The sequence below is a fragment of the Pseudoalteromonas sp. T1lg76 genome (assembly GCF_002964725.1).
In the GTDB taxonomy this organism is placed as follows: Bacteria; Pseudomonadota; Gammaproteobacteria; order Enterobacterales; family Alteromonadaceae; genus Pseudoalteromonas.
On the sequence record NZ_PQCE01000031.1, the window covers coordinates 1 to 57,671 of the forward strand.

Genomic DNA, 57,671 nt, shown 5'->3' on the forward strand with positions numbered 1-57,671 from the left:
GTGTGAAGGGTTAGCTAGAGTTGAGCTAGCGCCGTCACCGAAGTCCCAAGAGTGAGTTGTTACCGCACCGTCAGTGTCACCAGATAGGTCAGTGAACTGAACGTTAAGGTCAGTAGCGGCGAAGCTGAAGTCAGCTACAGGCGCTTCGTTTGCAGGTGCATCTACAACAGTCAGAGTTACTTGCTTCGAGTCGAATGCTTCATCATTATCCCACGCTACCGCAGTTACTGTGTGGTCGCCTGCAACTAGTGAGTTAGTGCTGAATAGACCGCCAGTACCAATCTTACCGTTGAAGTTTGAGTACCAATCGATACGTGAACTGATGTCACCTTCTTCTGCGTCGATAGCTGTTGCTTCGAAGGTTACGCTGTCGCCTAGGTTGAAGCTAGTGCCACCAGTAGGTGCAGTGATAGTCACTACAGGTGCAGTGTTTTCAGCCGGTGGTGGTAGTATCGCGTCACCGTTAGATGCTGAGATGCTCCAGCTGTTAAGTACGCCGTTCATGGTGTAGCTTGACGTATCTTCAGCGTATAGGCGCCATTTACCCTTGCTTGACTCACCTGCGAATTCTACTGGAGTAAAGGTATGGATAAGGTCTTTATTCCAGAAGTCACGCCAAGTTACTAGTTTCACTAGAGTACCAGCAGGAGACTGTAACCAAACGTTCAAGTATTGAACTGAATCGTAAGAGATGTTTACAGACACTTCTAGGGCATCGATAGCAACACCGGTAGGTAGGTCGATTTCAGTGAATACACGGCCGCCCCACTCAGGAAGTGCAATGGCTGTGTTGTTAGAACCACTTACCGTAGTGTTAGCAGCTGCTACAGAGAACTCGATGCTCTGGTTAGTCGTTTGACCCGCTGAGTCGGTAACAGAAGCCGTTACTACGTGGTCGCCAGCAGATAGGTCAGACTTAGTGAAGCTTGCACCGTTGCCGATAACACCATCAACACTTGACGTCCATACAACAGTTGAAGTTAGGTCGCCATCTTCAGTGTCGCTTGCATTTGCAGAGAAACTTACAGTTTCGCCAACAAGGAAGGCACTGTTGTTTTCAGGAGTTGCGATAGACACGTTAGGAGCGAAGTCAGTAGCACCTAGAGGTGCGCCGCTTAGCTTCAACGTCCAGTTGTTTAGAATACCGGCGTTGTTGTTGTTGTGGTCTTCTACTTGTAGCGTCCAGTTACCTAGAGCGTTATCAAGCTCGTGGTCGTAGTTTACAAAGTCCATCTCAAGACGGTTACCCGCTTGGCCTTCGAAGCTGCGAAGTACAGACTCTTTACCGTTAGGTGCTACTAGCTTGATCACTAGGTCAGCGATGTTGTCGTGAGTGATGTCAACGTGACCTGCAACCTCAGTGATGATCATTTCGTGAGGTACATTGATTACGCTCTCAGCTGGTGCTTCTGGTGCATCATCGGCAATCAATACCGCTTCGTTATTGCTGAAGCTGGTAGAGGTGCTGCCTTCAGGCCATACACGAAGAGTTAGAGGTAATGTCTTAGTGATATCACCGTCTACCGCTGTAACCGTCATTTGGTATGTACCAGGAGCAGTTGCAGTTGTAGTGTTGATAGTCATAGTTGTGGCTGTGTCAGCAGCAACTGGGTTTTGACTAAATAGCACTTGTGCATCTAAAGCTGGAACAGTAGACAGGCTTAGAGTCGCATCGCCTGTGAAACCACCGGCAGCGGTAAGGTCGATAACGAAGTCTTGGCTTTCGCTTTGGTTAACCGTTGCAGACGAAGGTGTGGCATTCATAAAGAATGAAGGACCCGTACCGCCTGAATCAGCCAAGGCATTAAACACGTTCATGCGCTTGCCGTTGATGGTTTTGCCTTGTAATGCGGCTAAGTCATCACCCGTGCTCATTAGAACCTGTTTAAGCTGCGCAGTAGTTAGGTCTGGGTTACCAGATAATAGAAGCGCTGCAGCACCGGCTACGTGAGGCGTGGCCATTGAAGTACCGCTTAGTGTGTCATAGCCACCACCAGGAACAGTTGAAACAATGAAGTGACCAGGAGCGGCAATGTGTACTAGCTCGTCACCGAAGTTTGAGAAACCTGAAAGGTTGTCTTGGCTGTCGGTAGAAGCAACGGCCATTACGTTTGGTACGTCATAACCTGCAGGGTAGAAACCGCCTGGATCGATATCAGATGAATCGTTACCTGCTGCCGCTACGAATAGCATATCGGCGTTGTTAGCTGCTGTGATTGCATCTTTAAGAGTTTGCGTGAAACCACCGCCACCCCAGCTGTTGTTAAGAACGCGAACGTTGTTACCAGCATTTTTAAGACCGATCATATAGTCGATACACTGAACGCCATCGGCTAGGGTACCACCACCTGAACCCAGGAAGCTACAACCTACCATGCTGGTACGCCAGTTTACACCAACAACACCTAGGTTGTTGTCACCTTGAGCACCGATAGTACCGGCTACGTGAGTACCGTGAAGACCAGTGTCTTGAGGGTTACCATTGTCTAGGATGGCTGAGATACCGTGGATGTCGTCGATATAACCGTTACCGTCGTCATCGATACCGTTTCCAGGGATCTCGTTCGGGTTGCGCCAGATGTTGTTTACAAGGTCAGGGTGTTGGAAATCGAAACCTGTGTCGATAACACCCACGATTACTGATGCATCACCGATGGTGTAATCCCATGCCGCTTCGGCAGAGATTTTTTGCATGCCGTAAAGGTTTGCATAGCTAGGGTCGTTAGGAGTCGCTTGATGCTTAACGATGAAGTTAGGCTCTGCATACTCTACAAGTGGGTGGTTTTTAAGGCCAGCCAATACCGCATCAACTTTACGGCCTTGGCCAAGATCTAGTACCGCAAGGCGACCGTTAGCAATGTTGCGTAGGCGGTCATCAACACCGTCATTGTTTTTATCTTTGAAAGATACGCCAAGGTTGCGAGCAAGCTCTTTACGCTCTTTCTTTGCTACTTTTTGTTTGAACTTAACGATAACAGTTTGTTGATCGTATTCTGGTGCTGCTTTGTGTGGCGCTTGCGCTACTGCTAAAGCAACAGGACTGATACCAGCTAATAGTGTAGTACCTACTAGTGTTTTGATTAGTTTGGAAGATGACTTCTTGGGCGTTTTCATCATCTGATCTCCTGTTGTATGTAAATTTAACTTATGGTTGGTTCACTTGTACGTACCCACTTCATTCTCCCTGTAAGTCGCACGCTCGCACTTCTTGTATGCGAATGTATATAGTTATATACCTTCATTTGTATATGATCAATAAAAATGACGCAAAAAATTCACATTTATTTATAAAAAACGTATAGAAAGTATGCAGAAGGTTGATTTAAAAGGGGTTTTTATTACAGGAAAATGACAAAATATTTTTTCTTCATCGGAAGAATTTCGTGTTTTTGTCTATTGATGTGTAAATTGCAATAGAATTGTTAGCAGGACAAATGTCCTATAAAGCCAGTATTTATGCACTATTGCGCGTTATTTATGCAGAGATGTGCAGGGGCATTCCCAGGCCGGAGAAAAACCCAGAGAGCATGTAAATGTATATGAGTTTGTATCACAACCTGCTGATTTTAAACCGTGGCGAGAACATGTATACACTGTATACAAACGAACTCCGAGTGCTGGCCGATAGGCGCTCAGCCTTGCTGGAAAGCGGAGCAGGGGACTGGTGTCAAAAGAGCAGAGTCTTGCACTAAAGCTGCTTGTGGGGCTTTAACTAGGGGTTTTATAAGCCTTGAGAGGTTGACCTTAGATGCCTGTGTTAATACCAGGGGCAAGGGGGCTCAAGGTTGCAGGTGTTCCTCGTTGGCAAGCTGTTGGCAGCGCCTGATGCATTGGCCAGGTTAAAGCCTATCGCTTATATGGGGGGCTTGGTACGCGCAGTGGCGTTAAAGAATTTGGGTCGGGTATATGAAGAAAAAAAGCAGAGGCCCAATGGGGATGGGCGCACTGCTTTGGTTAAGGTCCAACTAGAAATTAGTTTCTGCTTAGAAAGAGATCACTTGCTCAGCAGTACAGTCTGTGGTGTTTTGATCACAGGCTTTATAGGTGTAGGTACCGCTAGCCTTACGTGAGAAGGCATCGTTGTACTGAGTACCATTGGCAACAGTGGCGATTTTGGCACCATCACGGTAGATATCTGCACTACCAGACGACGCACCTAGGGCTACAAGCTCTACCTGGTTTTTGCCTTTGGCAAAGGTATGTGTGGCGCTCAGTGATAGCTCACCCGGAGTTGGGGTGTTGCCACAACCGTTTTGCGTTAGGTAATCGTGCGCGGCCTTGGCCTTAACGATACCGTAACCGAAGTATACGTCGTGACCCGCTGCACCTTGGTCTTCGGCAGTCATCTTCAATGCGTCACGGATTTGCTCACCCGTACATTCGGTGTGGTTTGACCATACCAGGGCTGCAACACCGGCTACCGCAGGTGAAGCCATAGAGGTACCGCTCATGTAACCATAATCTGATGCGGTCACGCTGACGTTGATTGATGCAGCGTTAACTAGGGCATCGCGGTCAGCCAAGTCTGCGCCTACAGCAGGAATTGAGGTGCTGTTGAAATCACCTAGGGTGCCATAAAGTACGCCATCAACGTTGTTGACGATAACCGCACCGACGCCGCCTGAGGCTTCACAGTTAGCAACTTTATCGTGGAAGCTGATATTACCGCGGTCGATAACACAAACACGACCGTTAGCGCCGCTGTCAACAGACTCTGCTGTGCCCATGAAATAAGCTGCAGCCGTAACATCACCGCCGTTTTCCATGCCCGCCGTGCTATAGAAAGTACCATCGGCATTTAGCGCTGCAATGCCCGCCATGCCCGCAGGGTAGGTAGAAAGCGTTTGAACGCCACCGGCTGTTGCTTCAACGCAGATGGTTTCATCGAAGTTGGCGCGCTTGCCGCGGCCGGTTGTACAGCTTGGAAACTGAGAAAAAGATGCAATCTTGTTGTCAGCGTCGTTGGCACCAACCATCATTACTGCAGGGTAGGCTGCAGGATAAGAAGCAGCTGAGTTACCATCGTTACCGGCCGCCGCTACGATCAGACCACCATTGGCACTGAATTCAGCAAAGGCATTACCTTCAATGCTGTTGCTGCCGCCGCCACCTAGGCTCATGTTGATGATGTTGGCACCGGCCTGGCTACATAGGTTAGTTGCATGGGCAAGATCTGAAGAGTAAGCCCAGCCGCGCTCGGTGAATACCTTAACAATGTGCATTTCAACGCCTGGGGCCATGCCCACTACGCCGTATTCATTATCGCTGGCGCCAATGGTACCGGCTACGTGCGTGCCGTGTGGACCACCGTTTACATTCCAATCGCCTGTGCCTGGGTCATAATCACCCGTGATGCCAGCCCAGTTGAAATCAGGGTTTGATTTATCAAGACCAGAGTCGATAACACATACTTTCATGCCTGCGCCGGCGATGAAAGGTACTTGGTTAGCCTGTGACTGATACACAGCATACGGTGTAAGCTGACCGGTCATAGGGTTGCCGGCATCGTCGTTGTATAGAGCGAATGGCTTACGGATTTGGTCTTTTTCAATTAGTTTTACATGTGGGTTATTAAGAACACCCTTAACCTGAGAAAGGTCCATGCCAGGGAAGCTAGCGGCAAAGAAACCTTCGCCATCTACTTTAATTTCTGCGCCAGACTGAATGGCTAGTGCTTTGATAACGCCTTTACTGTTGTTATCAACCTGGATTACAAAACGAGAATCGTCTGCTTGAGCGCTTGCTGCTGCGCTAAGTGTTAATGCCGCTAAGGCGCTCGCTATTTTTGTTACCTTCATAACTTTGCTCCAATGTGTGTAGGGGTTGGCGTTACCTTGGTGTTGTCCGTACACCGCGAAAACGCGTATGACCTACTAGTTGGTGTTCAATGCTATTTATCTTTGCGGCTTCTGGTGCTCAGGCATAAATATTTGAACTTGCTAAAAAATATAACGTGATCCCTTAACTCTGAGAGGAGTGAGGAATCAATTTCAATGACTCAACATATACATTTATATACATATGGACACTAAAGATCAAATAAATTTAACCTTTTGTACACAGTAATGACAAAAAACTTTCAAAAAAATCCTAAATAAGTATGGTAAGTATCGGAAAAATAGAAGAATTATTCGATAAGTTGCAGTTATCAAATTAACTGATAATTTCTAGGCAATTTGCGTATAGGTCGGTCACTTTATTCCAAAAGTGGGTCTTTATGTTGTTTTTTTGTTGGGATAGAAGCGACCTAATGTGGGTCGGTGTTGTGGGCGATGCTTTTTTTGTCGCCGACAAAGGAAGAATGTTGCTTAATCGTCGCTCTGAAAGCCCGACCTACAACCTTGGCGGCAAAGGCCGGGCTACAGCGTGAATTATGTGCATATTTGTCGGCCTGAAGGCCGACCTACCACGAGATGGTGCCTATATGTAGCTCGGTGCTTTGCGCCGACAAAGGAAGAATGATGCTTAATCGTCGGGCCTAAAGGCCGACCTACCACGAGATGGTGCCATTTGTAGGTCGGTGCTTTGCGCCGACAAAGGAAGAATGTTGCTTAAGCGTCGCTCTGAAAGCCCGACCTACAACCTTGGCGGCAAATGCCGAGCTACAGCGTGAATCATGTGTATATTTGTCGGCCTGAAGGCCGACCTACATTAGGCGTTATTGATGGTGGGTGGTTTTTTCGGACAGCGAATGGTGAGTTTGGCGCCGCCTAGGCTCGATGAACCTACGATCAACTTACCACCATGGGCTTCGCTTATCTTTTTCGCCAGCGCCAGACCCAGGCCCACACCGCCTGAATCGCGACAACGACTTAAGTCGAGGCGCACAAAGGGTTCGATCACCCGTTGGCGCTCGGCTACGGGAATACCGGGACCGTCGTCTTCAATACAGATCTCATAATGGTGCGCTAGGTTATTTAAAGTGACATGCACCTGTGTTTCGGCAAAACGGGCGGCGTTGCGAATTATATTGGAAACAGCGCGGTTCAATTGATGACTGTCGGCTTGCACCACACAAGGCTGGGGTCCCTTCTCGGTGAGCTCGAAATGAATATCGGCGTAGAGGTCGACATGGGACTCGAGTTGTCGCGACAGTAGATTGCCGAGCTTAATTTCACTGGTGTGTAGCGCCCGAGATTTATTCTCTAATTGGATAAAATCCAACGCTTCTTTGACCAGCTTTTCGAGCTCGGTAAGGCCATTATTTATCTTGGTGGTTAACAGCTTGCCGTTGTCGCCATTAAGTGAGTCCTCAAGCATATCGAAGGCCAGTTGCACCCGTGCCAAGGGCGCCCTAAATTCATGGGCAACCGCTTGAATCAGCTCGCGCTGCGATTTGATGTTTTCATTTAATGAGCGGTTTATCTTATTTTGATGCATCCGCTTTACGAAAAGCAGGATAAAGGCAAAGCTGGCGCACAGGGAGGCGATCCACACATTACGTGTGTATCTTTGCTGTTCAATCTCGCTGCGTTTTAGGCTTTGATCCGCCTGCAAGAGTTTGATCTGCTGTTCTCTTTTTTCTGCTTCAAAGTGGCTTAATAAGAAGGCAACGCGCTGATCGCTCTCTGAGTTAAACATTTCATCGTTGACCTGCTTGAACAGCTCCAGGTAGTGAAGCGCTTCGGCCAGTTCATTCTTGTCCTTATAGATCTGATAGAGATACTGATAGGCATCGCGCACCATGCGCTTATCTTCAACATCAGTTGCCACCTCTATGGAGCGATTAGTTAAATGTATGGCTTGGGTTATCTCGCCTTTGAGTCTGGCCGTTTTGGCGCTGACCAACAAGGCATTGGCCTGCAGGGGGATAATTTTTAAATCAATGATTTTTTGCAATGCTGGCTCGGCGTATTCCTGAGCCAAGCCCGCATCACCCAACTCTATATAGGCGCTGGCAATATCAATTTTTATACGTGCCATCATGGCAACATCATCCAATTCCTGGGCAAGTTCCAAGGCGGATTGATATTGATGCAGTGCCGCATCAAATTGGTGTTTACGTTGGTGCACGGCTCCCAGGTTGGTCAGCATTTCGGCAATGCCAAGCTTGTCCTGCAGGGTTTCGTAATAACCCAGTGCCCGCTGCAGGTAAGACAAGGCCATATCATAGTCTTCAAGATAGAAGTAGGTTAGGCCTATGTTGCCAAGCACCTGCGCCAGGCCGGGAACATCGTTAATACGCTCGCGTATGGTCAGGGACTTTAGTTGGTAATCCAGGGCTAAACTGTAGTTGCCGCTGGTGCCGTGTATATTGGCCAGGTTATTGAGAGATACGGCGATGCTTTTCTCTTCGCCAATTTGCTGTTGCAGTTCAAAGGCGCTTTGAAAATACTCCAGCGCTTTTTTTGGCTCGCCCAAGGTCTGGTGAATAATGGCAATATAATTGGTGGTGTTGGCGATGCCGCGGGTGTCTTTTTGCTCCTCGGCTATCTCAAGTGCCTGCTCAAAGTTTTTCAGTGCGGACTGGTAATTGGCGGTACGCCAATAGATGATCCCCTGCATGGTAACAGATACATACAGGCCGCGTTTATAGTCGGCTTCTTTAGACAAAGCCTGGCTTTGATCGGTACGGGCCTGTGCCTGCTCGTATTGGCCCAGGGTGATATGGGCCCAGGCCATGTTATTAAGGACCGTGATCTGACGCTTAGCATTAGGATACTTGGCAAAGATGGCCAAGGCCTGCTCGGCATAGTCTAAACTGCGCGGCGGATTGTTATCACGATAGGCTTCAACCAGCTCGGTTAAAATCAGACTTTTGTCTGCGCCCTTGGCCTGCGGCAGTTGTGCCTCAAGCTGTGCCACCGAGTTTTGTTCTGTACCGTCATTACCCTGCACCGAGGTACTGAGCCAAAGCCCGGTACCTAGGAGTAAAAATAAGAGTAATACCAGTTTAAAGCGCATCGTGTTATCTATCCCCTACAAACAGATAGCCTTTACCGTGGATAGTTCTAATTCTAGTCGAAGGATGGTTATCATCGCCAAGCTTTTTACGAATACGTGATACGCGCAAGTCTATGGTTCTATTGGAGCTTTCATAGCCAAGCTTGGCAAAATGCTCGGATATAAACTCCCTGTCGCAGATCACCCCAGGATTGCTGGCAAGCAGCGCCAGTAATTCAAATTCCGCTGTGGTCAAATCTACGGCCTTGCCGTTTTGCTCGGCGCTTTGATACTTCTTATCTATTACCAGATCATCGAACTTTATTAAGGCCTCATCTTCAACCGGCTCTTGTTCCTGTACTTCTGTACTAGGTAAAGGCGCCACTTCATGAGGGTTGCGGCGCAACAGAGCACGTACCCGGGCTAGCAGAACCCGCGAGCGCACCGGCTTGGCTAAGTAGTCGTCGGCACCGGTTTCGAGGCCGGCTACTTCATCAATGTCATTGTCCAAGGCGGTAAGCATAAGGATAGGGCCGTCGTAGGTGCCCTCTAACCCCGGGTACCCATAGCGAGCCTGGCGACATACAGACAGTCCGTCCATATCCGGCAGCATGACATCAAGCACCACCAGAGTAGGCTGCTCGGTGATTATGGTTTGCAGCGCTTTCAAGCCGTTGTGCTCAATTTTGGTTTTATAGCCGTTGGTTTCAAGAAACCCTGACACTAGTTGCGCTAACTCGATGTCGTCATCGACGACTAAAATCCAGTTATTATCTTTCCCATTCATCATATTGCCCAGATAGTAACATTTTATTCATAACTCGGTCATCATACATGAGATTGTATTGAGTTGTATATCAATGTTTTGCACTCGGGTAAGGGAGTAAAAGTGGCTCCCGGCGGCATTTCTTACAGGTGATGGCCCGGTTGCTAATTGAAATTACGACATACCTGCCGCGCGACTTCTTCATTGTGCTGGCTAGGCTCTTGCTTATAGATAAGGTAATACTTTTCGCAGTGACTGCCCTTGGTGGCGATAAAGTCGGGACTGAGTAGATCCGGGGTCTCATTTAACCTCGCCTGCGAGGGCGTGAGTGGGGGACTAACCTCGGCGCTGGCTGCAGGTTCAACATCCGCGGGCTCGTATGCAAGCATTATCCCTATCAGTGCGATAGCAATAAGAATCAGCATGGCTGCGGCGAGCGGAACTTTATTGCGGATATTTGCCGACATTAAACCAAAGAACATATTTACGCCCTGTTTTTAAACACTTTTTATTTGCTATGAGTATAGCCTATTGGCGCGGGCTAGGGTGGCAGGGTCTAAGCGTGCGGGCACGCCGGAGCGTGCCCTAGATTAAGAAGGTTAAGAATGGGCTTCTTGCTTAAGTGTAACCACACGCTGAGGAAAGGGTATCTCTATATGCGCCTGTTGTAAGGCCTGAAATACTGCCTTGTTGATTTCAAGCCGGGTGGCGACCTTGGCCTTGGTGGGCGCCCAATAGCGATATAAGATCACCACACTGCTGTCGGCAAATTCGTTAATCCCTACCTGAGGTTTGGGTGTTTGCGCGATACCCGTTTGCGACTCTAATACTTCAGAAATCAAGGCTTCCGCCTGCTCATAATCGGCATCGTAGGCAATGCCAATGGTACCTTCTTCTAGAGAGTAATCGAATGAATTGTGGATGATTTCACCGACAATATGCTTGTTGGGAATGGTGATCTCCACTTCGTCTTCATCGCGCAAATGCGTCATGCCCAGCTCAATGGCGCTGACCTGACCTGTGACGCCCTTAACCGTAATGGTGTCGCCGACCACAAAGGGGCGGGTGGCAATGATGGCCAGACCCGCGCCATAGTTTGACAACATGCCTTGCAATGCCAGACCAGCACCTAGGGAAGCAGCACCTATGGCGGCGACGAAGGGAGTCACGCTGATGCCTACTTTACCCAGAGCGATGACCACAAAGGTGACAATAAGTAAGACGCGTACCAGGTTACTGGTAAAGGTCGTCAGGGTAATGTCTATGTTACGACCCTGCATTAGGGTGAATATCCAGCGGCTAATGCGTTGTGCCAACCAGAGCCCGAAAACCAGTAGTATCAGAGCCAATACCAGCTGAGCACTGTAAGTTACTAGGAAATCAATCGCCATCTGGTAGTAGCGCTCTACCTGGGCTATTTCTTGTTCGATCATCTAAGGTTTTTTCTCGAATAATGTGTTTGCTAAATAGTAACGACTTAGGGCGGGTAATTCGAGTGACAATTAGTATTTGAATCTATAATTAGCAAAGGTTCGCCTAATAATTGCGTCTGGGTTTTAACGCTTACACACAGAGCCCGACGCCACAGTGATAATTACACGTTGGAATTATGAAATACTGGAAACTCATTATTGCCTTATTATTTTCGTCTGGCTTGTTTGCCGCAAACGAGAATCCGGACGCTGCCTTGCAACAAATGAGGGCAGATGCCCTAGCGCGCATTGATGTGATCGCCTGCCTAGATAAGGGCGGGGTGATAAAAGCTGTGTGTATGAATGCCATCCCCGCTTGTATATACAAGTATCCCGATGCCGGCAAACAATGTCGCAGTGGTTCTGAATGCGAGGGAGATTGTCTTGTTGTCGGCGATTTTGTGGGCGAAGGCAGTGAAGTCATTGGCCAGTGCAAGGTTGATAATGATCCCTGCGGCTGCTACCAAAGAATTTTCGATGGCGTCGCCGAATACGCCATGTGCACGGATTAACCAGCAAGTCTCGCTGTTAACCCTTATTTTGGTACTGAAATGCCAGCCAATTCACACTTAAAAACCGCCCCGCAAAGCATGACCACACGTCAATGGCTTGACCTTATCCTGCTGTATCTTTCATTTCCGGTGATCTTATTTATTTGTAGCTCGGATATTTATTGGTGGCAGGCTTGGGTTTATTCGGCACTGGTGTTTGTCTTTGGTGTTGGCGGGCATATGTTGGCAGAGCGACATAATCCTGGGCTGATAGCCGAGCGGCATAATATTGCAAGCATTAAAAAAGCCAAACCCTGGGATAAGGTACTGGCTCCTTTAATGGCTATCAGCATAGGTTTTCCCATGATCATAGTGGCCGCGCTGGACCATAGGTATTCATGGTCTAATTCTCTTCCCCTGTGGCTTAATTGTCTGGGTTTTATCTTGGTCGCCCTTGGCTATTGGTATGCTACCTGGGCATTGGTGGAAAACCGCTTTTTCGCCAGTGTGGTGCGCATTCAAACGGAGCGGGGCCATGTGGTGTGTGATACTGGCCCGTATCGATTAATTCGCCATCCCGGGTATGCGGGAAGTATTCTGGCCTTGTTTGGCATAGTGCTGGCGCTGGACTCTTTCTGGACTCTGATCCCAACCGCTTTCGCTATCCTTATTACCCTGATAAGAACTCGATTAGAAGATAAAACCTTGCAAAACGAGTTAGTGGGTTACAGGGATTATACCAAGCGGGTGCGCTATCGCTTGATCCCAGGCGTATTCTGATTTAATCAATAAAGTTACCATAAGGTTAAAAATTCACATTGATTAAGTAACATATAAACAAAGGCTGTGGCAGAATAAGGTCACAATAATAAAGTGTGCGGCCACAGCGCCGTCGGTAAAAATCGCTCCCTATGATAAGAAAACTTGTTCACCTGGGTTTTATAAATATAGGCACGGATCGCCTTGAACACGTTGAAGCAACAAAGGTGCAAACCACTAACCTGGTTAGTGTGGTGACCTGTGTGGTTGCCTTGTTGTACGCTCTGTATTTTCTTCTTTCGTTAAACCAGACCTCAGTCGCAGCTATTAACTTGGTCTTTGTTGCCTGTTATGGCGTGGGTTTGTTGTTCTCCCATAAACGCTTCTACCGAGGGGCCAAGGTATGGTTTTTTACCGTACTGATGGCACACGTTTACCTCTTTAGTGTGCATACCTTTGGCGTCGGTGCTGGATTTCATTTTTATTATCTCATTATCACCCCTGGGGTTTTTCTGCTCTTTAACGAAAATGATCGAGTGGAAAAATTTATCTTTAGTTTAGCCAGCGGCATTCTTTTTTATTTATGCTCAGAGGCAGGGGGCACCACACCCATTATTTCGCTTGATGGTCAATCTGAACGCCAGTTATTTTATTCGGTTATTTACGTGACCATGATAGAAACCTATTTCATCATGGCTTTACTCAGCCACAACATAGATCTCTACCAAAAAGAGCTAAAGGCCCTCGCTGCCACCGATGCGCTGACGGGGATCAACAACCGTCGTATGTTTATGTCGATAGGCGAAGAGCTGTTTGAAAATGCCAAGCGTTATCAGCACCCCATGTCATTACTGCTGCTGGATATCGATTACTTCAAAAAGATCAATGACGTGCACGGTCACCTGGTCGGCGACGAGGCATTAAAGCAAGTGGCCGCAACTCTCAAGGCCAACCTAAGGGCCAGCGATTCACTGGCGCGTTATGGCGGCGAAGAGTTTGTGGTGGTGCTGCCCGAAACCGATATTGCCAGTGCCCTGGCGGTGGCTGAAAACCTGCGCCACGCCATTGGCGCGATTGAAATCGAGCTTCCCGACAAGGCGGCGCTGACCTTTACCGTAAGTATCGGCGCCGCGGAAAAAACACCCGACACACCTTGTCTGATGGGCTTGCTTACCTGTGCCGATAACGCCCTGTATCGCGCCAAAGAAACGGGACGTAATAAGGTGATAAACCATGGCCAGGAAGAAGAAGCCGCTCTAGCGTTTAGCTAGCATTACTCGGCTTCGCACTCACTGCCGTCGAGCTTCAGGCACCAGCCCTTTGGCTCGAACATCTCCTGGCCGTTTTTATCATGGCGATAACGGGAGACGCCGTTGTACACAGCTTTGCGTAAGCGGTTGATCCCGCCCACAGGCTCCAGCGCCTTTACGGCATGCCAAGGGGTAAAAGACAGGTTTTCACAAAACTGATTTTGCTCTTGAGTATCAAAGTGCTGCTCGGGTATCTCAACCCGGGCGACCTTGATAAAAGGCGAGTCCTCGCTTTGCCATTTTACCCTTGTGTCTTCCACCGGCATGTACTTATCCGTATTTTGCAGTTGCACCATAAAGTCGAAACAGGCGCCGGTTTGACCAAGGTTCTCGCTCAGTTCCTGGCGTAAAAAGTTGGGCTTATCACGGTTTACGGCGATGGCGGTGTTGCTCGTACAGGCCTTGGCGCTGTATTTCATAAACTGCTCTTGGCCTAAACGATAGGCTGAGAGACTGTGATATTGCTCGGTTAGCAGGCTGTCCGGCGCCGTCTTGAGGGTTTTAGCGCCGAGGTAGAGCGACCTCAGGTGCCACTTAAAGATGTTCCAGTTAAAGTCATTGAAAAAGTAACCAAACTTGCTGCCTTGTGCCTGGTATTGCATAAACTTGGCATATTCGGCGACGTCCTTAATAAAAAACACATCGCTGTTGATCATCACAAAGTCCTGGGTTTGTGCATCCTGCTCCAGCGGCAGCAGCTTTTTACCGTCAACGCCCATGACTTTAATGGCCATGCCCCTGGCATCTTTGACGCCATCCGCTTGGGGTCGGGTATCGCCGCTGGAAAAACGAACCCAGGCCTGATATTGATCCGGCTTGGCAAATATCCCGTGCTTTAAGCGCGAGTCACTGAGCGCCGGTACGCTAAAAGTAGCCTTAACACAGCCATGGGCCTTGGCATGGACATCCCTGCGGTATGGGGCAGGCGCCGTGGCTGCCTGGCTGCGATCCACCATTTGCACCGCCGATGAAATAATATCGGCGATATGGGTTTGCTCATCGGCTGGAATAACAATCCCCAGGCTGCTTTGCTTTTTGTCCTGGTTAATGACAAATAACACCGCGACCAACGCAATGACGCCGGTTAGGCAAAAGACTATCAGTTTTTTCATCTTGTTCCTCTACAGGCCTTCGCATTGAGTCGATGGGCTCAATCCCGAAGCATTCGCGTTAGCGTGCGTGGACTCAGGCGAGTCCTTATGTATTTTTAAATACTCGATAATGGCCAGGCGCTGCGCCGGCGCTAATGCCGGGCCGATGACACCATATTGGGGCGGATTACCCGGTTGGTAGGGGATGTAGCCATCCCTGAATTCATGGCCGATATTTTTATTGCCGTCTTTTTGGGTATCAAACAAGAAGGCATGACCCGCTTCTTTTTCGGTCACATAACCCAGATGCACCGGGTCATATTCCCTTTGCCCAACCCAAAACTGGCTGTCGCGCTCGGAGACTGGCGAGAGCAGCTGGTAGATATTGGGCACAGAACCATTATGTAAAAACGGCGGCGTGGCCCAAATACCTTCTAAGGGTCTGGTCTTGTAGATCATTTTTTGTTGCGGTAAATCCAAGGCACCAAAGCCGTCCATACAGGCTTGCTTTTCTGGCGAGAAGTTTTTGTCTTGATAGTACTTCTCTCTTAAATAGATGCCGGTAATGTTGAGTGCTTCACCCAGACTGAGCGTCTCCACACTGAGCTTGGCTAACGCATCGTCCAAGGAGCGCAGTTGCTGCTGAATTAGGGCGGTTTTGATGTCTTGCTGAACATCATTATCGCCTTGCTCAGCAATGAGCTGGTCCAAACCCGCTAACTTGGCATATTTGTTTTGCCAGTTGTTAAAGCGCTGCTCTATATCCTGGTATTGCTGTGGATGGTCGCTTATCCAGTTGGTAGTTAAGGTTAACGCCTCGGCTTGGGGCTCGGGTTGTTGCAAAAACTGCTCAAGGCGCGGCGAGTTAAGAAGCACCTTGGCCAGTCGTTGTAACTGCCTGATATTCATAGCCCGGACTTTTTGCACTATTTCGCTGTTAGTTAGGCCCGTTTTACTGAGATCAAAGCGGTAGTTTAGAAAGTTATAGGCGGCATTGGGGTCTGTGCCGACCTCATTGACGGCCAGCTCGCTCATTATCCACAGCGGTTGGTCTTTGCCTTTTAACGGCGTTTCGATTTGTTTAACCAGGTCGCTGGCCGGGTGTGGACCATGACAACCGGCGCAATGGCGCTGAAAAAGATGTTGTCCCTCGGCCGCTTTGACTCTATCGACCGGGCCAAAAATATCTTCCGGCCACTGCGGAGGCGTGAGTTTTTGCAAGGTGGTTTCTATGGTGAAGATTTGCTCGGGCAACACGGAGGAATCGAAGCGCTGCTCAGGAGGTAATGGATTACCATAACTGTCGGTCAATGCAATGTGCGCGCCGACCCCCAGCGCCTCACCCATGTTACGCGCCATGGGCTGTTTTACCGAGGCGCCATATTGCACCCAGTTAAATTTCCAGATATTCCAAAGCGGCGGGTAGTTAACCGGGCCGGTGGCCTTATGATAATTCTCTGCCGCCAGATTATCGCCAAAAACGGTATTGCCGATACGGGCCAGGGCATCGGTGCGGCCAAAGCCCTCGGTCACCGGATACAAGCCTTTACTGGTATCGTTAAAGCCCTGGGTTAAAAAGCGCATTAACACCTTGCCGAATTTTTTCCTGAGGACGGCCTTGTTGTGGTCGTTATATTGCTCGCCCAGTACCTGGGTAGCAAAGCGATCAAATTTAAGCGGGTTGAGATAGGTACTGGTCATCGACGCCACCAGGGTTGGCACAAAGTGACCCAGTTTCATGGTGGTAAAGGCATGCATGGCCTGGCCGCCATCGATGCGCAGTGCATAATGTTTGCCGTCTTTTTTGTAGTTGAGCTGACCGTTATGACAGGCAGCGCAGCTTAAATCCAGCAGTTCGCTGGCCGATGCCTGGTCGAAGTGTTTGGTAAAGCCTAAGGGGTATTGATAGGGGTTTTCAGGACTTGGGGTGTCATCTACGATAAAGCCGTAGGCCTTTAAATGTCCTGGCTCGGCAAATCGCGTCTCGCCCCAGGGCATTTCCAGGTGCGCCAGCCAGTCATATTCTATGCCCTTTAAGCTGGTGCCCTGTGGTGTGTAATAGTAGGTTTGACGTTCGGGTGAATGTGCCTCGAGCCCCCAGCCCTGATCCAGATAGCGGGTTTCTTCTGTCGGCACATAGTCCGGGATTTGCGAGGCGGGATAATGCACCAAGGCAAATAGGCTAAGGCCAGCCAGTACGATTACACCCGTCACATAGACCAGTATACGTTTTGTTATTTTTATGAATGTCATTGTATTAACCAAGGTTAAGAGGAAGAGAGGGGAGCCCCTCCACCGAGTTATTCCCGAACTAGCCGTTAAACGCCAATGTTAAGCCGGCATTTTTCATTTGTGCTTTTACCAGCATGCCGCTGGCACCCAAGGTGATATAAGCGGTTTTATTGTCTTCGCCACCAAAGCAGATATTCGAGGGCAATGGCGCATACAAACCCTCGCCCAGATTGATCTCGATATATTCCAGTACCTCTCCTTCAGGAGATACGACGGTAATACCGCCATTGCTGCAGGGGTTATTGCCTTGCGGTAACATGGTGGCCAGATACAGGTTACCCATCTCATCGACCGCCATGGAGTCATAAATAGCCTGGCCTTCAAAGCCTGTGAGCAGGTAAGTGCCATCGAGCGAGTTGGGGTTTGGGGCAATTTCACCGGGGGCCGACAGCTCCCAGTAGAGCAGTCGTCGTGTATAGGTCTCCACCGTGTACAGGCGCTTGCCATCGGGCGACAGGGCGATGCCGTTTGGTGCATTGAGCGGAAAGACCATTTGCTTGATGCTGGTGCCGTCGGCTGCGGCATAGTAAATGCCCGTGATATCGCGGGCACGGCCATCGTCTTTGCCCCAATCGGTAAACCACAGGCCGCCTTTGCTATCAAAAACCAGATCGTCCGGCCCGCGCAGCGCAAACTCAGGGGTAAGGGGCTGGTCCTGCCACTGCATCTTGGTCATATTTAACCGCCGGCCGGTATGGCAACTTGTATAAAGAGTTTCAACTTTCGCCGTAGCCAGGTTGACCTTATCTATGCTGCCACCTTTATATTCGGGTGACTTTCCTGTGCCGATAAACAAGGTTTGTTTCGGCAGAGGGACCGGCAGCCATTCAAAACCGCCACTGTTACACACATAGACCTGGCCATCCGGCCCGATGGCGGCACCGTTTGGACCACCGGCTATTTTAGCAACTAGGGTTTTATCGCCCTGGGGCGAAACCCGGGTTAGTTGCTGGTTTTTGATTTCAACCAGCAGCACGCTACCGTCTTGCATATAGACAGGACCTTCCGGATAGCCGAGTTGATCACAAACGATTTCAAAGTTGGAACATAAAAGACTCGACATTATTGCTCTCCGCTGGTGGCCGTGGTCGCTAAATCAACCGACTTAAGCATTTGATGGGTAAGTTCGAAGCCCAACTCCCGGTAGGCTTCAAACTGCATTTCATCAAAAAATTGATTACTGGTGCTCTGGTGTGGGAAATCAGGGTTTATGCGTTTATAACTTTTCAGCTCTTCATTCACATGTTGGATCATGCTGGCCTTCACATAGATAAAGCGGCCATAGCTGCCATCGTCGTAGGAAATTTTGCCTTCGGTCCAGGCAATATTAGATGTGGCCGCTTTTTGATTAATGGCACTGACATCGATGGCTAGCTTGGCACCAAAATCAACCCGAGCCAGCTTAATGAGTCTGGCCAGATCCTGGAATTGGTAGTTGGGATCGGCACCGGCATCGCAACACACTATCAGCTTGCATTTACGGCGTATTAATTCGTAGCAGGCCAGGTTTTCAAAGTGGCCGCCATCGGAGAGATGAATGTAGGACTGGTGTTCATTCAAACCCTGGCCGAACATATCCTTGAACATATACATGTACCACCAGGGTTTATTGAAAAAGTTTGCCGGTTTGGTGGGTTTATTCGGGTTTTTCAGCCAGCAGCCCAAACGCAGATTCAGCAGTGACATGATAAAGTTCAGCTGCTTAGAACGGGTCATGGGCGTATTGGTGGCGATGGCTGCGCCGGAAATAGCACAGGCGCTGGCCAGGTCTAACTTACCGCCCATGTAATCCTTGGTCGCCCTATATCCCGTGCTGTCGGAGCCCGAATATAAGGGCGTTAGGGTGAAGCAGTCGCCGCCGCGGTTCTTATATTTAGCATTGGTTGATCCCAGCAATTCAATGTTGCAATTAATGATGGGAAAGGGCGCGTCTGTGGCTTTAAGCTCGCCCAACAATAGCTGCTTATCATAGCTGAGCGTTTGTTCGCACTGCTCGTCATTAGTATCGCGTTTGGATAAATGACAGGGCATAAAGGCGTCTCTTAATCTGTCTCTGTAGTAGCCGTGCATAGACACGGCGTTTATATTACAGCCCAATACCAGGAACACAGATAAAATCAGCAAGGGATAAAATAGGGTGGGTAGCAATTCCCACTGCACTGCAAAGTGATAACTTATCATCACAAAACCAAAGCAGGTAAGCAGTAGGCCTAAGTCTATCAATATGCTGGTCAGCGAATATTTAATATCGGCACTGCCGTTTCTGTGCGCCGCATACCGGGTGATCAGCATACCCAGTAAAGAAATACTAAAGCTGGTGTGCACCAGCCACTCGGCAAAACGCTCAAAAAACTTATGGAAAATAGGTATATAACCAAAGGCTAACATGGCCAAACCCAAGGGAAAGAGGTTACTTAAGTAATATCTGAGCGTTTCTGTGCGGTGGTTCGCCCGCGCAGACTCGAAGCCCGTGCTGATGGCGGTCAATAACATCAACCCAAAGCTGGCAATGAGTGTTATAAAGCCGGCGCCCCGTAACAAGGAAAAGCCATTAAAGGGAGCGTGGATGGCTATGGCGGAGATATCCGTAGAAAATTCATAACTTAATAGAAAGAGCAGCAGCAGGAGCACGGGCACCATAATCAACATATTGATCAGGGTCCCGGTTAAGATGGCCGTTAATAGCGAACTTTTATCGACGCCAAACCCGGGCGTTAAAAAACTACTGTGCGCTCTGAGCCAACCAAGAATGTCGCTTGCGCGCTTATCATGGCGATTGGTGCTAAAGGGGAACTGACCGGGAAAACGGGATTTAAACCAGGTATAGGAGGTGGCAATGTAACTGCCGCCGCTAACAGAAGACAGGTAATCAAACTGCTTGAGTTGGTCGTTTTTCGCCAATGCCTGCAACACCCCGAGGTTGAAGGTCGCCGAGCGGATACCGCCGCCGGAAAACGCCAGTGCCTTGGTATCTTTGCTGCCGTCACAGCCTAGGTTGCCGGCGGCTCGTCGATCGCTCAGCCATTGCTGTTCCTGATTTTCAATATCCGGATTAAATGTTTCTTGGAAGGAACTCATTGTTAAGTTGTTGTTATTATTTTGGTTGTATTATCTATGTTTCCACAATTAACTCAAACGATACCTGTGTTTATTGTTATTAGTAGCGGGGAAAGGGCTGGAGTAGGGAAGGCCTGCCTTGCAATTTAGCCACCAGAACTCAGAAGGCTGGTGGCTATTTACTTATGATTCGGCCGTATGTGAGCGGTTAAGGACTCTTCTATCGCTTGAGCTGCAGAACAATGTAACCTAGCTAGTCCATACAAGCGTCGATGGAAAGACCCAGTTCATCGGCGACGAATTGGCCTAGTGCCTCCATGGTGTCATCATCGATAATTCCGGCTTCATATAATAACCGCGCTAAATTACGTAAGCCCATTCTCGGGGTGGGTTGTTCACTGCTGTGCTCGCCCATAGCCCCGGTTTGTGCAAAGACCTTGGTTGCCTGTCCCCAGCATGCCTGTTGCGGATTTTTTGCCTCCGCAGCGACAGCAAACGACGATGCTAAAAGTACTGCTGATACCATGGTGTAAGAAATTATCTTCATTGAATTGATCCTTATGATGGGGGAAGTATCTGTACGTACTGCGCGTGTACGAATAAAAGAATAGACCATCAGAGGAAGTCTGTTGAACCTGTAGAGTAGGCCGGGTGCTTGTGAGGTAAGTGTTTTTCGATTACTTTATGATTTAGTGAGATTTTTATTTAATAGCGCGTTTATATGGCTCTTACCGTACTGAAAGTTTCATATAAAAAACGGATAAATACGTTGGGCAAATTATATCAATGAAGATATTTAGTGATATTTTACTTTTCATATTAGCTGCGGCTGTGCTTTATGGTATGTACCTCAGCAGCGACTATGCTCGAAGTAATGATATTGAAGAATATGATGTAATTGCCGGCACCCTTCACGATAAAGGCGAAAGAAAATATGACAGATCGGAGAAGGCGTTCTACGTGAAAATCCGCAACGCAAATGGTGACTATACCTTGGTCCTTCCAAAATCGCGCGCAGATTGTGATTTCCTTAGGAAAATCCGTTTTTCCGAAAATGCAGAAGCCCGCGTTCTTCGCACATTTAAAGGGATACATTTAATCGAGCTTAAGATAGATGGACGTTATGTGCTAAGGCAATCAAGCAATTAGCATATTTTTAAAGTTGCTTGAAATGCCGGCAACGTATATTACTCTTTTGCCAGTTCTATCAATTTGTTGCGTACCAAAGTAACTAATATGAAGATGGGTTACAGTATAATCGTTTCAAAATGAGAAAAAGTGCAGTATTACCTACGCCTTTTACTTTAAAAATAGAAAGAGGAACATGAATTGAATCGGTCTGTTTGGCTAACCATAGGGTTAATGATATTTGTAATCTTTTTTGCGGGCTATTTATTCGTAATAGCAAATAAGGAAAAACAAATTATTTTGTCTGGACTGGGAAGTTATATGGGGGGCGTTATAGCCTCGCTGGCCTTCTTTTTCGCAATAAATGAATACAACAAAAACAAAACATTTCATGCGAAGTGCAAAGTGAGGAAGTTGTATAAAGACCTAATTCTAAAAATTAAGAATGAAATCACTAGTGACATAACACTCTTATCATTTGCGGTTGTAGAATTGAATGAAATGGCAGAAAAAACATATTCTGGATACATAGATATTGACAAGAGAGAACTCGAAACCTTAAGTCGAACACTAAGTGAGACGTACAAAAAATATTATAAAATAAATTCGGAAATAGACAGTATTTACGGAGATGTGACCTTTTACAACAAAGGGGTTGCTAGTTACTACAAGGATGAAGTAGCAAAGGCAACTGAAGTTATAGAGAATGTCATTAGGGTAAGCGAAATTTATATTGGATTTACTATTGCTATTGAAGGGGCTTTTGTATTTAAGCCTGAATTAGCTGAAAGGCAGTTAAAAATGGTCAAGGGTTCGCTTGAAAAGGAAATAGGTAAAAACTTTATAATCGATTTTTGCTCAAAAAATAAGTCCATTAAATGTTTTGATTATCAAGACATAGAGGAATTACAAAAAATTAAGGATTTGTTTTTTAGCTTTGAAAAATACAAAGAAGTTAATATTTAAAAGTAGGGCTAACATTCACTACCAGAAAATCCAGCGAAATAGCGGAACTCCCTACGGGCTGCTCCGCGATTTAGCTTGGCTGTCTGTTCGTTCCTGATTGTTTTTAATCATCACCAATATGCGGGTAATCGCGGCTAAAGGGAAATCTACATATCAATAATTTCCAACACCTTCTTTGATTTTCGTTTGCAACGGCGGCAGGGCGTTTAAAGCAGATTAACAGATGAGCACAAATAGTGAATACTAAGCGCGTAAAAAATTTGGTTTTTCAGTAAGTAACAGTCTAAAGAGCATAAGTGGTTGCTTAGGAATGTTAGCTAAAGGTTTGGCGTAACTAAAGTTATATCACTTTTTTAAGAGGTTAGATTTGTCTAAAGGCTTTTCATAATCGCAATAACGGAAGGCATTCCGAATACGTTGTTCGATTGACTCATTGGGTGAGCGGGTAAATACAATTCTTAATCGACCTGAATCTTTCAACAAATGAAATTCAATTTTATAGTTACGCGGTAAGCCTTTTCTAAAAGCGTTCGAGTTAAAAAGTTCTAACAGCTGATTCTTGTTTAGCTCGGTAATAGGGCCAGAACATTTTAGCTCTGACTTGAAACCATCCTTAATGAACTTTACAGTCAGCAAACTTGTTAAACGATAATATAGAAATTTCACAGTTGATCCTTCAAATTTCCGCTATTTGGATTAACATCTTGCATTGAATTATCCATTGTTTACAACGATGATGATACTCGTAATGAGTAGCGAAGAACAATCAGCCAAGCTGGATTCTTCTTTAGAAGCCAAAAATATCCTGATTAGTACCTCCTTAATTAAATAACCCATAAATTAGATTATGTTAAATGGTGTGTAATTATATAGAATGCGGGTAAAGTATCTGAACGGGAAGCGCTAAGGCGCTGAATGGAAAAGGATAACACAAAAAAAAGTGGCCTATTTAATCTAAAATAGACCACTTTCCAACCATAAGACTTTAAAAATGTTAGTTTAGCTCATTATCTACCCAGAATTTAGTCCCTTTTAACACTGCTTGCAAGGCTAAACCTGTTTCGGTGAGAGAATAAACTGTCACATCATCAACAATGGCTTCGGCGGTAACCGCACCACCATTGTCTTTATGTTTGGCCGCGGCATCGGCATTACCGCCAAACGCCCAACCATGATCAATAAATCGGTTTAATGCCGCTTCGGTGTGAAACACCATCACCACATTAAAATCTTTAACACCCAGGCCTAAGCCTAAACCCGCCTCGCCCATGTTCATATAGGTCCATTTTCCGGTGCGGTTATTTTTTACCACACCATAGCCGCCGCCGAAACTGGCAAACAGAACATTGACGTTGGCATTATCGAATACCGCATAACCGGCACTGGTGGCAATTTGGTTTTGCACATCGGGTTTGCGCACATACAAGGTTTTCAATGTTTCGCTGCGCATACTTTGTACCATCTCTCTTTTTGCTTGCGGACTGGCATTGCTGGAGGTGGCACAGCCGTTTAAGGTAAGCACGGCAACCGCTAATAGCATGATGTGAACAAATGAAGCTCTAATTTTCATGGAGTACCCCTTCTTTAATGTCCAATACTAGACAGTATCGGACTTTGTGATAAGCTAAGACCATAAATTTTTTAGTTATTTATCTTATGCTTACCCCTTTAGTTGATACGTTCAAGCAATTGCGCTATCAAATCGCCCATCTTGAAGATGGCACCTTGAACAGCGAATATCCCGAACTAGCTTTATTTATAGACCAACAAAGCTTAAACCTTGCTGAAATTTCGAAAGATTTATCATTTATTTACCAATATTTGTATGTTTATGGCCGTAAATCCGATGCCACCTTTACCCGTTTTCGCAATGAAATAGAACGTTTTGCCCTTTGGTCCTGGCTGATCAAGGGGACCTCTGTGCTGGCGCTAAAGCGAGAAGATATTGAGCACTACATAGATTTTGTTGTTGAACCCAGTGGTGACTGGTGTTCGGACTCGGTGCAGTGGCGCTTTAAACAAAAACTGGGTCAGCGTATCGCAAATCCCAAATGGCGCCCTTTTATGGCCAAGGAAACCAAGCCGAGCCAGCAAACTCTCAATTCAACCTTCACGGCGTTGAATGTGTTTTTTAAATTTGCGATTTTAGAGGAACGCTCCTTCACAAATTTTGTTCCCGTGGTTAAAAAGAACTGCCCTTACCTGGTTGTTCAATCCCAAATAAATCAACCAGATACGCTAAGCGATCTGCAATGGGAATATGTATTGCGGGTGACCGAAGAACGTTGCGAACAAGACCCGCAACTTGAGCGCAATCTTTTTGCCCTGGCCTGTTTAAAGGGTTTGTATTTGCGCATTTCCGAATTATCGGAGCGCCCCAACTGGTCACCGGTTATGTCGCACTTTTGGCAAGACGCCGATGGCTTTTGGTTTTTGCGGGTCATGGGCAAGGGCAATAAGTTACGGGACGTGACGCTAAGTGAAAGTTTTACTGCCTACTTAAAACGCTACCGTTTATATCGAGGCCTCAGTGCCCTGCCTCGGGTCGATGAGCCCTACCCGCTCATTCATAAATTGCGCGGCAAAGGCGGTATGACGGTTAGACAAATTCGTCGTTTGGTACAGCAAAGTTTTGATTTGGCCACAGCCGCACTTCATCACGATGGTTTTACCGAAGAGGCTGAAAAACTCATGGCGGCAACCGCGCATTGGCTGCGCCATACTGGTGCTACCCATGATGCGCAAACCCGGCCATTAAAACATTTATCTGAAGATTTGGGTCATGCTAAGTTAGCAACCACAGATCAAATTTATATTCAGACTAATATAAAAGAACGAGCTAAGTCAGGCGTTAAACGTAAGCTTTAAGCACGCTTTAAGCATGCTTAAAGCGAACTGTGAGGACAAGCCATGGAATATTACATCGCAATCTTGTTAGCGCTGGCATTTTTTATCTACTCAATTTCATTTCGTCAGTTGGCGCGGGCCGAGCTTACCGGTCCCATGTACTTTGTTCTGACCGGCATGGTGGTCGCGGCTATCTTTTTGGCGGAATTTAAAATCGGCCAACCCCTAGAGCAACTCTTACCTTTGGTGGAGTTGACCTTGGCTGTAGTGTTATTTTCAGATGCGGCGAAAACCCGACTGGCCATTTTAAAGCGCGCCTATAAATATCCCGTGCTGCTTTTGTTTGTTGCCCTGCCACTTACCTTCTGCGCCACCGTGCTAACCGGATACCTGCTTTTTCCAGAGATGAGTTTATTGGCCTTGGCGTTATTGGCAATTATTTTAACGCCAACCGATGCCGCCTTAAGTAAAGGGATCTTAGAAGCCAAAGCGGTGCCGTTAAAACTCCGGGAAGCCATTAATGTTGAAAGCGGATTGAACGATGGCCTGTGCGTGCCGATTTTTCTATTTCTGTTCTTGTCCTGGCAACTGGGCAGTTGGCAACCGCCAATGAAGATGCTGGAGTTTATGTTTCGTGAAGTCGGGATAGCGCTTGTGGTTGCAACGCTTATCTCCTGGTCAGCAACTTACTTAATACGATACAGCGCCCGACGTCATTTTTTTGAAAAGGCCTCCAGTCCATTTTTAATTTTGTCATTGGCGATTGTCAATTACAGTGTGGCTGAAGCCTTGGGCGGCAGCGGATTTGTGGCCGCCTTTGTTGCCGGTTTGCTGTTTGATTATTTGTATCGGCCGAGTAAGGATATGCAGCTGATCGAGGAAAGCGAGCACATTGCCGAGTTTTTTTCGTATTTGATTTGGTGTTTGTTCGGCGCCTACAGTTATTCGCAGTTGCAGAGCATGGATCTAAGCTGGAGCAAGTTGGCCTTTGCCCTGATAGCCGCAACCCTGGTGCGGGTTATCCCCGTTCTATTTAGTTTAATTGTATTTAACGGGTTAAATTTTAAAGAGAAATTCACCTTGGCCTGGTTTGGTCCGCGGGGCTTGGCATCCATCGTCTTTACCTTGATGGTGTTGGACTCCGCCGACGGTTTACTCAGTGAGTTGGCGACGCTGACCATATTGACCAGCGTCTTTATTCACGGTATTACCACTCGCCCCATCGCTAATTCTTTCAGAAAAAATGGCGTAGCGAAACGAAGCTAGTGCAACACCTTGGCCAGTACTTCGATGGGATGCTGCGGTTTATATTGGGCAAAACGTTTCACCTGGCTGCGGCATGAAAAACCCGTGGCCAACAACTGAGCAGGCGCTGTGCTTTCTACCTTTGCCTTCCAACTAAGATCATACAAGGCCCTGCTGTTTTCCTGGTTTTGCAGCTCGTGGCCATAGGTGCCGGCCATACCACAACAGCCGGTGGCCTGGGGTTCAAGTTGTAATCCCAAGGCCGAGAAAATACTTTGCCACACCTTGGCGCTGTGCGGTAAGGCGGTGGTTTCACTGCAGTGGCTCAGCAATACATAGCTTGCTTGCGGCTCAAAAACCTGTTGTTTAAAGGTCTGCTCGCCAAGCCATTCATGGGCCAGCAAGACATTGAAGTCCCCTCTTTGTTCGCCCAAAACCGTATTGTATTCATCGCGATAACACAAAACCAATGAGGCATCGAGGCCCACCATGGGAATGTCTAACTCACTGACCTTCTCTAAAAATGCAGCACTGGTTTTAGCGGTGCGGGCAAATTTATCTAAGAAGCCTTTGACATGTTGTGGCTTGCCATTGGGTTTAAAGGGTAAGATGATCGGCTTTTTGCCAAGCGCCTGAACCACCTTGGCAAAGCTTTCAACTAGTTCGGCTTCATAAAAACTGGTGAAGGGATCTTGCACGATAAGCACATAATCTCGGCGCTGCTCTTCGCTTAGCCCCTCAAGTTTATTAAGGTCGAATTTCTCTAAAGTCGCGGTGCGCGTAGCCAGGTTTGGATGACTTGGGGTCGGCGTATCCACATAACCCAAAGTCTTTTTAATCGCCCATTGTACAGGGGATGATTTAACCACTGGATTGGTAATGGCCGAGAACTTAGCCAGTAATGGCGCCGTCTGTTCTATGCCGGCAACCAGATAATCTTTTAACGGGCGGTTGTATTGGCTATAGTAAAAATTCAAAAAGCGGGCACGGAATGTCGGCACATCCACCTTAATCGGGCAGGCCGTGGTGCAGGCTTTACAGGCCAAACACTCATCCATGGACTCTTTCACTTCGTGCGAAAAGTCATACTGACCCTTGCGCTTATTTTGAGTATTAAGGAAGCGCTCCCACCAGGTTGGACCGTCTTTTTTGCTGATCACCTTTTCTTCTTCAAGCAGGTCAACGCCCTGCTCCGCCTGCAGTCGCAGCCATTCGCGCATTAATCCGGCGCGCCCTTTTGGCGAGTAACGGCGATCGCCGGTGGCCTTGTATGAAGGACACATGGGCGAGCTCACATCATAGTTAAAGCACAGGCCGTTACCATTACAGTTCATGCTGTTGGCAAAACTATCCCGTACCTGGACATCAATTTGACGGTCGAACCAGCCGCGCTTTTTATCATCAACGCTGACCAAGCTGTCGTTACTTTCAAGTGGTGTACAGATCTTGCCTGGGTTGAGCTTATTGTTTGGATCGAAGGCCGATTTAATGCGGCGCAATTCTTGAAACAGCTCGTCGCCGAAAAACGCCGGGCCGTACTCACTGCGATAACCCTTACCGTGTTCACCCCACATCAGGCCACCATACTTGGCGGTCAATGCTACCACTTGATCGGAAATCTGGCGCAGGGTTTTTTCCTGCTCCGGATCGCACATATCCAGTGCCGGGCGCACATGTAATACACCGGCGTCGACATGGCCAAACATGCCATAGTCAAGTTGGTGACCATCAAGTAACTCACGGAATTCACTGATAAAGTCGGCAAGATTTTCCGGCGGAACTGCCGTGTCTTCAGCAAAAGCTATGGGTTTTTTCGCACCCTTGGTATTACCAAGCAAGCCAACGGACTTTTTGCGCATGGCATAGATTTTTTGAATATCGGCCACATTATTGGTGAGCTGATAGCCAATCACCCCGGCTTCTTTATTGGCAATGAGGTTATCAAGCTTGGCACACAGGGCGTCAATCTTGTCCTTCATATCCCCTTCTTGCTCGGCATTAAACTCAACCATGTTTAAGCCTTGCATTTCTTGCCCTGGGACATCGGTAATTAAGTCCGATACTGAGTGCCACACTATGTCTTCGCGGGCCAGGTTCAATACCTTGCTATCAACGGTTTCTACCGAAGTCGCCTCGGCTGCCACCAAAAATGGTGAATTACGCAGGGCAGAGTCGAAGCTGTCGTACTTAATATTGATCAGGGTTTTAAATTTAGCGATGGGCGTAATATTAAGCTTGGCTTCTGTCACTATGGCCAAGGAGCCTTCGGAGCCGGTCAGTACGCGGCCAATATCAAACTCGGTCATGGTCTCATTAAAGACATGCTCTAAGTCATAACCGGTTAAAAAGCGATTCAGTCGTGGGAATTTTTCTAAAATTAAATCACGCTTACTGCTGGCCACATCCAATACAGTTTTGTAAACCTTGCCAACAGCGGTGTCTTGCTCGGCAATTAATTTGGCTTTTTCGACACTCACCCCTTGAGTATTGAGCTCGCTGCCATCGGCAAGAAAGGCCTTGAGTGCCAAGGTGTGATCGGATGTTTTACCATAAACCAGACTGCCCTGACCTGAGGCATCGGTATTGATCATTCCACCAACTGTGGCCCGGTTACTGGTGGATAAGTCAGGTGCAAAAAAGTAGCCATAGGGGCGCAAAAAGTCGTTCAGCTGGTCTTTGATCACCCCGGCTTGAACCCGCACCCATCCTTCTTGCTCGTTAATTTCCAGAATTTCGCGCATATAGCGGGAAAGATCGATAACAATACCCGGTGTCAACGATTGGCCATTGGTGCCGGTACCGCCACCGCGTGGGCCAAAGGTTAAAGACAGAAAAGGGTCGCGTGAAGCTATGTTCAGTGCCAGTTGCACGTCTTTATCGGTTTTTGGAAATACCACGCCCTGAGGAATAGTTTGATACACACTGTTGTCGGTGGCCGCTAACAGTCGCGTGCCATAGCTGGCATCGACATCGCCACTAAAGCCTTCAGCTTTGATTGTTTTTAGGTAATGTAATACCAGCTCAGAACTGACTTGCTCAACACTTAACTTTGCTATCATGGCCTTAAACCTCAGGAACTAACGGCGCTATTATAGCATGCTGAGCCCGCTTAGAAATTGAAGAATATACAGATTGTTACAAATTGAAATCACTTTGTAGCCGGCAATGCGCTATGTTCAGTTAATGAGCAACCATACCAATTCTGTTAAGTATGTGATCAGAGATAGCGCTGGATAAATGATGTGGTAACAAGACGGAACTTTTCGTATGTAGTAATTCTACATAGGAGAGCAAGATCGAAGCAATGCTTCGCAGCTTAGCGAGGTGAGCGCATGGATGCGCGATGTAACCAAGTTTCATGGATGAATTTAACCGCAAAAATAAACAGATTAGCTATTTAAGTGAATTGGTATTATTTAGGTGATGTATGAAAAAGTGGTTAATGAATGCTGCAGCGGCACTGTGTTTTTTACTGGGATTGATATTTGCCGTGGTGCCCGGGCCCTCGGTTATCTTCTTTTTAATCGGGCTGACCCTACTGGCCGTACACTACCCTCTTGCCCGTAAATATGTACGGGTATGCCAAACTACCCTTACGCGGGGGTGCCGGTTGCTCGATAGCAAATTGGCGAAAAAATAAAAGGGCGAAGATTTCGCCCTTTTTCTTTGTCTTATTTGGTAATCGAAGTTAGTTCGATTTAAGCTTTTCAGCCAGGTATAGCCAGGTTTCCAATACCGTATCTGGGTTCAATGACACAGAATCGATACCTTCTTGTACTAGCCAGGCAGCAAAGTCTTCGTGATCCGAAGGACCTTGACCACAGATACCTACGTACTTACCTTTTGCCTTGGCTGTTTTAATGGCCATAGACAATAGCTTCTTAATCGCTGGGTTACGCTCGTCGAACAGGTGAGCGATCAGACCCGAGTCACGGTCAAGACCTAGAGTAAGCTGAGTTAAATCGTTTGAACCGATTGAGAAACCGTCGAAGTACTCAAGGAATTCTTCGGCAAGTAGCGCGTTTGAAGGAAGCTCACACATCATGATCACTTTCAAACCGTTTTCGCCACGCTTAAGGCCGTGCTCTTCAAGTAGCTCGATAACCTTTTTACCTTCTTCAAGGGTACGTACAAACGGGATCATGATCTCAACGTTATTCAAGTCCATGTCGTCACGAACACGCTTGATGGCTTCACACTCAAGGGCGAAACACTCACGGAAGTCTTCACTGATATAACGTGAAGCACCACGGAAACCAATCATTGGGTTTTCTTCTTCCGGCTCGTATTGCTGACCGCCAACCAGGTTGGCATATTCATTCGATTTGAAGTCAGACATACGTACGATCACACGCTCTGGAGCGAACGCACAACCTAGCGTGGCGATACCTTCAACCAGCTTGGCGATGTAGAATTCACGCGGCGACTCATAACCGGCGATGATCTCTTTAATTTCTGCCTGAAGTTCAGGAGATTGAGCATCAAAGTTAAGAAGCGCTTTAGGGTGAACACCGATCATACGGTTGATAATGAACTCTAGACGAGCCAGACCAACACCGGCGTGCGGTAAACGCGCGAAATCGAATGCACGATCTGGGTTACCCACGTTCATCATGATCTTAAGTGGTAGAGCAGGCATTTCATCAACGCGTGAAGTCAGTACTTCATACTCAAGCTGACCTTCATAGATGAAACCTGTGTCACCTTCGGCACAGGAAACAGTCACTTCCTGGTCCGCTTTGATAAGGTCGGTGGCGTTACCACAACCTACTACCGCAGGAATACCTAGCTCACGGGCGATGATGGCCGCGTGACAAGTACGACCGCCACGGTTGGTAACGATGGCAGCGGCGCGCTTCATGATAGGTTCCCAATCAGGGTCAGTCATGTCGGTTACCAGGATATCGCCGTGTTGTACCTTGTCCATCTCGTCGATAGAGTTAAGTACACGTACCACGCCAGAACCGATTTTGTGACCGATGGCACGGCCTTCGGCTACAACGCTTGACGTTTGCTTAAGCTGGAAACGCTCCATTACGTTCGCATCTTCGTTTGAACGTACGGTTTCTGGGCGAGCCTGTACTATGTAAAGCTTGCCGTCGTTACCGTCTTTTGCCCACTCGATGTCCATTGGACGACCGTAATGCTTTTCGATGATAACTGCTTGCTTAGCAAGGTCCATTACTTCTTCATCTGTGATAGAGAAGCTGTTGGCTTGCTCAGGAGCTACGTCAACAATTTCAACCTGCTTGCCGTGTTCCTGGTCTTGTGAGTAAACCATTTGAATCGCTTTAGAACCGATGTTACGACGAACAACGGCTGGTTTACCTTTGGCTAGAGTACCTTTGTGAACATAGAATTCATCCGGGTTTACCGCGCCTTGTACAACCATTTCACCAAGACCGAAGCTTGATGTTACAAATACTACGTCTTCGAAACCTGACTCGGTGTCGATGCTGAACATTACGCCTGAAGAAGCCATGTCAGAACGAACCATGCGCTGGATACCGGCAGATAGTGCTACACCTTTATGGTCGTAACCCTGGTGTACGCGGTAAGAGATGGCGCGGTCATTAAATAGAGAGGCAAAAACGTGTTTGATAGCAACCATTACGGCATCGATGCCGCGCACGTTTAAGAAGGTTTCTTGTTGTCCGGCGAATGATGCGTCTGGCATGTCTTCGGCGGTGGCAGAGGAACGTACTGCAAAGGATACGTCATGTGCTGGGTCAGCGTGTAGTTGGCCGTAGGCCTCGCGGATAGCCTGGTCCAATGAAGCTTGGAATGGCGTGTCGATGATCCACTGACGGATTTCGGCACCAACTTTGGCCAATTCATTGACATCTTCAACGTCTAGTTTGTCTAACACGTCGTAGATGCGAGCATTCAATCCAGATTGCTCAAGAAACTCGTTAAATGCGTATGATGTCGTTGCAAAACCACCCGGTACTTGGACACCGGCGTTGGCTAGGTTTGAAATCATTTCACCGAGAGAGGCGTTTTTGCCTCCAACTCTCGGCACATCTTGCATACCAAGCTCTTGATACCAGAGAACGTATTCTTGCACGGAACTTTCTCCAAAAAACATATTGTAAGTTTGGTCATCAAAACAATGACCTTTTAAATGAGGCGCTAACATTCTACACTGGCAAACACTGATGCGTAAACCGTAGCCTTACGGTTTATCAGGTTATTACATAAAAAAAGGACGCTTATGCGCAACGCATTTTATATTTCTGACGGCACCGCAATTACCGCTGAGGTCTTTGGTAATGCGACTTTGTCCCTCTTTCCAATGGAATTTGAACACACCACAATTCCCTTTGTTGAAACCAGAGAAAAAGCCTTAGAAGTTAAGGCGCAAATTGAGCAGGCAGCGGCCAAAAGCAATGAAAAACCGATTGTTTTCTTCACTTTTGTGAATCCAGAGCTCAGCGAAATCATTCTTGCGACAATGCCGTGTGCTATGACTTTATCAGCACCTTCAGCAGCCAATTGCAAAACGAATTGGGCGTTGAACCCGTGCCTAAGGTGCATCGTACTCACAGTATTCACGAGCAAAGTTACGACTTCCGTATCGCTGCAGTAAACTATGCCCTGGCCAACGACGATGGCGCCAATATCAAGGACTACCAGCAGGCGGATGTCATCCTGGTGGGGGTGAGCCGAAGCGGTAAAACACCGACCAGTTTATATTTGGCCCTGCAATACGGCATTAAGGCGGCCAACTATCCTTTAACGCCGGATGATCTGGACTCAGGCGAGTTGCCAAAATCTTTACAGCTATACAAAAACAAATTGTTTGGTTTAACCATTTCACCCGAACGCCTTGCGGCTATACGTAATGAGCGCATGGCCAATTCAAGATATGCATCTTTGCGCCAGTGTCGTATCGAAATCCGTGAAGTGGAAATGCTGTATAAGCGTTTTCGTATCCCCCACTACAATTCCACGCATCATTCGGTGGAGGAAATGTCAGCCAAGATTATGGCTGAGACCGGATTGCAGCGCAGGAAATATTAAAAACTATCGAATAAAAAAAAGCGCCCTTGGGCGCTTTTCTTTTTACTCGTCTTATTTGCGGGCGTCTTTTAGTAAGTCTGCAACCAGGAAGCCGAGCTCAAGTACCTGATCGGCATTCAGGCGTGGGTCGCACTGGGTGCGGTAACGCTGAGCCAAATCCTCATCGGAAAGACCATAAGCGCCGCCTGTGCATTCGGTCACGTGCTGGCCGGTCATTTCTAAATGTACACCGCCGGCGTGTGAACCTTCGGCCTTATGCACCGCGAAAAACTGGCTGATCTCACGCAGAATATTATCGAAGCTGCGAGTTTTATAACCCGAGCTGGCCTTTTCGGTATTGCCGTGCATGGGGTCAGAACTCCAGATCACCTTACGGCCTTCTTGCTGCACGCGACGTACCAGTGCTGGAAGTTTCTGTGGCAGCACATCGGCACCCATGCGGGTGATAAGGGTTAAGCGCCCTGGAATATTGTCCGGGTTTACCGCATCAATCAGTTCAATCAGCTCATCCGGGCTCATGCCTGGGCCAACCTTAACACCTATGGGGTTTTTAATGCCGCGGAAGAACTCGATATGGGCGTGATCAAGCTGACGTGTACGTTCGCCAATCCACACAAAGTGCGCCGAGCAGTCGTACCAGTCGCCAGATAGGTGATCACGGCGTGTCAGCGCCTGCTCATAACCCAACAAGAGTGCTTCATGAGAGGTATATAAAGAGGTTTCCGTTAACGATGGCGCATTGGTGGAGTTAATGCCACAGACTTCCATAAATTCGAGCGCGTCCTGAATGCGATCGGCAACCTCTTGATATTTATCTTTTAAGGGGTTGGCAGCAACGAAGCTCATATTCCAGCGGTTTACCTGATGTAAGTCGGCAAGACCACCTTGGGCAAAGGCACGCAACAGGTTAAGCGTTGACGCACTGTGGTGATAGGCCTTCATTAACCTTTGCGGATCGGGCACGCGCGCCTGCTCGGTAAATTCAGAGCTATTGATAATGTCGCCGCGATACGAAGGCAGGCTGACGCCGTCGAAGGTTTCAAAATCACTGGAACGCGGCTTGGCAAACTGCCCCGCCATACGTGCGATTTTTACTACCGGGCATTTACCACCATAGGTTAGTACCACCGCCATTTGCAGCAGGGTTTTAAAGGTATCGCGGATATTAGCGGCACTAAAGTCAGCAAATGACTCGGCACAATCGCCACCTTGCAATAAAAAGGCGCGGCCTTCGCACACATCCTCAAGTTGCTTAAACAGGCTACGTGTTTCTTCGGCAAACACCAAAGGCGGTGCACTGTTTAGCTCACTTTCAACATTGGCTAAGACACTTTGATCCGGGTATGTGGGTTGCTGGACTATGGGGAAATCCCTCCAGCTATTTGGACTCCAAGGTTTCACTTTACAATTTTCCTCATTCCTAATTGTACCTCACTCACGAAAGTACCGAATGGCGGGCGCTAGCGCAAGGGTAAAAGGGGGCGATGGGGGAAATAAAGTATCCTACTTTTGTCGCGGTAGACCTTTATGCAAATTGAACACATCATACTTATTGTGATAAACAGGCGACCTCAGCAATATCTTATCTATTGTCCAATTCATTAAACAGGGTATCAATGGCCGTTTCGCACATGGTGATTACAGTGTCGAAACCTGCATGGCCACCATAATATGGGTCAGGAACCTGGGTTAATTCAGGGTCGGGATGGTAATCGAGCAGACGCTTGATCATTGCTGTTGCATCGACGGGTTGCATGGCCAGCACATCCCGGTAATTTTGTTCATCCATGGTGAGAATTAAATCTTGTTCATAGAAATCATCTTGGCTAAGTCTTTGTGCGGTTAGTCGTGATAGATCATATCCATGTCGCGCTCCATGTGAAATTGCCCGCTCGTCCGGATGCTCACCAACATGATAGCCAGAAGTGCCAGAGCTGCTGAATTCGATATAAGTTAAGCCCTGCTGCACTGCACGCTTTATGGCAATTGCATGAGCGGTTGGTGAGCGGCAAATATTGCCTAAACAGACGAACATGATCTTCATAGGTTTTTCATCCTGCTTTTATGAACTCACTTAACTTTAGTGCCAGTTCGGTAAGAGTAAAGCAACAATAATGAACACATCATACATTGTCGGAAAATACGATAACCTCAGCATTTTTATAATTTTCAATATCTTGTTAAGCAGGGAAGTAACGAGCTAAACTAGCAAGATATTGTATGATGTGTTCTTTATTACTATGAGCAGTGTAAAACTACAGCTTCGCAGCATTTACGACCTGACGCAGGAGTATCTGCAGGATTTTACTCAGTTATTGGCACAGACCCAGTATCGCCAAGCGAGCTATTTTCAATTGCCCTTGCCAACACCTGAGCAAGAGCGAAACCCTTTAGCCGCAATTTCTGTGCAAGGCCATCGAGGTGATACGGCGCTGACACAAATTAAAAACAGCTTTTTAGATTTTCACAAAGACGGTGAACTCAGCGGGAAATTAGCTAAACGTCATCCGGGTATCGTCTTATTACCGCGAGCTTCTTTCGCTACTTTTGAGCCTTATCTTTTAAAAATCAACGAGCTTAAAACTGAGTTTAAGCAAAAGGTGCTGACCTTAGATAATAATGATGCCCGCTTCGATGCGGTTCACAGTGCCGTTCCCGGATTAATGACACTGGCATTTTATCGCCATATCCATTTTGAAGCTCACTCTCCCTACTCGGTGCGTTTTACCTGGATGCAAAAACATTCCACCAAATCTCTTACCCGTAAGTTAGCACTTACTATGTTAGAGCGAAGCAGTGCTTATTCTAATCCACGCATGATAGATCAACAGCAGTGGCAAATCTTAGTTGAGCAGGAAAAACGTAAGGTTGCGAGTTTAGCTGAAAACGAAAAGTTACGTATTCGTCGGCCTATAAGGGTCACGCCCGAAGTAAATGTGCGCTTCGCTGATAACCGCCGTTATCATGTTAGCGGTGCTTTGCCCTTTATCGTGTTTGACGACAATCCGGAGATAAAACTTGGGGAACTCAAAGATTACCAACCTAAGGAAGATCCGCGAAAACGTGACTATGAATACCTAGTTGAGCGACTGTACTTAGCAAAAAGTGAGTAAGTACTCACATTAAATTCACCCGTATTCGTTATGTTAAAAAGCCCACAAATGTGGGCTTTTCTATTAGAGCAGACAAGGATTACTTTTCGACTATTTCTTCAAGCCTTTCTTCATCTATGATCTCTGCATTTTCGACAATGCGTTTGCCACCTTGTATTTCGATACGTTTGTTTTGCTTATTCAAAGTAAGAATTTCTTCGCAAAACTCATCGGACGGATGCATTTCGTAAACATAATCGATAATTTTCCCGGTTGATTCCTCTTTCACATTGGAAATGCTGTAATCGGAAATGGCACCCTTGTCGATTAGGTCTTTCATGGTTGTAGTCATATCACGGCGCAGGGCTTTTAATTTATTGTCGGTGATCTTGTCATCGGCATAGATTGAGCCATATTTTTCCATAATAGACAGCAGACGGAAGTGGTAGGTCTTGCCCGGCGCTGCGTAGCGCCATAAGTGATACAGGCGCAACATCATCCAGCGCGATAATCCGCGTTTCAGTTCTTGCGCGCGGTTAAAGTAATAACCTTTATATTCCAGGTTATCTATCATGTTGTGAACAAAAGCGTTTAAACAGGCCACACATTTTACATTGCCGCCCTGCCCTTTCTTACCGCTGAAATGTAATGATGATAAGAAGTTCATATTCGACTCATAAAATGAATCGTCAATATTGGAATTCTTGGTATCGGTCGCCGTGTACTTAAAGGACAACTTGGAACCTTGCAGGGCTTCCAATGATTCTTTAATTTGCGGGTACGGCATCGACTGACCTACGGCCTTGAGCTCCTGGGCCAGTTCATTCATCGAAAAGATAACCGCGTACTGGATACCCGATTTAAAGTTGATTTTGACAATCTTGCCTTTGGACGCCAAACGAATTAAGGCGCGCTCAACTTTTTCTTCTCTGTCAGATGGCCATACCAGGCATTCAACTTCTTCGCCTTCTTGACGAGTACTGACCACTGCCGGGGTAATTTTAATTTCCCCCTCATACAGTATGCCATCTACTTTTTCCGAGATTCGGCGAGTAATAATGGTTTTCTTCGGTGCATCTTCTAGCGGCAATTTTTTATGACCGGAACGGACGAAGCGCCCCCAAAGATCATAATGATTGAAGGTATTAGAGTAGGCTCTTAATCCATGTACAGAACTTTCGATTGAAATGCGCACATCTTTATTGTCGGTGAACAATGCCAGATTTTCGTTATCCGTTGCACTTTCAACGCCATTGATCTGGCCTCGCAAAGAGTCTGGTAAGTTTTCTACCGAGATATTAACCTTGCGGTTCATTGTTATTTTCCATTGCTATCGATGCCAAAGGTAATATCAACACATAATACGAAAAAAGTTAATCATCTATGTTAGTAAAAAACTGATCCAAGTTCGAGTTTCATGGTTTGGATCACTTTTTTACTAACCTTAGGCGATTAAACGTTCAGTTTGAAACTTTTGGGATCAGATTTTTATTAACTCATGGGTTATAGATCATCTTTTTACCAAGTGCGGCATCAGATTTTTTGTATTTTTGTTCTTTCATTTAAAAAATTGCGGTTTTTTTGGTCATTATTGGCCCTGTAAACGCCAGCCTTGTGTATAACTGGGCAAGCGCTTGGTAGAGATCTGATCTATAGCAGGTAAAGATCAGATCTTTACCTAGATATCAGTGCCTTAGTTACCTGATTATGTGTATAACTAGGAGCAAATGGTTAGTAAAAAAATGATCTAACCCGGTGTTTTTGTGAGTAACCTTGTACGTAAGCTGTGCATAACTTAAAGCGAAGATTTTCACTTACTATAATGTTGATCCATGACTTGGTAGGAATCAGATCTATACCAAGTAAAATGATGATCTAAGAAAAATATTAATATCATTAAAAAACAATTAGTTAGAATGGATATTTCCTGCCTTAGCCTTTATATACCTATATATTTAAACGAATCTAATCTAGTTATTACCTTATAGGAAGTTTTCAATCAAAATGTCTTTCTTGTTTTTAATGCAATGTCGCCTAAAATATATGTTTACAGCTAAAGAAGTGGACATTATACTCATGGCTTAAACTTAGGGATGCAAGTATGACAATAAAACAAAGTGCGCTAAGAACCTACCAGTTACTTAAGGCTACGGCCGATGTTGCTGAAAAGTCACTCGAAGGACGTATTCAACATTATCGAGCCCATCTCAAAGCAGAAGAGAAAGAGCTTCGAACCTATACTCAAAAGGCCGCCGCCGATCTATTAGGTTGTAATAACCGTACCTTAAAACGACGTCATGATCAGGGTGATTTCGATCACATTGAAATTCGCCGTGGTGCCAATGGTCATTATGCCTACACATTAGCGAACATCTATCGCATGGCCGAAGTGATGGGCATTGATGCCGATCATCGTCAAGTTGATGATAAACTTCAGGTTATTGTTATTAATTCACTGAAAGGTGGATGTGGTAAAACGACCAGTATGGTTAACATCGCCGCCGCACTTGCAACCACGAATATTAAACGCTACCGCATTGGCATTATCGATTTAGATCCGCAAGGATCCTCATCAAGCTTTTTCCCACCGGGTGAACCCGATCCCATAACTGTGGGTGATCTGATGCGTGATTGTATCGAGCTTGACGAAAACGAAACCTGGGAAGGGATCGTCAGCGATGCATTTTTAAAAACCCATATCCCTAATATTCGCATCCTGCCATCGGGCATGGATGATTTTTACTTCGAGCACGAGACAGCCACGGCACTGCGTGAAAGTGGTGATTATGGGCAAACGCGCCATTACCATAAGTTATTGGAAAAGGTCATTGAGCCGGTACAGGATCAATTCGATATTATTTTGATCGATACGGCACCATCACTTAACTTTATGTTTTACAACGCATTAATGGCTTCAACTGCGATGCTTATCCCGGTGCACCCGGAAGCTGTCGACTTTGATGCGAACAATAAATACCTTAAGCGCCTGGGTGAGATTTATCACACCGTGGCCGCCCTAGGTCATGATGGTTGGGACTTTATGCAGTTCCTAGTTACCAACTATGTTAAAGGCAACCATTCCCAACGCGACATAGTTAAAGATGTGCGCTCTGCGTTCGGTCGTCAGGTAATGAGCTATCCGATAAACCATAGCAGTGCAATTACCGCAAGTTCTTCGTCGTTCAACACCATTTTCGATCAGAAAACCTCTGACAGTTTGGCTAGCCGAGAGTCTTTGGTTAAGGCTCAGGAAAACGTGAAAGACGTGGTTGATGAATTAGAAATGCTTATTCGTTCCAACTGGGCATCGACACAATCACAACTTAAGGCAGCACAGTAAGGCATTATCATGGCAAAGAAACGTAAGAACGACACTCGCATAGACCCGTTTGCAACCGCAGTAGAAAGTAGCAGCCTGGATCAATTACTGGCCCAAGCTCAGGCCGGGGATGTGATCAGTATGCCGGCGCCGAGCGATCCTAACCGCACCATTCGCCTCACTTGCCAGGTGATTGCCCATCAGGATATTGAACAACGCACCAAGGTCTACGGCAAGAACCGCCGTGTCCAGGCGCTCCTGACAGAAAAGTCGGTGGCCGATATTCTTCCTGCCATTCGCGATGATGGCCGTAACCAGCACCCAGCACTGGCTTGGGAGCAGAATGGCGAGCTTTTGGTTTTGGCCGGCTCGCGTCGTCGTAAGGCTTGTATGCTGGCACCGGCGGATTATCTGGTATTAAGCTCCAGCGATTTTAACGATGAAGATGCGAAGATCCTCGCGGTTTCTTCGGATCAATATATAGCCCCTAGTTTATGGGAGCTGGGCCAGGCCTATGCATCGACGCGTGAAGAGTTGAAGGAGCAGGGTAAGAAGGGCTCGTATCGTGAAATCGCTCAGTTAGAAGGTGTTTCACACACAGCCATTGCCGATGCCATTAAAGCCTTTGAATGCCTTCCTAAGGATGTGTTGGCGCTCTACCCTACCGCCAACCATGTTGGTCGTGAAGTGGCTAAGAAGCTTATCCAGGCGCAAGATAAAGACGGCAGTGCCTTTAATGAACGTGTTGCCGATTGCCGTGCCCAATTTGCACAAACCGGCTTCGATAGCGACGACAAGGCTGCGCTTGCGGTAACCAAATACCTGTGTGAAGCGCCGCAAGGGACAAAGCGCAACGAGGACATTAAACTCGCCAATGACTTTGTGCGGATCCAAAAGCACAGTAAAAATGGTGATCTAACGATCAGGATCGACAATAAGATAATGACAGAGAAGCGCTTTATGCAACTGGCTAAAATGCTGGAAAGTTTTAATTAAGCTACTTTGCCTTGTTGTTTTTAAGCCTGGGCTTTGAACCGGGCTTTTTTATGCCCTCAATTCGCCTGAGTTCCACGCTCTGGGGCTTTTTCACCATGTCGAAAAACGATATACTGGCCTATTTCAGTAGTTGGGTTGGACCATGGCCGCATCGTTTACTAAAGAGGATTTGCTCGCAGTCTTTGCCGAGATCAATGCCGAGCCAGCTCCTTTGCCATTGTCCGAGCAGGCGCTGAAGCAGCTATTTAGCAAGGGGGTTTACAGTCGCGCCCAGCAAATGCTGCGTGATGAGCAAGTGCTTTGGGTAAAAAGCAACGAGGACTACAGCCGTATCGAGGCTCAGGTGCTTGACGATGACGGTACCACCTATGATCAGCATATCCAGCTTCAGTTTGGCGAGCACACTCAGATAGAAGCCCATTGTAGCTGTCAGGCCAAGGTGCGCTGTAAGCATGTGGCCAGCGCCTTACTGCAACTCAAACTCCAAAGTCAGGGCGAATTTGCTCACCAATATCAAATAGATGATTGGTTTTGTGTTTTGGCTCAGCATGACAGCGAGCCAGCCGAAGGCCAGCAACAGGTTTTGTTATTCGAGCTGCACCCACATCAGAACGAACTTCAACTTCAGGCCAAGATGGCACCCAATACCGAAGCGGGTTTGCAGTCTCAGGGCCGAGCGCTGAGCGAGCAGCAAAGCCATACTCAGGTTACCCCAAAAGGGCTTGATGAAGGCGATTTTCGTCTGTTTAGCTGGATACGCTCGCAAAACCTCCCCGGACAAGCCCTGCTTTATGGGCACTGGGGCGCCCGTGCCTTGGTGCAATTACTTGCCCGCGCCCGTCTGTTTTTTGAAAAGCAGCGCCAGCCTCTGCTTTTGGGTAAGCCGCAGCAGCTGCAATATCAGTGGCTACGCCATGAGGGCAAGGCGAAATTAACCTGCAATATCGCCGACTTTGATGCCGACAGAGTATTTAATACCGCCCCGCCCTACTACCTTGATAGCAGCAAGAATCAGATAGTGGCCTTGCATACCCATCTGTCTGGCTCGCAGATCAAACAGTTGGCACACTTTCCTGAGGTGAATGAGGAAGATGTTAGTGCCTTGTCACAGCGTCTTGACGATGAGCTCGCCCTTTCGTTGAGCAAAGGCGAAAAAAAAAAGCCTAAGCTAGGCTTTACCCTGCGCTTTATGCGCACATCTGCGCCTTATCTTATTGCCGTTGAAGGACAAGCACCAACTCAGGCCAGCCTGGCCAATTTAGGTCTTGAGCCATGTAAAGGGCCTTTACAGCAAGAGTATCAAGTAATTATTGCCGACACCTTGCAAGAGCAGCAATGGCTCTTTGAGCTTGAGCAAGAGGTTCAGAACTTGGGAGGAAAGGTGATTTCCTTGCCACGTCAGCGCCAGCAAACCAGCGCTGTGCTGACACCCCATCTGGTTATCGATAAGCTTCAGGGACATCGTTTCCTAGTGCGCTTTGAGTTGCACCACAAGCAAAAGGTCTTTATTTTAAGCGCCGAACAACTGGCTAATAATGCCAACTACAGTGCTCATTATTGTTATTTAGAATGTGACGGCCAGTTATGTGTCATAACTAGTGAGGCCGCAAAACTGATGCTCAGTTATCTGCAACGTTTTGCCAGCGCTAAAGAGAAAAGTATTTGTTCCATTCCGCGCAGCCTGTATCCCCAGTTAACCGAGCAAGCTCACTGGCAGTTATCGGTTGCAACCTCTTTGGCACCCTTATTACAAAAGCCTACTTTGAGTTCATTGCAGCCGGTTAAACTGGCGCCCAATGTACAATTGCGAGAGTATCAGCAAGCCGGAGTCAACTGGCTGCAACTGCTTTCCTTACAGGGGCTAGGCGCCGTGCTCGCCGATGATATGGGCCTGGGTAAAACCCTGCAGGTCATTGCCTATCTCAGTACCCTGAAACCCCGTGCCGGTCGACCACATCTGATCCTCTGCCCTACCAGTTTGATTGGTAACTGGTGTAACGAGATTAAGCGCTTTTGCCCACAATTGTCGGTACAGGTGGTAGCTGGCAATAACAGAACCATCATGTTGCAGCAGTTGGCCAAGTATGAGGTGCTCATCACTACTTATACCCTGTTTAAACGCGACTTTGCCTTTTATCATGGGGTTGAATATCACACCCTGGTCTTGGACGAAGCGCAGGCCATTAAAAACGCTCAGTCTCAGCTTAGTCAAAAGGTTAAGCAACTAAGAGGACAATTTCGTCTTGCCTTGAGCGGCACCCCCTTTGAAAACAACCTGCTAGAGCTTAAATCCGTATTCGATTTTGCCATGCCTAGCCTGCTTGGCTCTGATAACCAGTTTAAGGCGAACTTTTTAGACCTTGAACAGACGGGTAAAAATGCCCTTAAAGAAGCGGTGCGCCCCTATTTACTGCGCCGTGCCAAGGCAGATGTGCTGAGCGAACTGCCGAGCAAAACCGAGTTGGTTAAACAGCTCGATATGCTTGAAGATCAAGCCAATGTGTATCAGGGCTATCACAGCGCCCTGCACCAAAAGCTCAGTCATCTGGTTTCCACTCAGGGCATTGGCAAAAGCAAATTGCAGTTTCTCGATGCGCTGCTAAAACTAAGGCAAATTTGCTGTCACCCGGGGCTGGTTGACCCTAGTTATCAAGGCGGCAGTGCCAAGTTGCAATGGTTGCAAACCCATTTACCCCAGATGCTGGAGCAAGAGCATCATGTGATTATTTTCAGCCAGTTTACTTCCATGCTCAGCCTTATTGGCGCGCAGTTACAGGATATGGGCATAGACTATGCGTTACTGACCGGGCAAACCCGAGACCGCCAGCGTCAGGTTGATGACTTCCAACAAGCACGTAAGCGGGTGTTTTTGATCAGTTTAAAGGCCGGTGGCAGCGGTTTAAACCTGACTCAGGCGGATACCGTGATCCACTTCGACCCCTGGTGGAACCCGGCGGTGGAGCACCAGGCTACAGACCGAGCCTATCGCATGGGGCAAGACCGCTCGGTATTCGTTTATAAGCTGATCTTGGCGGATTCTGTAGAGCAACAGGTACAGGCCCTGGCCGAGAAGAAACGCCACCTGGTGGATGAGTTCCTCAATGGTAGTTTATTATCAGATAAAAAAATTGATGATAATCAACTGCTTGAAATGCTGAATCTAGAAAAAGAAGAAAAAGTTTAAATTTTCCTGAACTTTCTCCCGCACCGGGACTCTACTATTATGCTTGCGATGCAAGCACCCTATGTTGATTTCCCTGATTATTATGATTTTAAGGCCAGCTTGATTTAGCTGGCTTTTTTTTGCCCCTTGGTCGGGATTTGCCGTTATGTATGCGTTAGTAGAGCAATGCAAGAGCAATTGCCGAGCGCTCGACAAAAATGTGATTTTGTTGAGGTGTCGGCGCAGAGCACCGACCTAGATACTTACTTTCCTGATAAAATTGGTATTATCACTCTATACATAACAATAATTAATGCGGGATCAATATGCTTTCCTTGTTTTCCCAAAGCTCACCTGTGTTGCTTGGCGCCCTTGCTGCGCTGGCTTTATCTTCGATGACCTTAGCCTTTGTATTGTTGCGCGTTCAAGGGCGTTTACGCGCCGCGTTGACTCATAACAATGAACTGCAACAGCAAGCGCACGGCGCCGAAGCGCGTACCTCTGAGCTGAGCCGTCAGGCGGCAAGCGAACGTGAAAAGGGCGAGCAATTGCAGCAAAAAGTGATCTTGTTACACGGTCGCTATGAATCCCTCAAGGCAACCCTGGAGCAAAAGGAAACGCACTTTGCGCAGCAACTCAGCTTGTTGCAAGATTCCAAAGAAACCCTGAAAAAGGAATTTGCCCTGCTCGCCAATCAGGTCTTTGAAGACAAGTCACAACAGTTTAAGCACCTTAACCAGGAAAATATGGAACAGTTGCTTAAGCCGGTGCAGGGGGAGCTCAAAGGCTTTCGCGACAAGATGGAGCATATACACGCTCAGGAATTGCAGCAAAGAGCCGCATTGAAAACCGAGCTGCAACATCTGCAAAAGCTCAATCAATCGATCACAGAGCAGGCGCAGAGGCTCTCTACGGCGCTACAGGGGCAAAAGAAGACACAGGGTAACTGGGGCGAACTTATGCTGGAGAACGTGCTCGACAGCGCCGGTTTGCGCCTTAATCAGGATTATCGCCGTGAGGTAAGCTTCGACTCACCCCTTGGCCGATTGCGTCCAGATGTGGTGGTGTATTTGCCGCAACAGCGCCATATAGTTATCGATGCGAAAACATCCCTTAACGCCTACACCCGTTATGTGAATGCCCAAACTGAGCTTGAAGCGCAGCAGGCCTTGGGTGAGCATGTGCAGGCGGTGAGCGAGCGCATTAATGAGCTCGCGAGCAAGGACTACCACCGCCTTGAGCAATTAAATTCGCCTGAGGTGGTGATCATGTTTATGCCCATCGAAAGCGCCTTTGTCGAAGCCCTTAAGTTTCAACCCGACCTTTATCAGCGCGCCATTGAAAAGAATATTCTGGTGGCCACCCCGACTACCTTGCTCACCAGCCTGAACATAGTAAAGCAATTATGGCGTTTTGAAGATCAATCCAAGCACACTCAAGAGCTGGCGAAACGCGCGGAGCGTTTCTATACCAAGCTCAATTCCTTCTTAGTGTCTATGGAAGGTGTGGGGAAACAGCTTGATAAAGCGCGGGAAACCTATGATAAGGCGTTTTCTCAGCTCTACAGCGGTAAGGGCAATCTGATCAAGCAAGCCAATGAATTTAAGGAGCTGGGTGTGGCGGTGCAAAAGGAGTTACCCGAGTCCTTGCGCGAAAAAGCCGAGCTTGAGCTAACACACAGCGACTAATGTATTTGTATGCCTGCCCTGCCTGTTTTGGTCAGGGTAGGTCATTGTATGTGTCGGAGGATAAAAAGCACCGCCAAATTTGGCGATACCCAAAGCAAACTCATCAATTTAGGTAGTAAGCTCCATCCTTTAAATGTACATATTTTAGGTAATTTATTGATTTTCAATAAAAAGAGATAAACGTAAACCCCCTTTACGTTTCATAAAACTGTCATTTTTCTGTTTTATTCTTAGCCCCAAAATTGAACATGGGCTTAACACATGACATCAGCACATCAACAGAACTTCATCGCACAGCTAAAACAACTACAAAGCTTGGCGCAAAATAAATTTGGCATTGATATCGCTACGGAAAAGTTTATCAATGATGATAACTACCGTGATTTGGTACTTAACGAGCTGGGTTTGCTCGGCGACAGTGAACTTAATACGGTTATTAATGCACTAAAACAACCCGCCGCTGCGGCTACCCAGGCTGAGCCAAAGGCGGAAAGCAAGAAGCCACTGGCTCTAATCTTTACTTCCATTACAGCAGCAATAGCCCTTGGCGTGGCCAGTTACACCATGTTTGCGGGCAAGCCAGAGGTTGTGGTGACACAGGCTCCAGTGCAAAGCACAGAGCAAGCACCTGTACAAACTCAAACCACCGCTACGGTAACCGCAGCCCCTGCGGCGCAGGTGCCGGCAGAGCCGCAAGCACAATTGGCATTTCGTATTCACGGCTCTAACACCATAGGTGAAAAACTGGCGCCGGCGTTAATCGAAGGCTACTTAACAGAGCAAGGTGCCAGTGATTTCACTTGGCAACAAGGTGATGTGGCGGTAGAGCGTGAGCTTCACTATCGCTTAGCCGATAAACCTTACTATATTGAACTGCATGCGCACGGCTCAAGCACCGGCTTTGCCGATGTGCAGGCGGCCAAAGCTGATGTGGCTATGGCATCGCGCAAGGTAAAAGATAAAGAAGTGGCCAGTCTAAAAGATCAATATGGTGACTTCAGCCAGGTGGGTAATGAGCACATTATCGGCCTTGATGGTCTGGCGGTGATTGTGAATCAAAACAACCCTATCAGCCACTTGACCACACAGCAACTGGCGGACGTTTTTTCCGGCAAGATCACTAACTGGCGTGAGCTAGGCGGTGCTTCGGCGGCCATTAATTTGTATGCCCGTGATGCTAAATCTGGTACCTGGGATACCTTTAAAAACCTGGTTTTGAAAAAGCACAGCGCTAAACTAAGCAATAACGCCCAGCGTTTTGAGTCCAGCTCTGAGCTATCGCAACTGGTGTCGCAGGATGAGCACAGTATCGGTTTTATCGGCCTTAACTACATAGTGCACAACAAAGCGGTAGCCATCTCTGAGGGTGAGCAAACTGCGCCTATCTACCCTACCCGCTTTACCATAGGTACTGAGGACTATGCCTTGTCACGTCGTTTGTATCTGTATACACCGACCACGGCTAACATGTTCGTTAAGAACTTTGCTCATTACGCTATCTCATACCCGGGTCAGGAAATTGTGGCCGAGACAGGTCTAATTTCACAGAACATCCATGTTGAGCGGGTACAGGCACCGCTTACAGCTCCTGCGGTTTATAAGCAATATGCCAGCCAGGGCCAACGTCTGTCTCTTACCTTCCGTTTCGAGTTCGGCAGCGGCCAGCTTGATAACAAGGGTAAGCGCGACTTACAACGTCTGCTTGGATTCTTAGAAGAGCACCCGGAAAAGCGTGTGGTACTAATGGGCTTCTCGGATAATTCCGGTGACGACGTGAAGAATAAAACACTGTCAACACAACGTGCTCGTTCGGTAGCCACCGAGCTTAGCGCCCGCGGTATTGGCGTATTTGACACTCAGGGCTTTGGTGAAGCTCTGCCGGTTGCCAACAACAGCACGGTACAGGGGCGTGAGCGCAACCGCCGAGTTGAAGTTTGGGTTTTGTAATAAAAGTTTAACAGTCGTCTGCTAGACTGACGACTCTCAACAGGAGGGCTTATGTTTGCAATATTAACGGATCATCATAATCTTACTCGTGCCTTTGCGCGCTTAAGCATGCTTGAAGCTATTCGCGTCAAGCGCAATGTGGATCAGGTTTTTACCGACCTTAACATGCCCTCCGCAGCACTGATTGAAAAAATGCGTGAAGAAGGCTTGCTGGGCTCGCTGAGTACATCTATGTCGAAGCCGGACCACCTGACCTCACAGTCGGTCTTGCAAAACCATCTTAGCCAGCTGTTTTTGGATTACAGCAAGCTTAAGCAAACACTTGAACAGTTAAGCTTAGCCGAGAAGATCTGTTGTAAAGAAACTGTGGATATTGCCATGCTGGCGCTTAATCTGCCCTCGGACTCTTTAGCCGATATGATGGCGCAAGAAGGCGTGTCGGTAGATCATATTGCCCCGCAAGATCCACATCAGCAACAGCTTGATTCTGTGCGCGCTCGTTTAAACCAAGCGGCACAAAAAACCGCATCGCAGGACGCTCAGAGTGTGCGTGAGCGCCTTAACGCGCTTGCCCAAGGTGACAACCCAAAGCCTAGCACCGCCGAAGAAGATAATTCTGTGGTGCCTCTGCGTCGCCATCAAGCCTAATTTAAACACTTGCACTGGACCAAAAGGCCGTCATTAGTACGGCCTTTTTTAATGCCACCAGGATTGCTTTAGTAAAAAACCAGGTTAGTAAAAAAATGTTCCGGGATCCCCTGAGAAGTTAGTAAAATCTTGGTTTGTTCCTAAAAGTTATATCAAGACACTTGGTAAAATTTTGCTTTATGCTCATTTGCAGGGCCAATCAGCTTCTGTAGCGCCCCTTTGCTTTGGGCATTGCTCGACCTGGTTAAAAGCTGATCTCAATAAAAAAGGGCCATTCGGCCCTTTTGCTTGCAACACACAGTGGTTAGAACTGATTCATGGTATTGGCTTCACCGCCCGCTTTAAGCGCATTTTCACCGGAGAAGTACTCTTTATGGGTATCACCGATATTAGAGCCTGCCAGGTCTTGGTGCTTAACCGAGGCCTGCTCGCGGCGGATTTCCTGACGTTGAACGTCGCGTACATAGGCCAGCATGCCCAAGTCACCGAAGTAACCTTCAGCAAGAATATCTGTGCTTAGTGCCGCCGTATGGTAAGTCGGCAAGGTGATCAGGTGGTGGAAGATACCAGCTTCACGGGCACCATCGCGCTGGAAGTTACGTACAAGTTCGTCGGCAGCAACCGCAAGCTCTGAGCTATCCAGGCTCGCATCCATCAACACCTTGGCATCCGCAGTTGGATCTGGGTAGGCGCTTAGATCACGGCCTTCAGCCTGCCATTGTGCGAAAACCTGCTCACGGAACTTCAATGTCCAGTTGAATGACGGCGAGTTGTTATACACCAGCTTGGCATTGGGTACCTGCTCGCGAACTCGATTTACCAGTTCGGCAATTTGCTGCACATTTGGCTTTTCGGTTTCGATCCACAGCAGGTCGGCGCCATGCTGCAGGCTGGTTACACAGTCTAGTACCACGCGGTCTTTCTCTGTGCCGGCGCGGAATTGGTAGAGGCCATTGTCCAAACGTACCGGCTTGCATAGTTGGCCGTTCAGTTTAATCGCCATTTCGTTGTCTTCCAGGTCATCTGCGCCACTGATAGGTTGAGCATCAAGGAAGTCGATGTACTGGCTGGCCAAGTCGCCCGGCTCTTTGCTTACTGGGATTTTCTGCGTCAGGCTGGCACCCAATGAGTCGGTACGGGCCACGATAATGCCGTCTTCCACGCCAAGCTCTAAGAAGGCATAACGCACGGCGTTGATTTTCGCTAGGAAGTCCTCGTGCGGTACGGTTACCTTACCGGCCTGGTGACCACATTGCTTGGCATCGGATACCTGGTTTTCGATTTGAATGGCACAGGCGCCCGCTTCAATCATCTTTTTGGCCAACAAATAGGTGGCTTCTTCGTTACCAAAACCGGCGTCGATATCGGCGATAATAGGTACCACATGCGTTTCAAAATTATCGATTTGCGCTTCGATGGCCGAAGTGTCCGTACCGCTTTGCTGCGCCGCATCCAGGGCTTTATAGAGGTGATCCAGCTCACGGGCATCCGCTTGTTTTAAGAAGGTGTAGATCTCTTCAATCAGTGCCGGAACCGAGGTTTTCTCATGCATACTTTGGTCCGGAAGTGGACCAAACTCAGAGCGCAGCGCCGCTACCATCCAGCCGCTCAGATACACATAACTGCGCTTGGTGGTCTTTTGGTGACGTTTAATCGCCATCATCATTTGCTGCGCCGTGAAACCATGCCAGCAACCTAAAGACTGAGTATATTGGCTTGAATCGGCATCGTAAGCGGCCATGTCTTCACGCATGATTTTGGCGGTGTACTTGGCGATATCCAAACCTGTTTTAAAGCGGTTTTGCAGCTGCATACGCGCCGCATAAACAGGGCTGATGCTGTTCCAGCGTTGACCATTTTGTTGGCATAGGGTAGCCAGGCTGTCTATCTGTGCGTTGTACTGTTTCATAGTCGGTATCCTTTGAACGTGTAATGGTTAAGTTTTGCAACACCCTGTGTATGAGGTGGTCGCCTTGTACTTTTACCCTAGGCCGTTTTTCAAAGATTTATTAAATTTATAGTTGTTATTACCGCTATATTTTTAGTGAATAGGTTTTGTGTTCACATTCACACATTTTCGTTTACAGTGAAATAACACTTGTTCGTTTAAAGGAATTGCTCATGACTCAGCGCATCTCGCACAGCGGCCTGTCTATTGACGCCACGCTCTATGAGTTTATTACTCAAGAGGTACTGCCCCAGACCGATATAGACGGTGATACCTTGTTCGCCGGTGTTGCCGATATTATCAAGCGACTTACGCCCATCAACAAAGCCTTGCTGGCCAAGCGTGAGGCGCTGCAACAGCAGATAGACACTTACTATCAGGGCAATACCGAGCATAACCTTGATGAATATACGGCGTTTTTGCGCGAGATAGGTTATCTGGTTGATAGCCCAGAGTCGGTGAGCATAGAAACCACCAACGTCGATGCGGAAATTGCCACCATGGCCGGCCCGCAACTTGTGGTGCCGGTGAGCAATGCTCGCTTCGCCCTCAATGCCGCCAATGCCCGCTGGGGCTCTTTATACGATGCCCTATACGGCAGCGATGTGATCGCCGAGGAAGAAGGCGCCGAGCAAGGCGGTGGCTATAACCCGGTGCGTGGCTTTAAGGTGATGGCTTATGCCCGTCAATTCCTCGACCAAGCCCTGCCCCTTAGCAGCGGCTCACATATCGAAAGTACTGAATACGCCATCAACAATGGTGAATTGGTTGTGACCCTGGGAGATTCTCAGCAGGTAAGCTTGCAAAACCCGGCTCAGTTGCTCGGTTTCCAGGGCCAGCCACAGCGTCCTTCCGCCTTGCTGTTCTGCCATCATGGCCTGCATTTTATTATTGCCATCGACCCGCATCATCGCATTGGTCGTGATGATAAGGCGGGTATTAAAGACATTATTATGGAAGCGGCGCTGACCACCATTATGGACTGTGAGGATTCGGTCGCGGCGGTGGACGGTGAAGATAAAACCAATGTGTATCGCAATTGGTTTGGTCTTATGATGGGTCAGCTGAGCTGCAGCTTTAACAAAGGCGGCGAGCAGCTTGAGCGTACATTGAACCCGGATCAGCAATTTACCAAGCTCGATGGCTCGCAACTCACCCTGCACGGGCGCAGCCTGATGTTTGTTCGTAATGTCGGTCATCTGATGACCAACCCGGCGATACTCGATAGTGAAGGCAATGAGGTGTTTGAAGGCATCATGGATGCCATCTTTACCAGTTTGTGTGCCCTGCCCGAGTATTACGGTCGTAGCAAGCTGGCGAACTCGCGCACCAAGAGCATCTACATTGTTAAGCCCAAGATGCATGGCCCGGAAGAAGTGGCCTTTACCGAGCAGCTTTTTAGCGAGGTAGAGCGTCTACTTGGACTTGAGCAATACAGCATCAAAATGGGCATTATGGATGAAGAGCGCCGCACCTCGGTTAACTTAAAAGCCTGTATCGCCAGTGCCAAACAGCGCGTGGTGTTTATCAATACCGGCTTCCTAGACCGTACCGGCGATGAAATTCACACCGCAATGGAAGGCGGCATCGTCTTGCCTAAGGCGAAAATAAAAGAGCAGCCTTGGATTGACGCTTATGAAAAGCGCAACGTCAGCATAGGCCTGGAATGTGGCCTTAGCGGCAAGGCGCAAATTGGTAAGGGCATGTGGCCCATTCCAGATAAAATGGCCCTGATGATGGAGCAAAAGGTGGCGCATGTGCAATCCGGCGCCAATACCGCCTGGGTGCCCTCCCCTACCGCGGCGACCTTACATGCTCTGCACTATCATAAGCTCGATGTATTTGCGGTGCAAAAATCCCTGCCGCCACTCGGTGAGGATTCGTTGGCGGCCTTGTTGACGCCGCCCATAGACAACGGCCAGCAATTGAGCCCGGAGGATATTCAACTGGAGCTCGACAACAATGCTCAGGGTATTCTTGGTTATGTAGTGCGCTGGGTCGAGCAAGGCATAGGCTGCTCTAAGGTGCCGGACATTAATAACGTCGGCTTGATGGAAGACAGAGCGACCCTGCGGATCTCCAGCCAGCATATTGCCAACTGGTTGCGTCACGGCGTGTGCTCCAAGGAGCAGGTGCACAACACCATGGCCCGTATGGCCAAGGTGGTGGATGAGCAAAATGCCGGCGACCCCAGCTATATTGCCATGGCCGCTGATGAGCAGTCGCTCAATGCCAGCTTTGCCTTCCAGGCAGCCTTGGATCTGGTGTTTAAAGGCTGTGAGCAACCCAGCGGCTACACCGAGCCCCTATTGCATCATTATCGTCGCCTGTTTAAGGAAGAGTCGTAAGAAGTGTAAACCCCCTTTACACAAAAAAGCCGGATTTAAATCCGGCTTTTCTTTTTTGCGTGTTGGACGCTATTAGTTGTTCACAATGGCATTGTGATAGATGTTTTGCACGTCGTCGCAATCTTCAAGCATGTTCATAAACTTCTCAAAGTTGGCGATATCGTCTGCATCGGTGATCTCGATATGTGTTTGTGGCACAAAGGTGATCTCGTCGATTTCAAAGTTAATGCCATCGAATGCTTCGGTAAGTGCGGTTTTCGCCTTAAAGTATTCGGTGTGCGGCGCAAATACTGAAACCTTGCCGTCTTCTACTTCTATGTCGGTCACGTCTACATCGGCCATCATCAGCGCTTCTAGCACAGCTTCGTCGTCATCGCCTTCAAAACCAAAGATCGCCAGGTGATCGAACATGTGTGCTACACAGCCCGGGCTGCCAATTTTTGAATCGGTTTTGGTAAAAGGAAGACGTACGTCCTTGATGGTACGGTTCGGGTTGTCGGTTAAACAGTCAACGATAACCATGCAGTTACCCGGGCCATAGCCTTCGTAACGAGCTGTTGAATAGTCTTCGCCAGCGCCGCCAGCGGCTTTTTCAATGGCTTTATCGATTACGTGTGCTGGTACCTGATCTTTTTTCGCTTTATCCATCAAGCGACGAAGAGAAAGGTTGGTCTCTGGGTCAGCACCGCCGTTTTTTGCTACGACGTAGATTTCTTTACCGTATTTTGAGTTTACTTTTGTTTTTGCCGCAGCGGTTTTCGCCATGGCGTTTTTACGAACTTCAAACGCTCTGCCCATTTTCAATCTCTCAAGTTTGAATTTAATGCTTTGCACGATTTTAACAACTCAAGGCAAATTGGGCTAGTGTCATGTTTTTATAAAAGCAGTATAGCCTAGTGGTAAAACCTAAAAAACCACGCAATTTAACATAACTCAACGAGTGCGGGTAATTCACTAAAGCAACGGATCACATAATCCGCCTGGGCCGCATAGTCGGGAATGCTGTGCGGCGCGTACAAGCAAGCGCGCATATTGGCATTATGGGCGGCCTGAATATCGTATTTATAGTCGCCTACGTAAAGCAGGTGCTGCACCGGCATCTGCCAACGTTCGGCAATATGCAATAAAGCACTGGGATTGGGTTTAGCGGGGGCATCATCCCGGGTCAGTACCAGATCTATGGGAATGGGATTTCGGCTCATCTTTATACCCGTGGCCTGCTCCGAGTTTCGTGTGACTATTGCCATGGGGATCTGTGCCTTATGCAGGCTGGCAAGGGACTGGGCGACCTGGGGTAGCAGCACGGCTTGTTCGGCGTCTGCCAGTTCATGGTCGAGTATTACCTGCTCGGCGTGGCGCTGACCATCGCTATCCAGGCGGGTGATAAATTCGAGTATATCCTCGCCATGGGCGCAGTTTATTTGCTTACGAATAAGGGCAAAATCTAATTGTGAGCTAAATAAGGTGCCATCCATATCAAAAATAACGCCTCTTAATGGCACATTGTGGTATTTGCTCATAAAGTTCCCCTAATACTAACTTCTGGTAAATGTTTAGCCGATACAGGCAATGTAGCAGTAACGGCTCTATATAGCGACCTTGGTTTTCATCCTTGCCAACCCTTCCCTTCTAAATCCTGTAACCGATAATAAAACCATATAAAACAGATGGTTAGTTTTTAACTATTTACCTTATTCCTAATTGAGTTACAAAAAGTGTAAAGGGGGTTGCCAGTGAATTAAGAAAATAATTTCTGCAAAGGTTGCAATTGGTATTTAATTAATTTTAGAATCCCCCACTTTTTTAATTCGTGAACAATAAAAATGGACCTCGGCCAGCAAAATAATGCCAGGCGAGATATAAAAAAGCGATGGAATGTTCACTTGATTCGCACATAGCAAAGTGTATGTGGTGGTGCTATGGATTTTTATGTCCTTAAAAAGAAAAACGAGTTAATTGCTATTCCCGCCGATGAACAGCATTGTAAGCAGTACCTGGACAATGGCTACTTTTATATAGATAAGGTAGCTGCCTGTGACGAGCGCACGGCGATAAGTCATCTGCAAAGCAAATACCAACGTAGCATACGTATTCCCATGCTGGTTCTGGCCATTGCCATACCGATTTTGGTGATCACCTGGTGGCAATTTACCCATTAATACCAATTCACATAAATAGCCAACCATTCTAGCGGGCTAAATATCGTGCTCACGGCGTTTATCCAGCGCCATCTCTGATCACATACTTAACAGAATTGGTATAAAGCAATCGCCGCGATAACAAGTTTTCCATGATATAGTGAGGACATTATAAGTCTAATCACTTTATTTCATGCGCTTACTTCATACCTCTGATTGGCACCTTGGGCAGCTTTTCTACGAACATGAACGCATTGATGAGCATCAAGCGTTCTTAGCCTGGCTATTGACGCAACTGCGTGAGCAGGCTATCGATGTGCTGCTTATCAGCGGCGATATTTACCACACAGCGACGCCTCCTAGTCGCGCCGAAAAGCAGTTTTATCAGTTTATCGAAGCGGCAAAATCCGCTTGTCCTGAGCTGCAAATAGTAGTGATTGCCGGCAACCACGATTCCGCCAAGCGGATCACCACGGCTGAATCCTTACTGGCCCAGTTCGATACCCAGGTAATAGGTCATTATCAGCATCAGGCGCCGGAACTCAGTACGGTTAACATTACCAAAGGCGATCAGCAGTGCCTGATTTTAGCGCTTCCCTATTTGCGAGCCTGCGATATCCCCAGCGCCAGCCTAAGCTACAGCACAGCTGTGCAGCAAGCCTACAGCAGTATGCTGGACAACAGCGAGTTTGATGGCCAAACCAATGTGATTGCCATGGGCCACTTGCATGCTCGTGGTGCTGCGGTCAGTGAAGACTCCGAACGCGCTCTGGTGATTGGCGGTGAAGATGCCATAGGCGCGGATGTATTTCCGGCTGAGGCCAGCTATGTTGCCCTTGGTCACCTGCATAAGGCGCAGACGGTAAATGGTCAGGAACGTATTCGCTACAGTGGCACGCCCTTCGCTATGTCTTTTAGCGAGCGTCATTACCGTCATCAATGTCTGTTGGTTGAAGTCACCGATGGTGCCCTGCAAAGTGTCAACCCCCTTTACATTCCGACATTCAGAAAGCTGCATCTGCTTCCCGAGGGTGAGGTAGTGCCGCTTACAGAGCTGTGTCAGCAGCTGAGCGCCCTGCCCGGTGATAAGGCACAACCAGGTTATATCCGCGTGCGTCTATCGAGCAAAGAGCTGAGCACGGATTTTCGTGAGCAAATAGATGCAGCCCTTGCCGGGAAAAACCTGCTGTTTTGCGGCATAGAAAGGGTACGAACGCAGCAGCAATCAAAGCAGGATGAAGTGGAATTTCAGGATCTCTCGCAACTTGAACGACTCGATGCGGATCATCTGCTATCCGTTGCCCTTGAGGAGCACAGCGAGCTGAGTGAACAGGATCTCAATGATGAAATTAAGACCTTGTTTTCCCAGCTGGTTGCCGACGTTGAGCAGGAGCTAAACCATGAAGATTAATCGCCTGCAAATTCATAATCTGGCTTCCTTAGTGGATGCGGATATCGACTTTACCAAGGCCCCCCTGAGTGACACCGGCTTGTTTGCCATTACCGGCGATACAGGCGCAGGTAAAAGTACCCTGCTTGATGCCCTGTGTCTGGCCCTGTACGACAAAACCGCGCGACTTAGCAATGAGAATACTCAGAAGGTTGATTTCAATGGCGATAATGTGCGTCTGAACGACCCGCGGCATTTGCTTAGGCGCGGTACGGGTGTTGGCTGGGTTAAGGTCGACTTTAATGCCATAGACGGGCAGCAATATCGGGCCTTATGGCAGGTAACGCGCGCGCGTAAAAAAGCCCAAGGGCGGCTGCAAACACCAACCCATGTGCTTTATCACTTGCCCAGTGAGCAGCTGGTAAGCGATGCCAAGTCGGAAACAAAAAAGCTGATCGAGCGCTTAGTCGGCCTTAATTTTGATCAGTTTTCTCGCGCCGTGATGCTGGCGCAAAACGAATTTGCCGCCTTTTTACGGGCACAAGGCGACGAGCGCGCGGCGCTGTTAGAGCGCTTAAGTGGCACACAAAAGTACTCCCTCGTTGGTCAGCGGGTTTTTGAGGGCTACAAGGCTAAACTCAATGAAGTAACCTTGTTCCAGAGCAATATGAATGCCGTGCATTTGCTCAGCGACGAGGAACTTGCCGCTTTGCAGCAACAGCAGCGAGAACAGAATGCACTCCAGCAAAGCCTTAAACAACAAAGCGGTGCTTACCAGATGCAATTGCAGTGGTTTGCCAACGAACAAAGCATCACCGCCGAGCTGCAGAATTTGCAGACGCAACTGACTCAGGCCACCGAGGAGTTACACCTAGCCCAAGGTGCTTTTAAACAGGCTGAGCTCAGCGCCCGTTGTCGACAAATTAGCGACAATATAAATAATACCGAGCGCTTGAGACAGCGCTTACATCAAGATGAGCAGCGAATTGTTGCTTTGCAAGGCTCAGACGCTCAGGCTCAATGCGAGCAGGCGCAGCAGATACAGCAACAGGCCGCATCCATCTATAGTCAGGCTCAGGCTCGCCTGAGTGAGCAAAAGCCGGCGCTGCAGCAGGCCATTACCCTGGACGCTCAGGTACAGCAATTGCGCCAGGGATTAGCGCAGCAGCAAGAGCAAATAGTCGCTCAAAACCGCGAGCAGCATGAGCTACAAGGACAAGGTGCCAAGTTGCAACTTAGTGTCGAGCAATGCCAGGCGCAGTTACAACAAAAATTGACGCAGGCGAGCGCTCAACCCTGGCTTGTGGAGTTAGTAAAAAATCGCTCTCACTATCAGCATCTATGGCAGCCAATCACCTTGCATTCACAGCTCAGGGAACAAAAAAATACCCAGTTACAAGGGCATCAATCCGAGCTGACGAAACTTAACACTCGCATTGCGGAACTTACTGAGACGCTCACACGCATTCAGGAAAAAAACCTTGGCCAGGAGCAACGCATTGTGCAACTGGAACAAGAGCTACAACACCAGTCTCCTGGGGCATTGCAGCAAAATATAGGCAGGTGGCAACAGGGTCTGCAGCATTATCGTCGCTGGCACGACTTGGGGCTTAAAATTGCCCAGTGGCGCCAGCAACAAGCGCATAATCAAGGGCAATTGGCGC

39 protein-coding genes and 1 pseudogene (1 of these 40 running past the window's edge) are annotated in these 57,671 nt (G+C 47.8%); 20 read left to right on the forward strand and 20 right to left on the reverse strand.

Translation table 11 applies throughout. From position 1 onward, the window contains the following. From C2M35_RS11295 to C2M35_RS11320, 6 genes are all read right to left on the reverse strand, one after another. The coding region (locus tag C2M35_RS11295; protein WP_105265371.1) for a S8 family serine peptidase at positions 1 to 3,117 on the reverse strand (3,117 nt) is incomplete at its 3' end. A gap of 866 nt (positions 3,118 to 3,983) precedes the next feature. Continuing rightward, positions 3,984 to 5,798 (reverse strand): S8 family serine peptidase, encoded by a 1,815-nt coding sequence (locus tag C2M35_RS11300; protein WP_105201357.1) that lies wholly within the window; start codon positions 5,796 to 5,798, stop codon positions 3,984 to 3,986. Between the two features lie 853 nt (positions 5,799 to 6,651). Further along, positions 6,652 to 8,904: a tetratricopeptide repeat protein gene (locus tag C2M35_RS11305; protein ID WP_105201356.1), complete on the reverse strand. Its 2,253-nt coding sequence runs from the start codon at positions 8,902 to 8,904 to the stop codon at positions 6,652 to 6,654. 4 nt (positions 8,905 to 8,908) lie between these two features. Continuing rightward, positions 8,909 to 9,673, reverse strand: a complete 765-nt coding sequence (locus C2M35_RS11310; protein WP_105201355.1) for a response regulator transcription factor — start codon at positions 9,671 to 9,673, stop codon at positions 8,909 to 8,911. Positions 9,674 to 9,813: 140 nt separating this feature from the next. After that, positions 9,814 to 10,131: a hypothetical protein gene (locus C2M35_RS11315; protein WP_105265372.1), complete on the reverse strand. Its 318-nt coding sequence runs from the start codon at positions 10,129 to 10,131 to the stop codon at positions 9,814 to 9,816. A 117-nt stretch (positions 10,132 to 10,248) separates the two neighbouring features. Beyond that, positions 10,249 to 11,082 carry a mechanosensitive ion channel family protein gene (locus tag C2M35_RS11320; protein ID WP_105201353.1) on the reverse strand — a complete coding sequence of 278 codons (834 nt, stop codon included), beginning with the start codon at positions 11,080 to 11,082 and terminating at the stop codon, positions 10,249 to 10,251. Positions 11,083 to 11,258: 176 nt separating this feature from the next. On the opposite strand from C2M35_RS11320, the gene C2M35_RS11325 reads away from it, so the two are divergent. The 3 genes from C2M35_RS11325 (at position 11,259) to C2M35_RS11335 (ending at position 13,642) form a co-directional block, all read left to right on the forward strand. Next, positions 11,259 to 11,633 (forward strand): hypothetical protein, encoded by a 375-nt coding sequence (locus C2M35_RS11325; protein WP_105265373.1) that lies wholly within the window; start codon positions 11,259 to 11,261, stop codon positions 11,631 to 11,633. A 39-nt stretch (positions 11,634 to 11,672) separates the two neighbouring features. Next, positions 11,673 to 12,392 (forward strand): methyltransferase family protein, encoded by a 720-nt coding sequence (locus tag C2M35_RS11330; protein WP_105265374.1) that lies wholly within the window; start codon positions 11,673 to 11,675, stop codon positions 12,390 to 12,392. A 131-nt stretch (positions 12,393 to 12,523) separates the two neighbouring features. Next, positions 12,524 to 13,642 carry a GGDEF domain-containing protein gene (locus C2M35_RS11335; protein WP_105265375.1) on the forward strand — a complete coding sequence of 373 codons (1,119 nt, stop codon included), beginning with the start codon at positions 12,524 to 12,526 and terminating at the stop codon, positions 13,640 to 13,642. A 2-nt stretch (positions 13,643 to 13,644) separates the two neighbouring features. Here C2M35_RS11335 and C2M35_RS11340 read toward each other — a convergent pair whose 3' ends face one another. The 5 genes from C2M35_RS11340 to C2M35_RS11360 all read right to left on the reverse strand — a co-directional run bounded on the left by C2M35_RS11340 (position 13,645) and on the right by C2M35_RS11360 (position 20,668). After that, positions 13,645 to 14,793 carry a catalase family protein gene (locus tag C2M35_RS11340; RefSeq protein ID WP_105201349.1) on the reverse strand — a complete coding sequence of 383 codons (1,149 nt, stop codon included), beginning with the start codon at positions 14,791 to 14,793 and terminating at the stop codon, positions 13,645 to 13,647. Positions 14,794 to 14,802: 9 nt separating this feature from the next. Then, entirely contained in the window at positions 14,803 to 17,025 is a 2,223-nt protein-coding gene (locus C2M35_RS11345; RefSeq protein ID WP_105265376.1) for a di-heme-cytochrome C peroxidase, read from the reverse strand. A 58-nt stretch (positions 17,026 to 17,083) separates the two neighbouring features. Next, complete coding sequence (locus C2M35_RS11350) at positions 17,084 to 18,127, reverse strand: SMP-30/gluconolactonase/LRE family protein (protein WP_105265377.1); 1,044 nt, start codon at positions 18,125 to 18,127, stop codon at positions 17,084 to 17,086. Next, entirely contained in the window at positions 18,127 to 20,142 is a 2,016-nt protein-coding gene (locus C2M35_RS11355) for a patatin-like phospholipase family protein (RefSeq protein ID WP_105265378.1), read from the reverse strand. The genes C2M35_RS11350 and C2M35_RS11355 overlap by 1 nt, the downstream gene beginning before the upstream one ends. A 232-nt stretch (positions 20,143 to 20,374) precedes the next feature. Continuing rightward, on the reverse strand, positions 20,375 to 20,668 hold the full coding sequence (locus C2M35_RS11360; protein ID WP_105188907.1) for a hypothetical protein: 294 nt from the start codon (positions 20,666 to 20,668) through the stop codon (positions 20,375 to 20,377). Positions 20,669 to 20,907: 239 nt separating this feature from the next. Here C2M35_RS11360 and C2M35_RS11365 point away from each other — a divergent pair, with 239 nt between their 5' ends. After that, the gene (locus tag C2M35_RS11365; protein WP_105265379.1) at positions 20,908 to 21,270 is read left to right on the forward strand and encodes a hypothetical protein; all 363 of its coding nucleotides are present in this window, start codon (positions 20,908 to 20,910) and stop codon (positions 21,268 to 21,270) included. Positions 21,271 to 21,483: 213 nt separating this feature from the next. Next, positions 21,484 to 22,215: a hypothetical protein gene (locus C2M35_RS11370; RefSeq protein WP_105265380.1), complete on the forward strand. Its 732-nt coding sequence runs from the start codon at positions 21,484 to 21,486 to the stop codon at positions 22,213 to 22,215. Between the two features lie 994 nt (positions 22,216 to 23,209). Here C2M35_RS11370 and C2M35_RS11380 read toward each other — a convergent pair. Further along, positions 23,210 to 23,785: a YSC84-related protein gene (locus C2M35_RS11380; protein ID WP_105201342.1), complete on the reverse strand. Its 576-nt coding sequence runs from the start codon at positions 23,783 to 23,785 to the stop codon at positions 23,210 to 23,212. Positions 23,786 to 23,871: 86 nt separating this feature from the next. Here C2M35_RS11380 and C2M35_RS11385 point away from each other — a divergent pair, with 86 nt between their 5' ends. Further along, a complete protein-coding gene (locus C2M35_RS11385) occupies positions 23,872 to 25,083 on the forward strand; it encodes a tyrosine-type recombinase/integrase (protein ID WP_105265382.1) in 1,212 nt (403 codons plus the stop codon). A 42-nt stretch (positions 25,084 to 25,125) separates the two neighbouring features. Continuing rightward, on the forward strand, positions 25,126 to 26,328 hold the full coding sequence (locus C2M35_RS11390) for a cation:proton antiporter (RefSeq protein WP_105265383.1): 1,203 nt from the start codon (positions 25,126 to 25,128) through the stop codon (positions 26,326 to 26,328). Here the strand turns inward: C2M35_RS11390 and ydiJ are convergent. After that, positions 26,325 to 29,366 carry a D-2-hydroxyglutarate dehydrogenase YdiJ gene (gene ydiJ / locus C2M35_RS11395; protein ID WP_105265384.1) on the reverse strand — a complete coding sequence of 1,014 codons (3,042 nt, stop codon included), beginning with the start codon at positions 29,364 to 29,366 and terminating at the stop codon, positions 26,325 to 26,327. The genes C2M35_RS11390 and ydiJ overlap by 4 nt on opposite strands. Positions 29,367 to 29,734: 368 nt before the next feature. On the opposite strand from ydiJ, the gene C2M35_RS11400 reads away from it, so the two are divergent. Then, positions 29,735 to 29,947 (forward strand): PGPGW domain-containing protein, encoded by a 213-nt coding sequence (locus C2M35_RS11400; RefSeq protein WP_105201339.1) that lies wholly within the window; start codon positions 29,735 to 29,737, stop codon positions 29,945 to 29,947. Positions 29,948 to 29,995: 48 nt separating this feature from the next. Here the strand turns inward: C2M35_RS11400 and ppsA are convergent, their stop codons facing one another. Then, complete coding sequence (gene ppsA, locus C2M35_RS11405; RefSeq protein WP_105265437.1) at positions 29,996 to 32,374, reverse strand: phosphoenolpyruvate synthase; 2,379 nt, start codon at positions 32,372 to 32,374, stop codon at positions 29,996 to 29,998. Positions 32,375 to 32,521: 147 nt separating this feature from the next. Between ppsA and ppsR the strand changes: the two are divergent. Continuing rightward, positions 32,522 to 33,330: pseudogene (ppsR, locus tag C2M35_RS11410) on the forward strand (posphoenolpyruvate synthetase regulatory kinase/phosphorylase PpsR). 51 nt (positions 33,331 to 33,381) lie between these two features. Here the strand turns inward: ppsR and C2M35_RS11415 are convergent. Continuing rightward, positions 33,382 to 34,731, reverse strand: coding sequence for a class II 3-deoxy-7-phosphoheptulonate synthase (locus C2M35_RS11415; RefSeq protein WP_105201337.1), 1,350 nt, complete (start codon positions 34,729 to 34,731; stop codon positions 33,382 to 33,384). 181 nt (positions 34,732 to 34,912) lie between these two features. Next, the gene (locus C2M35_RS11420) at positions 34,913 to 35,374 is read right to left on the reverse strand and encodes a low molecular weight protein-tyrosine-phosphatase (RefSeq protein WP_105265385.1); all 462 of its coding nucleotides are present in this window, start codon (positions 35,372 to 35,374) and stop codon (positions 34,913 to 34,915) included. A 196-nt stretch (positions 35,375 to 35,570) separates the two neighbouring features. Here C2M35_RS11420 and C2M35_RS11425 point away from each other — a divergent pair, with 196 nt between their 5' ends. Then, positions 35,571 to 36,443, forward strand: a complete 873-nt coding sequence (locus C2M35_RS11425) for a DNA replication terminus site-binding protein (protein WP_105201335.1) — start codon at positions 35,571 to 35,573, stop codon at positions 36,441 to 36,443. A 79-nt stretch (positions 36,444 to 36,522) separates the two neighbouring features. Here the strand turns inward: C2M35_RS11425 and C2M35_RS11430 are convergent, their stop codons facing one another. After that, positions 36,523 to 37,737 carry a replication protein A gene (locus tag C2M35_RS11430; protein WP_105201334.1) on the reverse strand — a complete coding sequence of 405 codons (1,215 nt, stop codon included), beginning with the start codon at positions 37,735 to 37,737 and terminating at the stop codon, positions 36,523 to 36,525. Positions 37,738 to 38,523: 786 nt separating this feature from the next. Here C2M35_RS11430 and C2M35_RS11435 point away from each other — a divergent pair. The 6 genes from C2M35_RS11435 to C2M35_RS11460 all read left to right on the forward strand — a co-directional run bounded on the left by C2M35_RS11435 (position 38,524) and on the right by C2M35_RS11460 (position 48,183). Next, positions 38,524 to 39,762, forward strand: a complete 1,239-nt coding sequence (locus tag C2M35_RS11435) for an AAA family ATPase (protein ID WP_105201333.1) — start codon at positions 38,524 to 38,526, stop codon at positions 39,760 to 39,762. Positions 39,763 to 39,771: 9 nt separating this feature from the next. Then, positions 39,772 to 40,737, forward strand: coding sequence for a transcriptional regulator (locus C2M35_RS11440; RefSeq protein WP_105201332.1), 966 nt, complete (start codon positions 39,772 to 39,774; stop codon positions 40,735 to 40,737). Positions 40,738 to 40,879: 142 nt separating this feature from the next. Continuing rightward, positions 40,880 to 43,921, forward strand: a complete 3,042-nt coding sequence (locus tag C2M35_RS11445; RefSeq protein ID WP_105265386.1) for a DEAD/DEAH box helicase — start codon at positions 40,880 to 40,882, stop codon at positions 43,919 to 43,921. A 374-nt stretch (positions 43,922 to 44,295) separates the two neighbouring features. Beyond that, positions 44,296 to 45,588, forward strand: a complete 1,293-nt coding sequence (locus C2M35_RS11450) for a DNA recombination protein RmuC (protein ID WP_442792757.1) — start codon at positions 44,296 to 44,298, stop codon at positions 45,586 to 45,588. A gap of 261 nt (positions 45,589 to 45,849) precedes the next feature. Then, positions 45,850 to 47,535 carry a substrate-binding domain-containing protein gene (locus C2M35_RS11455; protein ID WP_105258664.1) on the forward strand — a complete coding sequence of 562 codons (1,686 nt, stop codon included), beginning with the start codon at positions 45,850 to 45,852 and terminating at the stop codon, positions 47,533 to 47,535. A gap of 51 nt (positions 47,536 to 47,586) precedes the next feature. Further along, complete coding sequence (locus tag C2M35_RS11460) at positions 47,587 to 48,183, forward strand: hypothetical protein (RefSeq protein WP_105201328.1); 597 nt, start codon at positions 47,587 to 47,589, stop codon at positions 48,181 to 48,183. Between the two features lie 304 nt (positions 48,184 to 48,487). On the opposite strand, the gene C2M35_RS11465 is transcribed toward C2M35_RS11460, so the two are convergent. Further along, positions 48,488 to 50,092: an isocitrate lyase gene (locus tag C2M35_RS11465; protein WP_105265388.1), complete on the reverse strand. Its 1,605-nt coding sequence runs from the start codon at positions 50,090 to 50,092 to the stop codon at positions 48,488 to 48,490. Positions 50,093 to 50,304: 212 nt separating this feature from the next. Between C2M35_RS11465 and C2M35_RS11470 the strand changes: the two genes are divergently transcribed. Next, positions 50,305 to 52,479 carry a malate synthase G gene (locus C2M35_RS11470; RefSeq protein WP_105265389.1) on the forward strand — a complete coding sequence of 725 codons (2,175 nt, stop codon included), beginning with the start codon at positions 50,305 to 50,307 and terminating at the stop codon, positions 52,477 to 52,479. A 72-nt stretch (positions 52,480 to 52,551) separates the two neighbouring features. Here the strand turns inward: C2M35_RS11470 and C2M35_RS11475 are convergent, their stop codons facing one another. After that, a complete protein-coding gene (locus C2M35_RS11475) occupies positions 52,552 to 53,277 on the reverse strand; it encodes a YebC/PmpR family DNA-binding transcriptional regulator (RefSeq protein WP_105265390.1) in 726 nt (241 codons plus the stop codon). A gap of 125 nt (positions 53,278 to 53,402) precedes the next feature. Next, entirely contained in the window at positions 53,403 to 53,999 is a 597-nt protein-coding gene (locus C2M35_RS11480; RefSeq protein WP_105201324.1) for an HAD family hydrolase, read from the reverse strand. A gap of 399 nt (positions 54,000 to 54,398) precedes the next feature. Between C2M35_RS11480 and C2M35_RS11485 the strand changes: the two genes are divergently transcribed. The 3 genes from C2M35_RS11485 to C2M35_RS11495 form a co-directional block, all read left to right on the forward strand. Next, positions 54,399 to 54,638, forward strand: coding sequence for a hypothetical protein (locus C2M35_RS11485; RefSeq protein WP_105201323.1), 240 nt, complete (start codon positions 54,399 to 54,401; stop codon positions 54,636 to 54,638). A 172-nt stretch (positions 54,639 to 54,810) separates the two neighbouring features. Further along, positions 54,811 to 56,028, forward strand: coding sequence for an exonuclease SbcCD subunit D C-terminal domain-containing protein (locus C2M35_RS11490; protein WP_105265391.1), 1,218 nt, complete (start codon positions 54,811 to 54,813; stop codon positions 56,026 to 56,028). Further along, positions 56,018 to 57,671 carry the 5' end (the start) of an AAA family ATPase gene (locus C2M35_RS11495; protein ID WP_105265392.1) on the forward strand. 2,009 nt of this gene lie beyond the right edge of the window, so only the first 1,654 of its 3,663 coding nucleotides appear in the window; it begins with the start codon at positions 56,018 to 56,020; its stop codon lies beyond the right edge, outside the window. The genes C2M35_RS11490 and C2M35_RS11495 overlap by 11 nt, the downstream gene beginning before the upstream one ends.

Excerpts from the sequence above, each read along its gene's own strand:
- C2M35_RS11475 (WP_105265390.1), bottom strand. The coding sequence starts at position 53,277 with ATGGGCAGAGCGTTTGAAGTTCGTAAAAACGCCATGGCGAAAACCGCT.
- C2M35_RS11305 (WP_105201356.1), bottom strand. The coding sequence starts at position 8,904 with ATGCGCTTTAAACTGGTATTACTCTTATTTTTACTCCTAGGTACCGGG.
- C2M35_RS11490 (WP_105265391.1), top strand. The coding sequence starts at position 54,811 with ATGCGCTTACTTCATACCTCTGATTGGCACCTTGGGCAGCTTTTCTAC.
- C2M35_RS11320 (WP_105201353.1), bottom strand. The coding sequence starts at position 11,082 with ATGATCGAACAAGAAATAGCCCAGGTAGAGCGCTACTACCAGATGGCG.
- C2M35_RS11430 (WP_105201334.1), bottom strand. The coding sequence starts at position 37,737 with ATGAACCGCAAGGTTAATATCTCGGTAGAAAACTTACCAGACTCTTTG.
- C2M35_RS11470 (WP_105265389.1), top strand. The coding sequence starts at position 50,305 with ATGACTCAGCGCATCTCGCACAGCGGCCTGTCTATTGACGCCACGCTC.
- C2M35_RS11450 (WP_442792757.1), top strand. The coding sequence starts at position 44,296 with ATGACCTTAGCCTTTGTATTGTTGCGCGTTCAAGGGCGTTTACGCGCC.
- C2M35_RS11330 (WP_105265374.1), top strand. The coding sequence starts at position 11,673 with ATGCCAGCCAATTCACACTTAAAAACCGCCCCGCAAAGCATGACCACA.
- C2M35_RS11435 (WP_105201333.1), top strand. The coding sequence starts at position 38,524 with ATGACAATAAAACAAAGTGCGCTAAGAACCTACCAGTTACTTAAGGCT.
- C2M35_RS11365 (WP_105265379.1), top strand. The coding sequence starts at position 20,908 with ATGAAGATATTTAGTGATATTTTACTTTTCATATTAGCTGCGGCTGTG.
- C2M35_RS11335 (WP_105265375.1), top strand. The coding sequence starts at position 12,524 with ATGATAAGAAAACTTGTTCACCTGGGTTTTATAAATATAGGCACGGAT.
- C2M35_RS11460 (WP_105201328.1), top strand. The coding sequence starts at position 47,587 with ATGTTTGCAATATTAACGGATCATCATAATCTTACTCGTGCCTTTGCG.
- C2M35_RS11315 (WP_105265372.1), bottom strand. The coding sequence starts at position 10,131 with ATGTTCTTTGGTTTAATGTCGGCAAATATCCGCAATAAAGTTCCGCTC.
- ydiJ (WP_105265384.1), bottom strand. The coding sequence starts at position 29,366 with ATGATAGCAAAGTTAAGTGTTGAGCAAGTCAGTTCTGAGCTGGTATTA.
- C2M35_RS11445 (WP_105265386.1), top strand. The coding sequence starts at position 40,880 with ATGGCCGCATCGTTTACTAAAGAGGATTTGCTCGCAGTCTTTGCCGAG.
- C2M35_RS11380 (WP_105201342.1), bottom strand. The coding sequence starts at position 23,785 with ATGAAAATTAGAGCTTCATTTGTTCACATCATGCTATTAGCGGTTGCC.
- C2M35_RS11310 (WP_105201355.1), bottom strand. The coding sequence starts at position 9,673 with ATGATGAATGGGAAAGATAATAACTGGATTTTAGTCGTCGATGACGAC.
- C2M35_RS11480 (WP_105201324.1), bottom strand. The coding sequence starts at position 53,999 with ATGAGCAAATACCACAATGTGCCATTAAGAGGCGTTATTTTTGATATG.
- C2M35_RS11455 (WP_105258664.1), top strand. The coding sequence starts at position 45,850 with ATGACATCAGCACATCAACAGAACTTCATCGCACAGCTAAAACAACTA.
- C2M35_RS11300 (WP_105201357.1), bottom strand. The coding sequence starts at position 5,798 with ATGAAGGTAACAAAAATAGCGAGCGCCTTAGCGGCATTAACACTTAGC.
- C2M35_RS11355 (WP_105265378.1), bottom strand. The coding sequence starts at position 20,142 with ATGAGTTCCTTCCAAGAAACATTTAATCCGGATATTGAAAATCAGGAA.
- C2M35_RS11465 (WP_105265388.1), bottom strand. The coding sequence starts at position 50,092 with ATGAAACAGTACAACGCACAGATAGACAGCCTGGCTACCCTATGCCAA.
- C2M35_RS11350 (WP_105265377.1), bottom strand. The coding sequence starts at position 18,127 with ATGTCGAGTCTTTTATGTTCCAACTTTGAAATCGTTTGTGATCAACTC.
- C2M35_RS11420 (WP_105265385.1), bottom strand. The coding sequence starts at position 35,374 with ATGAAGATCATGTTCGTCTGTTTAGGCAATATTTGCCGCTCACCAACC.
- C2M35_RS11400 (WP_105201339.1), top strand. The coding sequence starts at position 29,735 with ATGAAAAAGTGGTTAATGAATGCTGCAGCGGCACTGTGTTTTTTACTG.
- C2M35_RS11345 (WP_105265376.1), bottom strand. The coding sequence starts at position 17,025 with ATGACATTCATAAAAATAACAAAACGTATACTGGTCTATGTGACGGGT.
- C2M35_RS11385 (WP_105265382.1), top strand. The coding sequence starts at position 23,872 with ATGCTTACCCCTTTAGTTGATACGTTCAAGCAATTGCGCTATCAAATC.
- C2M35_RS11485 (WP_105201323.1), top strand. The coding sequence starts at position 54,399 with ATGGATTTTTATGTCCTTAAAAAGAAAAACGAGTTAATTGCTATTCCC.
- C2M35_RS11340 (WP_105201349.1), bottom strand. The coding sequence starts at position 14,793 with ATGAAAAAACTGATAGTCTTTTGCCTAACCGGCGTCATTGCGTTGGTC.
- C2M35_RS11370 (WP_105265380.1), top strand. The coding sequence starts at position 21,484 with ATGATATTTGTAATCTTTTTTGCGGGCTATTTATTCGTAATAGCAAAT.
- C2M35_RS11325 (WP_105265373.1), top strand. The coding sequence starts at position 11,259 with ATGAAATACTGGAAACTCATTATTGCCTTATTATTTTCGTCTGGCTTG.
- C2M35_RS11390 (WP_105265383.1), top strand. The coding sequence starts at position 25,126 with ATGGAATATTACATCGCAATCTTGTTAGCGCTGGCATTTTTTATCTAC.
- C2M35_RS11440 (WP_105201332.1), top strand. The coding sequence starts at position 39,772 with ATGGCAAAGAAACGTAAGAACGACACTCGCATAGACCCGTTTGCAACC.
- C2M35_RS11360 (WP_105188907.1), bottom strand. The coding sequence starts at position 20,668 with ATGAAGATAATTTCTTACACCATGGTATCAGCAGTACTTTTAGCATCG.
- C2M35_RS11425 (WP_105201335.1), top strand. The coding sequence starts at position 35,571 with ATGAGCAGTGTAAAACTACAGCTTCGCAGCATTTACGACCTGACGCAG.